This is a genomic window from Actinomyces massiliensis 4401292, from assembly GCF_000269805.1.
GTDB lineage: Bacteria > Actinomycetota > Actinomycetes > Actinomycetales > Actinomycetaceae > Actinomyces > Actinomyces massiliensis.
The window spans coordinates 1,844,113-1,901,783 of record NZ_JH711481.1; the positions used below are offsets into that span (position 1 = coordinate 1,844,113).

Genomic DNA, 57,671 nt, shown 5'->3' on the forward strand with positions numbered 1-57,671 from the left:
ACGGTGGGAGCGCCCGGAATGCTCCACGCCCAGTTCCCGTCCGCCAGCGGACTGCTGGTGTCCACGGCGGTGGCGGCCGACGGCCGCGCCACGATGAAACCGGTCTCGTCGGCGTCGGCGACGGCGTCCAGCTCGGAGATGCTGGACTGGAAGACGCCGTTCGAATCCGAGTCGTGCAGGTCCATGACCAGGGGCAGCGGGGCCTCGGGGTCGGCCGTCTCGGGAACGTGCACCTGCACGGGGTAGGTGGTTCCGTCGAAGTCGATGTCGACGCTCTGAGTGCCGCTGAGCGTGCGGCTGCACTGCGTCGTGGCCGGGGCGGCCTGCGAGGTCGGGGCGTCGTCCGTCTGCGAGGGCGGGGGAGCGGCGCTTGGCGAAGAGTCGGAGCGGGATGCGAGCGCCGGGGGGCGCGCGGTTGTGCGTTGCAGGAACGACGTGGCCGTCAGGAGCGCGATGATGATGGCGAGGGCGAGTCCTCCGATGAGGAGGGGACGACGCGACATGGTCCTCCTTGTCCGCCGGGGCTCCTGGCTACGGCGCGAGAGTGGGCGGGGGACGGCTCGTTCGGGACCGCATGCCGGTCAGCGGACCGCCCCAGGGGCACCCGGAATTATAACGACGCGGTCTCCGGCTGGTGATGGTGATGTCGCACGGCTGGTCGTCGAATGGACCGGCGGGCGGGCCGCACTCGGGTCATGTGCGCGAGCCCACGGGTCGGGCGGCTCGGAGCGGGGGCGAGCGCTGGTAGTGTTGACAAGCCGTCGATCGGCCACGGATGTGTCATGCCCGGGAGGATCAGCCCCGGTGCTCCGTGCAACGAGAATCAGGAGCCGCAGTGTCGATTTCCGCCAAGCGCAAGCAGGAGCTCATCGCCGAGTACGCCACCCATGAGGGCGACACGGGCTCTCCCGAGGTCCAGGTCGCCGTCCTGTCGGAGCGCATCTCCAACCTCACCGAGCACTTCAAGACTCACACGCACGACCACCACTCGCGCCGGGGTCTCTACCTGCTCATCGGTAAGCGCCGCCGTCTGCTCGACTACCTCATGCGCGAGGACATCGAGCGCTACCGCTCGCTGATCTCCCGCCTCGGCATCCGCCGCTGAGCGCGCTTCTTGCTTTTACGCAATCGCGTCGGCCCGCCACCATGAGGTGACGGGCCGACGCTCGTTTTCTTCCGCCGATACGTCGAGATCGGTCGAGTTCCGGCTTGAGATCGGTCGTACTCCGGCTCGAGATCGGTCGATCGATGGGCCGGCGCCTACAGCAGGGAGCGGTAGAGGGCCTCGATGTCCTCACGGCTCGCCGGACGCGGGTTGCCCGGCGTGCACACGTCGTTGAAGGCGTCCTCGGTCAGGGCCGCAATCCCCGATTCGTCCACGCCGATCTCGGAGATTCGTGTGGGGTTGCCGAGGTCGGCGGTCAGCGCTGCAACGGCCTCGACGGCGGCGGCGCGGGCATCCGCCAGCGGCATGGTGCGGGCCTGGGCGACGCCGAAGGCCTCGGCGATGTCCCGGTACTTCTCTCCGGTGAACTCCGCGTTGTAGGCCATGACCGGGGCGAGCAGGATGCCGTTGGCCAGCCCGTGCGGAGCGCCGTAGCGCCCGCCCAGCGGATGGGCCATGCCGTGCACCAGGCCGAGGCCTACGTTGGAGTAGGCCATACCGTTGATGTAGGCGGCCAGGCCCATCGCCTCGACGGCGTCGGGGTCGCCGTCGGCGGCCTTGCGCAGATTCCCCGCGATCATCTGGATGGAGCGCAGGCACAGGGCGTCGCTCAGCTGCCAGGCGCCGGGGGTGATGTAGCCCTCGATGGCGTGCGTCAGGGCGTCCAGTCCGGTGGCCACCTTGAGGGAGCGGGGCATCGCGTCCATGAGATCGGGATCGACGACGGCGACCACCGGGATGTCGTGCGGATCGACGCACACGAACTTCCGCTTATTCGCCGTGTCGGTGATGACGTAATTGATCGTGGTCTCCGACGCGGTCCCGGCGGTGGTGGGCACGCCGATGACGGGCACCCCCGGGTTCTTCGTGGGAGACAGGCCCTCCAGGCTCAGGACGTCCTCGAATTCGGGGTTGGCGGCGATCACCGAGATGGCCTTGCACGTGTCCTGCGGGGAGCCGCCGCCCAGACCGATGAGGATCTCGGCGCCGGATGCGCGGAAGGCGGCCAGGCCCGCCTGGACCTTCTCAACGGGAGGATTGGGGGCGACGTCGGAGAAGATCTCCCAGGTGATGCCGGCGGCATCGAGAAGGTCGGTGATGCGCGCGGCCGTGCCGTTGTCGGCCAGGACCGGGTCGGTGACGACGAATGCCCGGGTCAAGCCGCGGCCTGCGATCTCCTCGGGAATGGAGGAAATCGCGCCACGACCGAAGTAGCCGGTCTGGTTGAAGATCATGCGGTAGGTCATGAAGACGCTCCTGGTGGGGGCCGGGCCGGTGCGACCGGCCCGGATGTCTCTGATAGCCCGGAATAGCCCGGATGGTTCGGATACGTGCCTGATGCAGCTGACGCAGCTGACACCAACTGGCGTAGCCGGCACGGCTGGCACAGCATGTCCACGATCACACACGGGCGGGCCCCGCGGGCAGGCCCGAAGGTCCCTGCAGGTCGCTGCAGGACCCTGAGATCAAGGTTGGCCCCGGTGCGCGTCTCATCTCACGCCGGCACGGCGGTTGCTTCATCCCGAGAACGGCGCCTCCACGGTAGGATCACCGTGCCCGCACGTGTGCGTGTGCCCCTGATTCGTCGGGCCGAACGCATGCCGAGGACCGGTCGGGGCCGGCGTGTCAGACGCGGCGTCGCCCATCCGGTGCGGGCCCGGGACCCGGGAACAAGCTCCGAACCCGGACGGCGGGAGCCGTCGGTTTTCGGTGGTGGCCTCCGGAACGGCGCGCCTGTCGCGCGCAGTTGCTCCGTGGGCCTCAATCGAAGACCGCGCTCCGGCCCCAGAGGAAACCTGAGAAAGAGACGCATCGCAGATGTTCATTGACGACCCCGAGGTCACCGCCGCAGAGGCAGTGATCGACAACGGCGCCTTCGGCAAGCGCGTAGTCCGCTTCGAGACCGGACGCCTTGCCAAGCAGGCCGCCGGAAGCGCCATGGCCTACCTCGACGGTGAGACGGCCATCCTGTCCGCCACCACCGTGGGCAAGCACCCCAAGGACCAGTTCGACTTCTTCCCGCTCACTGTCGACGTCGAGGAGCGCCAGTACGCCGCCGGGCGCATCCCCGGCTCCTTCTTCCGCCGCGAGGGCCGTGCCGGAACCTCCGCCGTCCTCGCCTGTCGGCTCATCGACCGTCCGCTGCGCCCCTCCTTCGTCAAGGGGCTGCGCAACGAGGTCCAGGTCGTCGAGACGATCATGGCCATCGACCCCGACGACGCCTACGACGTCCTGGCCATCAATGCGGCCTCCATGTCCACCCAGATCGCGGGCCTGCCCTTCGCCGGCCCGGTTGCGGGCACCCGCCTGGCCCTCATCGACGGCCAGTGGGTGGCCTTCCCCCGCTACTCCGAGCTCGAGCGCGCCACCTTCAACATGGTGGTGGCGGGCCGCGTCCTGGAGGACGGCGACGTCGCCATCATGATGGTCGAGGCAGGGGCCACCGAGAGCGCCTGGGATCTGATCGCCGCCGGCGCCACGGCCCCCACCGAGGCCGTCGTCGCCGAGGCCCTTGAAGTCGCCAAGCCCCACATCAAGGCCCTGTGCGAGGCCCAGATGGAGGTCGCCAAGCACGCCTCCAAGCCCACCGCCGAGTTCCCGCTCTATCTCGATTACACCGATGAGCAGTACGACGCCGTCGAGAAGGCCGCTCAGGCCCATGATCTGGCCGGCGCCATCGCCACCGAGGGCAAGCAGGACCGCGATCTGGCCATTGGTGCCGTGCGCGACGCGGTCCTCGCCGACCTGGCCGAGCAGTTCAGTTCCGAGGAGGACGTCAAGGCGCTCAAGGCCGCCTTCAAGTCCGTTACCAAGAAGCTCGTGCGCCACCGCACCCTCACCGAGGACGTGCGCATGGACGGCCGCGGCCCGAAGGACATCCGCACGCTGGCTGCCGAGGTCGAGGTCCTGCCCCGCGTTCACGGCTCGGCCATCTTCGAGCGCGGCGAGACCCAGATCCTGGGCGTGACCACCCTCAACATGCTGCGCATGGAGCAGCAGATCGACGATCTCTCGCCGATCACGCACAAGCGCTACATGCACCAGTACGTCTTCCCGCCCTTCTCCACCGGTGAGACCGGCCGCGTGGGCGCGCCCAAGCGCCGTGAGATCGGCCATGGGGCGCTGGCTGAGCGCGCGCTCGTGCCCGTCCTGCCCAGCCGCGACGACTTTCCCTACGCCATCCGCCAGGTCTCCGAGGCGCTCGGCTCCAACGGCTCGACGTCGATGGGTTCGGTCTGCGCCTCCACGCTGTCCCTGCTCAACGCGGGGGTGCCGCTGCGCGCCCCGGTGGCGGGCATCGCCATGGGGCTCATGCACGAGGAGATCGACGGCGAGACCAGGTGGGCCACGCTGACCGACATCCTCGGGTCCGAGGACGCCTTCGGCGACATGGACTTCAAGGTCGCCGGCACCCGTGATTTCATCACGGCCCTCCAGCTGGACACCAAGCTCGACGGCCTGCCCTCGGAGGTGCTCGCCGGTGCGCTGGGTCAGGCCCGCGACGCCCGCGTCTTCATCCTCGACGTGCTGGCCCAGGCCATTGACGGCCCTGACGAGATGGCCCCGACCGCCCCGCGCGTCCTGTCCGTGCGCATTCCGGTCGACAAGATCGGCGAGGTCATCGGCCCCAAGGGCAAGATGATCAACCAGATCCAGGAGGACACCGGCGCGGACCTGACCGTGGAGGACGACGGCACCGTCTACATCGGCGCCTCCGACGGCCCCTCGGCCGAGGCCGCCCGCGACGCCGTCAACGCGATCGCCAACCCGCAGATGCCCGAGATCGGTGAGCGCTTCGTCGGAACCGTGGTCAAGACCACGACCTTCGGCGCCTTCGTCTCCCTGACTCCGGGCAAGGACGGTCTGCTGCACGTCTCGCAGATCCGCCGCCTGGTGGGTGGCAAGCGCGTGGAGAACGTCGAGGACGTCCTGAACGTGGGCGACAAGGTTCAGGTCGAGCTCGCCGAGATCGATCAGCGCGGCAAGCTGAGCCTGCACGCCGTCCTGTCCGACGAGCAGTTGGCCGCCGAGGCGGAGAACAAGGCCGCACATGCCGGTGGCGGTGAGCGCCGCGAGCGCCGCCCGCGCCGGGAGCGCTCCGAGGGCGAGGGCGAGCGTCGTGAGCGCCGCCCGCGTCGGCGCCGCACCCGCACGGTCGAGTCCTCCTCCGAGGAGGAGTGAGCGGCACGCGGTCGCGCACTGACTGGTAACTGACTGACATCGGCCGGGGGCCGGTTCGCCGCGCGGCGGACCGGCCCCCGGCTTCACCCTGCTCACCCTGCTCACCCCGCTCACCCCGCGCCGAGATCGGTCGTAACCCGTGTCGAGATCGGTCCGGTTCCGCGTCGAAATCGGTCCTTTCTCCGCATATGCGACGGCGGGCAACACCCGCTACGCCATCGGCGAGGAGATCCCGTCCGGTGGACGAGGCCATCCCCGTGCCCGTTAGGCTCGCCCAGTGACCAACCCATCCTCCTCAACCGACAGTTCCTCCGGGACGAGCGCCACCAGTTACTCGGAGGTCGATCTCGCACGCGGTACTGCCGGCGCTCCCGGCACTGAGCTGCACCTGACCGACGACGGCGCCACTCTGCGCCGTTCGATCCTGCCCGGCGGGGTGCGCGTCATCACCGAGTCCGTGCCCGGGCTGCGCTCGACGAGCCTGGGCATGTGGTTCGGAGTCGGGTCCCGGGACGAGGTCGCGGGCCAGGAGGGCTCGACCCATTTCCTCGAGCACCTCATGTTCAAGGGCACCGCCACTCGCTCGGCCCGTGAGATCGCCGAGGCATTCGACTTCATCGGCGGGGAGTCCAACGCCGCCACCTCCAAGGAGCACACCTCCTACTACGCGCGCGTGCAGGGGGCGGACGCCATGGAGGCCCTCGACGTCCTGACCGACATGGTGACCTCCTCCTCGCTCGACCCCGCGGAGGTCGAGACCGAGCGCGGCGTCATCGTCTCCGAGCTGGCGGACGCCGCGGACGATCCCGTCGACGTCGCCCAGGAGGCCTTCGCCCGCGCCGCCTTCGGCGATGACACCCCGCTGGGCAGGCCGATCGGCGGTACTTACGAGACCGTTACCGCCGTGCCGCGCGAGGCGGTGTGGGAGCACTATCAGCGGACCTACGCCTCCGACTCCCTGGTCGTGGCCGTGGCCGGAGCCGTCGACCACGACCAGGTCGTCGAGCGGGTCACCGCCGATCTCGCCGCCGCCGGCTGGGACACCACGGCTGCCGTTCCGCCGCGCCCGCGCCGTTTCGAGACCGAGCCGGACGCCGACCTGACCGTCCACGATGTGCGCATTGAGCGGGACTGCGAGCAATCCCACGTCTACCTGACCTGCCAGGGCATCCCTGTGCGCGATGAGCGACGCTGGGCCATGAGCGTGCTCACCACGATCCTCGGCGGCGGCATGTCCTCGCGCCTGTTCCAGGAGGTCCGCGAGAAGCGGGGACTGGCCTACACGACCTACGCCTTCGACGCCTCCTACGCCGGCGCGGGAGCACTGGGGCTGTACGCCGGTTGCGCCCCGGAGGCCGTGGACGAGGTGTGCGCCGTCATGGTCGGCGAGTTCGAGAGGCTGGCCGCCGACGGCGTCACCGACCGTGAGCTCGCCCGCGTCCGCGGGCAGATCCGCGGCGCCATGGTGCTGGGCGGGGAGGACTCGCTGGCCCGCATGGGGCGCCTGGGGCGCGGTGAGGTCGTCACCGGGCGGCTGCGCAGTATGGAGGAGAACCTGCGCCTGCTGGATGCCGTCACCGGTGAGGAGGTGCGTGAACTCGCCGAGTGGCTCGTGTCGCAGGAGCGCGCCCGGGTCCTGGTGGGGCCGCCGGTCTGAGAGGCGCTGGACCGATCTCGAGCCGGAGTGCGACCGATCTCGAGGCGGAAGCGGACCGATCTCGGCGGGAGGGGCGCGAGGGGAGAGGCCTCAACCCGTTCAGCACCCCCGGAACCGATCATCTAGGCTGATGGCATGACGATTCGCGTTGCTGTCGTAGGCGCCGCCGGGCGCATGGGATCCACCGTCTGCCAGGCCGTCGAGGAGGCCGAGGGCCTTGAGCTCGTCGCCCGCCTCGATGTCGGCGTCGAGATCACCCTCGAGCACCTCAACGGCGCCGACGTCGCCGTGGACTTCACCGTTCCCGACGTCACCGAGGCCAATGTTCACGCCCTCATCGCCGCCGGTGTGAACGTCGTCGTCGGCACCACCGGATGGACCGAGGAGTCCTACGCGCGGGTCCGCGAGCATCTCGCCGAGCCCGATGCCGCCGGCCGCAGCGTTCTCATCGCCCCCAACTTCGCTCTCTCGGCGGTCCTGGCCATGGCCTTTGCGGCCAAGGCCGCCCAGTACTTCGAGTCCGCCGAGGTCATCGAGCTCCATCACCCCGGCAAGGTGGACGCCCCTTCGGGCACCGCCATCGCCACCGCCAAGGGCATCGCGGAGGCGCGCGACCGCGCCGGCCTGCCCGCCATGCCGGATGCGACCGCGTCGGATCCCGGCGGCGCCCGGGGCGCGGTCGTCGATGGCGTTCATGTGCATGCCGTTCGCCTGCGCGGGCTGACCGCCCACGAGGAGGTGGTCCTCGGCAATCCCGGCGAGCAGTTGACGATCCGCACCGATTCCTTCGACCGCGCCTCCTTCATGCCCGGCGTCGTCCTCGCCGTCCGCGAGGTCGGCGGGCACCCGGGACTCACCGTGGGGCTGGATCGGCTTCTCGGCATCTGAGGCCGCGCACCCGCAGCGGGGCGCAGCCCACTTCTCAGATGCGGGCGGCCCAGCAATCCTCGGTCACGCCAGAGCCGACGGGCAGCGTGCGGTGAGAACCGGTGGGTTTCAAACCCGCCTGTGTGAGCAGACGCGCCAGTGACTCATCGCCGCGCACGGTCCACGCCGCCAGCATCGTGGCGCCGTCCTGCCTGGCGATATCCACGGCCGCCGCGAGCAGCCGAGAACCGTGACCGCGGCGCTGGCGCTCCGGCGCGACGCCGAGCGCTGTGATCTCAGCGACCTGCTCGGCGGCAGGGGCTCGCTCGGAACCGGCAGTATTGCGCGCGTCGGCACTTCCGGTACCGGCGGCCCTGCCAGGGCTGTCGGAGCTGTCGGTATCGGCGGCAGTTCCGGCGGCGCCGCCGTCGGTCGTCAGCTCGGTGGGCGCGAGCCCCACCAGTCCGACGACGTCGTCGTCCTGGGTAGCCACCAGGACGTGGTGCTGTCGGCTCGGGGGAGCGGTGATTGCGGACTCCCAGCCGGCGGCCACCACCGGGGCGGAGACCATGGCGCGCACGCCGTCGGGCAGGGGGCCGTCATGCCCGGCGGTGAGCGAGGCCAGCATCGTCGCCGCGTGGACCGTGCCGATGGCGGGCAGATCCGCCCGATCGGCCTTGCGCACGAAGCCGCCGGTCTCGGTCGCGGGCGAATAGGTGTCGGAGGCGTGCAGGCCATCGCAGCCGCCACCGGCGCACCGATCGGAAGAGCCGTGCAGGTGGTCCGCATCCGTGCGCGGGCGGAGCCCTCCTCGCGCATCGACGGACAGGCCGGCGGTGGGATCGGCATCGAAGACGGAATCGGAGGACGTCATGATCGTGAGCCTATCGGTGGTGGGGGCTCGAACCGGCCCGATCCGACTCGGACCGGCCGAACCCGCTCGGATCGACTCGATCCGGCTGAACGCGTCCGTGCTCGATTCCGGTCCGGCTCGGCGAAGCCGATGGCTCTGAAAGGAACCGCGTATGGAGATCTTCTTCACGGGGACCACGGCCGCTGATGCTCCGGGCGACCCCGTTACACTGCCGATATGAGTGCTTTTCCGACTCGTCCCTTCGGTTCCGTCGGCGTCGCCATGGTCACGCCCTTCACTCCCGAGGGGGAGATCGATGTCGAGGCCGCTCAGCGCCTCGCCGTCACTCTCGTCGAGGATGGTGCGGACATGATCCTGCTGGCCGGCACCACCGGGGAGGCCCCCACCACTCATCTGCCTGAGAAGCAGACACTGCTGCGAGAGGTGAGGGATGCGCTCGCCGGTCGCGCCATGCTCATGGCCGGTGCGGGCTCGAACGACACCGCCCACGCGGTGCGCATCGGAGTGGGCAGCCAGGAGGCCGGCGCCGAGGGCCTGCTCATCAACGCCCCCTACTACAACCGCCCCAGCGCCGAGGGCGTCTACCGCCACATCATGGCGATCGTCGAGGCCACCGATCTGCCCGTCATGATCTACGACATCCCCGGTCGCACCGGCGTGAGGATCACCGACGAGACCCTCGCCCGGCTGGCCGAGCACGAGCGGATCCTGGCGGTCAAGGACGCCACGGGCGATGTCGAGCAGGGCTTCCGGCGCATGGAGGCCACCGGCCTGGAGTACTACTCGGGCGATGACGGCCTCAACTTCGCCTGGCTGGCCCACGGGGCATCGGGCGTGGTCTCGGTCGTGGCGCATGCCGACGCCCACTCCTGGCGCGAGATGATCACCGAGGTCGATGCCGGGGACCTCGCCGGGGCGCGGGCGGTCGCCCGGCGCATCCGCCCCCTGGTGCAGGCGATCATGGGCGGCGGTCAGGGCGCCGTCATGGCCAAGGAGGCCCTGCTGCTCCAGGGGCGCATCCCCAGCGCTGCTCTGCGCCTGCCTCTCGTGCGCGCCGAGGCCGATGAGGTCGCCGCCCTGCGTGCGGTCCTGGACGCCTCCGGGCTGCTGTGATTGCGCCGGTCGGCGTCAGACACCACAGCGAGAACTGAGCTTCCGGAGGACACTCGTGCGAATGTGGTCACTCCACCCCCGTCACCTGGATCGTGCGGGTCTGGTGGCCTGCTGGCGCGAGTCGCTGCTGGCCCAGGCCGTCCTGGCCGGTCGCACTCGCGGGTACCGGCATCATCCCCAACTCGAGCGCTTCCGCGCTGCTGAGTCCTCAGCATCCTCAATGTCCTCAGAGTCCTCAGCGCCTTCAGCGCCTTCAACGTCCCCGGTGGCGGTTGTGGGCTGCTACCTGTGGGGGCTGCACCATGAGGCCGTCCGACGCGGCTACCGCTTCGACTCCTCGAAGATCGATGCACCCGAGGACGGCTGCGCGGGCCTCAGCCTGCCGGTGACCGAGGGGCAGATGCGGCTGGAGCGGAGCCACCTCGAGGCCAAGTTGGCTCGGCGCGCTCCGGATCTGCTGCCCCTGCCCGAGCGCCTCGAGCCGCATCCCCTCTTCCACGTGGTCCCCGGGGACGTCGAGTCCTGGGAGCACGCGGTCATCTGAACGCCCTCGTCGAGATCGACTTCTTCGGACGAGATCGACGGTGCCACCGCCGCTCCCGTTCCATCATGTCTACCTCGATGTCTGCTTCGACGCCGGGTGCTCGTTCCGTGTGATCTGCTCGCGCACGACGCGGCGCAGCACTTTCCCGATCGCGCTGCGGGGAATCTCGTCGATGATCTCCAGGCGGCGGGGCAGGGCGTAGTGGGGCAGGGTCCGCTCGGCGTGGGAGCGCACGTCCTCCAGCGTGAGAGAGCCCGCAGGTGCTCCGGCATCCAGGACGACGGCCGCGCACACGAGCTCGCCATCCGCTCCGCCGTCCAGCCCGATGACGGCGGCGTCCGCAATTCCGTCCATGTCGCGGATGGCCGCCTCCACCTGCGAGGGGTAGACGTTGAAGCCGCCGGTCAGGATGAGCTCGCGCCTGCGGTCCGCCATCCATAGGAACGAGTCCTCACGGCGGACCATGTCCCCGGTGCGCAACCACCCTCCGGGCAGCATCGCGGCCGCCGTCGCCTCCTCATCGTCCCAGTAGCCGGCGAAGACCTGCGGCCCGCGCACGAGCAGTTCGCCCGGCTCGCCGTCGGGCACCTGGCGGTCCGGGTCCGGATCATCCGGATTGACCACGCGCACATCGGTGGAGGGGAAGGGCAGCCCCAGCGCGCCCAGGCGCCGGCCGGGTCCCATGGGCGTGCCGGCCACGATCGGGCTCGTCTCGGTCATGCCGTAGCCCTCGATGAAGAATCCGCCGGTTGCCGCCTCCCACTCGGCACCCACGGCCGACGGCATGGGGGCGGCGCCGCACACCCCGTAGCGCAGCGTCTTCAGGGACACTCCCTTCTTCTGCGCGCCCCGCAGGATCCGCTCGAACATGATCGGCACCCCCACGAAGAAGGTGAGTGGGCGGCGCCGGTGGGCGTCCAGCACCTTGCTGACGGAGAACTTCGGCAGCATCACCTGCGTGGCCGCCTTCTGCACCGCGCAGAACAGGTTGAAGGTCAGCCCGAAGGCGTGGAAGAAGGGCAGCAGGGCCAGGAAGTTCTCCGCCCCCTCATGCAGCATCGGGACCCAGGCGATGGCCTGGTTGACGTTGGCCCGCAGGTTGGTGTGGCTGAGCATGGCGGCTTTGGGAGTGCCCGTGGTGCCTCCGGTGTGCAGCAGGACCGCGATGTCGCTTCCGCGCGGGTGGGGCCATGAGGCCGGCAGTCGTGAGGCTCGTGAGACCTCGCGGTCCCAGGAGAGCACGCCGGCGGGCAGGACGTCCGCCTTCATCGAGGCGCGCATCCGACGGGCACGCGCGACCGGCAGGTGCAGGGCGGCCCGCAGCCGGACCGGCATGGCCGCGGACAGATCCACCGAGAACACCGTGCGACCCGATAACGGGTCTACTGCCGGGTCCGGGCCGCCGGCCGCCGTCGAGGCCGGATCCAGAACCAGGTCGATGCCCTTCTCCCAGACGATGACGACGCGCGCCCCATGGTGGTCGAGCTGGGCGCGCACCTCGTGGGCCGGGGCGAGCGGGTTGTGCTCGGCCACGATCGCCCCCAGGCGCAGAGCTCCGTAGACGGCGATCATGTGCTGGGGGCAGTTGGGCATGATCATGGATACCCGGTCGCCGGCCTCGACCCCCGACTCCCGCAGCAGCTGGGCGGCGCGCTCGGATGCCTTCAGGAGCTCGGTGTACGTCAGTCCCGCCCCCAGGAAGTCCAAGGCGCAGCGTTCCCCGTAGAAGCGCGCGGCCGTCTCCAGCAGCTCGCTCAGCGGGGCGTCGGGGACGTCGATGACGGCCGGGATTCCCGGCTGGTAATGAGGGCGCCGGTAGTCGGCAGAATCAGTTGAATCAGTCGAATCCGCGGAATCGGTCGAATCAGTCGAATCCGCGCTCCCTGCCGGATGTGAGTCCGATCCCGACTGCGCATTCTCGCCCCGGGGGGTCACCCGGCGTCCTTGCGGCCCTCGCGGGACGCGGACTGCCTCGCAGCAGGCGCGGGAGAAGGCGACCCGGCCGCCCCGTCATCGCTGGGCCTCGTCTCGGTGCGGCCGCCCGCTTCCCCGAGGCGCTCGACGATGGCGCTGGCGGCGCTGGCCGAAGCGGAGGCGGCGGCGCTGGCTGCGCCGGACGCCGCCTCGCGGGCCGCCAGGAGCTCCTCGCGCACGACCCTGCGCAGCACTTTGCCGATCTGCGAGCGCGGCATCTCGCTCAGGATGGCGATCTGGCGGGGCAGGGCGTAGTGCGACAGGGTCTTCTCGGCCCATTCGCGAACCTGCTCCAGGGTGACGGTCTGCCCCTCCTTGGGCAGGATGGCCGCGACCACCGACTCGTTGCCGCTCTCGGCGGGCAGCCCCACGACGGCGACCTCCTCGACCTGCGGCATGGAGCGCACGGCGGCCTCGACCTCCGTCGGATAGATGTTGAATCCGCCGGAGATGATGAGCTCCTTGCGACGGTCGGCGATGACGTAGAAGCCGTCCTCCTCCTGACGCACCAGGTCCCCGGTGCGCAACCAGCCCCCGGGCAGCATGACCGCCTCGGTCTCCTTGGGGTTCTCCCAGTATCCGGCGAAGACCTGCGGGCCGCGGGCGACCAGTTCGCCGACCTGACCGGGCTCGACCTCCCGCTGCGGGTCGTCCGGGTCGATGATGCGCACATCGGTCGAGGGGTAGGGCACGCCCAGTGTGCCGGCGCGCCGCTCGGGGGAGATGGGGTTGCCCAGGATGATGGGGGAGGTCTCGGTCATGCCGTAGCCCTCGATGATGACTCCATCTGTGGCCTGCTCCCAGGCCTCGGCGACCGTCTTGGGGTTGGGGGCGGCGCCGCACACGGCGATCTTGCAGCTCGACAGATCGGCTCCTGTCGCCCGGGCGCGCGTGACGATGCGGTCGAACATGACGGGCACGCCGGGGAAGAAGGTCGCGGGATGCCGCTTCCAGGCGGCCAGGACCATGTCGGCGCTGAACTTGGGCAGCACCACCTGGGTGGCGGCCAGACCCACGGCGCACAGGAGCGACAGGCTCAGTCCGAAGGCGTGGAAGAAGGGCAGGACGGCGTAGAAGGTCTCCTCGCCGGCCTCGCAGGTCTGGGACGCCCATGCCAGTGACATCTCGGCGTTCGACCGGGCGTTGATGTGAGTGAGTTTGACGGCCTTGGGAGTGCCGGTGGTGCCCCCGGTGTACAGCAGGACCGCGACCTCGTCGGCGCTGGGCAGCGGATGCCCGCCGGGAAGCGGTGCAGCGGCCGTCATCAGATCGTCGAAGGAGGCCACCCCCGCCGGGACCCTTCCGCGCAGCTCGCTGCGCTGGGATCGGGCCGCGGCCACGGGCAGCTTCAGGGCCAGGCGGGTGGTCCACGGCAGCCCTCTCGACAGGTCCACCGCCAGCACCTTCCGGCCGGCCATGCCGGCGTCCGCCAACGAGCCTGCGGCCTGGACCAGGCGGGTCAGGGACTTCTCCCAGGCGATGATGACCCGTCCGTGGTGGAGCTCGATCTGCTCGCGGATCTGGGCGGCCGGGGCGAGCGGGTTGTGCTCGGCCACGATGGCTCCTATGCGCCAGGCGGCGTACGCGATCACGACGTGCTGAGGGCAGTTGGGCAGGATGACTCCGACGACGTCCCCGCGGCCCACGCCCAGACGCCGCAGGGCCTCGGCGGCACGGGCCACCTGCTCGCTGAGCTGGCGGTAGGTGGTGGATTTCCCGAGGAAGTCCAGCGCGATCCGGTCGGGGAAGCGGCGGGCGGCGTCGTCGAGCATGCGCGACAGCGGTTCGGTGACCGGGGCGATGACGCCGGGGACGCCGGGAGCGTAATGGGGGCGCAGATAGCGCGCGGAAGCAGTGGAAGAATCGGGGGCATCAGGCGCATCAGGGGCGCCGGCGGAGTGGGGCTCAGGTGCAGAAGCGCCAGTGGACCTGCTCACGGGGTCCCCTTCCTCGAGAGTCCTTCGGCCGTGGCCGGGGTGCGTTGGAGTGCGATGACTGTACGCAACCGTAACCTACGGTTGCGTAGGTCTGCAGGAGTCCGTGATGAAAGCGAGGAGCGGGGCCTGTGGCGTCGCGCTCACCATCAATGAGCCCTGATGAGCCCTGATGAGCGCCCGCGAGCGCTTACGGGCGCCGCAGGCCCTCGGGCAGCGGGGTGCGAGAGATCACTCGCAGCCGGCGGGTGGGGCGCGTCATGGCCACGTACAGGTCGCCGGGGCTCGCCTCGCCTATGACGGCGGGGTCTGCGAGCACGACGACGTCGAACTCCAGCCCCTTGCTCAACCGCGGCGACATCACCGCCAGGCGGCTGCGCAGCACGTCCCCACCGGGAGCCGTCAGCGCCTGCAGCAGTGCCGGGTCCTCCTTCAGCAGCGCGGCGTCCTGCTCGGGGTGCGGGGTGATGACGGCGATCCGCCCTCCGTCCCTGCCGACGAGCCCATCCAGGGCGTCGGACTCTTGACGCACCGCCGTGCGCAGCACCTGACCCCAGGCGTCCTCGCCATGCGCATCGCCGGCGTCCAGGGGGGCGTCGATCACCAGGCAGTCCTCCAGGTCGCGCACTGAGCGGACCGGGAAGACCGGCGGTTGTCCGAGGGCGGTCGCCACGTCCTCGGCCGCTGCCATGATGGTGGCCGGCGTGCGGTAGCACACCGTCAGGGCCTCCTGGCGCACAGGGGTCGAGGCGGCGCCCGTGCGCGCCCGTGTCCCCAGGGAGGCCAGGACGTCCGTCCACGAGCGCGGGGCGTTCGGCCCCGAGTACTGCGCGAGATCCCCGACCACCGTGAAGGAGCGCACCGGGCACCGTCTGGCCAGGGCGCGCCAGGCCATGTCTCCGAGCTCTTGCGCCTCATCGACGACGATGTGCCCGTAGGTCCACGTCCGATCGGCCCTCGCCCGCTCCGCCAGGGTCAGCGAGGGACCGGAGTCCTCGACCCGATCCGCCAGCATCTCGGCGTCGACCATGCCCTCGCCCAGGTTCTGGGCCTCGATCGCCTGAGCCGCGTAGGAGACCAGCTCTTCGCGTCGCTGCGCCTCCAGGCGGGCCCGATGGGACTGCGCGTCCTGGCTGGGGCCCAGCAGTTCGGCGAGCTCGTCGATCAGCGGCACGTCGGCCGGGGTCAGCTCGGCGCCCGCGGGGCGCTCCACGAGGGCCCGGTCGGATGCGTCGAGCTCGGGGGCCAGACGCTCCAGCAGCGCTGGGCGCGCCCACAGCCGCTCCAGCAGCCCGACCGGCGTGGTGGGCATCCAGCACAGGTTGATCTCCCGACGGGCGTCGCGGGCGGTGCGGATGTCCTCGCGAATCCAAGCGCGCGTGTCGGCATCCGAGGCGTCCCGGTGGGTCGCGGAGGCGAGCTGGTCGGTCAAGCGCTCCAGCAGCCACAGCACGAAGGTCTCGCGCGCGAGGTTGTGGGGCTTGCCCGACCGGCGGGCCCGGCTGATCGCCTCGCGCACATCCTCGGGACGCAGCTGAAGGCGCGTGCCCTCCACGACGATGGGACGCGGCGAGTCGGGTACGCGCTGCAGGTCCCGCACTGCTCGGCGCAGGATCGTGGCCCACACCTGCCGCGACTTCACCTCGGCCACGGCCGGTGGCTCTACGCCGCGGGCGTGCACGCCGGGAACCAGGTCCGCCAGTGTGGTGGATACCACGCCACTCTCGCCCAATGACGGCAGGACCTGCTCGACGTAGCGCAGGAATGTGCGCGAGGGCCCCACCAGCAGCACGCCCGAGCGCTCCAGGCGCTCGCGCTCGGAGTAGAAGAGGTAGGCGACCCGGTGAAGCGCCACCGCCGTCTTCCCCGTGCCGGGCCCGCCCTGGACGACGAGCGCCCCGGTGCCGTTGGAGGTGACGATCCGATCCTGCTCGGCCTGGATGGTCGCCACGATGTCGCTCATGCGCCCGTCGCGGGCCGCGCTCATGGCCGCGATGAGGGCGCCCTCGCCCTGCAGGCCCGCGACCATCGCGTTCTCCACCTCGCCTGGCCCGGCATCGCCCGGCACCGCCTCGAGACCGCTGACGTCGATGAGCTCGTCCTCGAGGCCGAGAACCCTGCGTTGCCTGGTCTCGATGTGCCGCCTGCGCACGAGCCCCATCGGATTCGAGGCGGTCGCCTGGTAGAAGGCCCGCGCCAACGGGGCGCGCCAGTCCAGCACGACTTCTCGGTGCTGGGCGTCCTGCAGCCCGGTGCGCCCCACGTAGTGCCGTCTGCCGGAGTCGGTGACCGGTCCGGTGGAGGCCGAGCCCTGCGCGGCGACCGCCTCAGGGCTCAGGTCCATCCGCCCGAACACGAGTCTGTCCTCGACTCCTTCCAGGGAGGAGATCAGGCTCGTGTAGTGCGCGGCGTAGGCGTCCCTCTCCCCGCGGGACTGGTGGGTGCCGCCCACGCCGCCGGCCTCTGTGGCCGCCAGTGAGCGCTTCGCGTCGGCCAGTTGGCGGTCGAGTTCGGAGTAGGCCAGCTCGACGATCCTCTGCTCGGAGGCGATCTCGCGCTCGCGGGAGGCCGCGACGGCGGATTCGTCCGATCGCTCGGCCGCAGCTTTCTCGGCGTTCCCGGCGTTCTCGGCGAACTCGGTGCCCTCGGCGAACCCATTGGTCTCGGCGGCGGGGGACTGGTGCGTGTCGCGGGACTGAGTCACATGACCTCACTGAAGCCGGTGGGTGGACGCGGATGCGCGGAGACTGTACCGGCGAACCGTCGGGCGCGTCGCGGTTCGCAGGGTGTTTCATTATTCTCCTGATCGGGGGCGTCCGACGACGTCGACGACGGGGACGACCAAGATGTGACACGATCGCCGTATCGGATGTGGCGCAGGCCCCCGGGCTGAGGGAACAGGAGGCCGTGGGCGGGTGTTGTATCCGCTGATGGCGCGGTCGCCTGTGCGCACAGCACGACCTCGCCCCGGATGAGCGCCTCGAGCGCGAGAGGAGGAGCAGTGGGACCCCTGTACACCATCGAGCATTCGGCTGAGGAGCCCGTATCCCCGCGCGTGCTCCTGCATCACTTCGACGGCGCCATGGACGCCGGGCACGCGGGCGCCCTGGCGATCGAGCAGCTTCTCATGACCCTGCCGCATGAGCGCATGGCCACCTTCGACGTCGATACGCTCGTGGACTACCGGGCCCGTCGCCCCATCATGACCTATGCGACCCACACCTATAAGAGTGCGGTCATGCCTGAGCTCGCTCTGGATCTTGTCCAGGACGACGAGGGCGAGGACCTGCTCGTGCTCCACGGGGCCGAGCCCGACTTCCGATGGAACGAGTTCGTCGGCGCGGTCACGCACCTGGTGGTCTCCATGGGCGTGTCCCGGGCAGTGGGCATGACCGGACTGCCCCTGGCGACCCCGCACACGCGTCCCACTTACGTCCACCACCACGGCAACAGGCCCGAGCTGCTGCCGGACCAGCCCGATTTCTTCGGCCGGGTGGAGGTACCGGGATCCATGAGCGCGTTCCTCGAGCTCCGGCTTGGGCAGGCGGGCCTCGACTCGCGCGGCTTGTCGGCCGGAATCCCTCACTATGTCGCGCGTGACGACTACCCTGCGGGGGCGGCCGCCCTGCTGGCCGCCGTCTCGGCGTCCACGGGTCTGGCCCTGCCGGTCGGTGATCTTGAGGCGGCTGCCAGCATCAACCGCGCCGAGATCGATGCGGAGGCCGCCGGGCAGCCCGAGGTCGCCGCCGTCGTGAGCGCGCTGGAGGCCCAGTACGACGCCGTCGCACCTGTCAGTAGCACCGAGCTTGCCCATCTGGTGGATGTGCCCTCGGCGGATGAGATCGGTGCGCGCCTCGAGGCTTTCCTCGAGGCGGCTGAAGCGGATGACGCATGGCGCCTCGACAACCGCCAGGAGGAGTGAGACCTACTCCCACTATCTCTCACTACTGTCCCTCACTGCGGCAGGTCGGCCGGGCGCGGTCGGGAACCGGGAAATTCAGGGACCCAGCGACATGCTCAGGACAAGGCCGGATCGTCGGCCCGCCAGGTGCGCACCGGCAGTGGAAGTCGCCGCACGGCTCGCTCGATGGCCTCGGCCTCACGGGCCGTGAACGGGTCGCCGCGAGCCACGATCACGAGGTTGCCCCGCCGTCGGCCACGAGCGACAGCAGCATCGGCGACCACCAGCACTCCGCCGAACACCCGCCTCGTGATAGCGAGTTCGCCGGAGAGCATCCGGTGCGGCGCGTCGGGCGCTCCGGCTGCGCCGGCCGTCTTCACTGTATCGGTCGTATCGGCTGTATTGGTCGTATTGGTGGTGTTCGCCAGGTAGATGCCGCTCGGGGACAGGGCGTGTCGGCAGGCGGCGATGAACTCGTGCGTCCGGCATGCTGCCGGCACGTCGGCGCCGCGGAATGCGTCCCGCACGAGAACGTCCCATTCGCCCGCGCGCAGGCTCGGCACCACCCGGGCGGCGTCTCCTACGCGTATGCGCAGTCTCGGGGCGCGCGGCAGATCGAACCACTCCCGTACCCGCTGGGCCAGGACGGCATCGATCTCCACCGCCAGTTGAGTCGAGCCCGGACGCGCGGCGTCCCAGGCCCGCGCCAGGGCGCAGCCCGCCCCGCCCAGGTGGACGGCCCGCACCGGTTCGCTCTCACCGCGCAGCGCCGTCAGCGCCGCGTCCATCTGCTGGAGGTACTCGAAATCAAGATGCTCCGGGTCGTGCAGATCGATCCACGATGATTCCGCTCCGTCCAGCAGAAGCAGGATCCCCCGGTCGCGCATCTGGAGCTCGGCGGTCGCCATCGAGGTGAGCACCGGCTCTGACGGCAGCGCCCGCACGGACGGCGATTCACGCCCGGCCCTGTCGCCCCTGCGAGTGCGCGTGCCGGAGCGCCTGGAGCCTCGGGGCGACCTCGGTGGTGTCACAGGCTCACGCTATCGTGGATGCATGACCGGCCGGCGGACGGGCGGGCCGGCAGGGCGATCCCGGATGCGCTGCCGGGAAGCCCGGGAAGCCGCTGTACACAGGGCGCAGAACGGGAGGCGGTCATGAGTCGATCCCCTCGTGCCCAGGAGGCGCGCCGCTCCTGGGGCCGTGACGATTCCGCCACGCCGATTCTTCATGTCGACATGGATGCGTTCTTCGCCTCGGTCGAGCTGCTCGAGCGCCCCGAACTCATCGGGCGCCCGGTCATCGTGGGCGGAACCTCGGGGCGCGGCGTCGTCTCAGCGGCCTCCTACGAGGCCCGCGCCTATGGCGTGGCCTCGGCCATGTCGATGGCAGAGGCGCACCGGCGCTGTCCGCAGGCGGTCGTCCTGCCCGTGCGTCACGGTCTTTACTCCCAGGTCTCGCGCCGAGTGATGGCCATTCTCGAACAGGTCACCCCGGCCATGGAGAAGGTCAGCGTTGATGAGGCCTTCCTCGACGTCTCAGGAGCCCGCCGGCGCATGGGGTCACCGGTCGAGATCGCCCAGTGGATCCGCGCCGAGATCCGCCGGCGCGTCGGTGTGCCCGCCTCCGTTGGTATTGCCTCCACCAAGTTCGTCGCCAAGCTCGCCTCCTCCCATGCCAAGCCCGATGGACTGCTCCTCGTGCCCGCCGACGCCACCCGGGACTTCCTCGACGTCCTGCCGGTGGGTGCGCTGTGGGGCGTGGGGGACAAGAGCGCACAGGTTCTGAAGCGCTGGGGGATCCACGACGTGCGCGCCCTGGCTGCCACCGACGTGCGACGCCTGGAGAAGATCCTCGGAACCGCCGCCGGGCGGCACCTGCACGATCTGGCCCGCGGCATCGATCCCCGACCCGTGAGCCCGGGGCGCGAGGAGAAGTCCGTGGGAACCGAGTCGACCTTCTTCGAGACCATCACCGATCGCGCGCACGCCCGTCGCGTCCTGCTGGATCAGACCCACCAGTGCGCCGCGCGCCTGCGCGCGGGGAACCTGCGCGGGCGCGTCGTCGTCCTCAAGGCGCGCGGCGCCGACTTCGTCACCGTCACCCGCTCGCGCACTCTGCCGATTCCAACCGACCTCGCGCGCGACCTGTTCGCGATCGTCGAGCTGCTCTTCGACGCCCTGCCCACGCCCGGAGGCGGCTTCCGGCTGCTGGGAGTCAGGGTGGAGGGCCTGGCCCGCGCCGACGACGGCGTTCAACTCCTGCTCGACGAGGATCCCCGGCGCGGGGCGCCCGAGCGCGCCGCCGATGCCGTTCGCCGGCGTTGGGGGCGCGCAGCCGTGGCTCCCGCCAGCCTGCTGGACTCCCGAGCGGAGCCCGACGGGCGCACCGGTGAGTGAGGCGGATCGTGACCGCCTGCTCGCGGCCCCGGCGTCAGTCGAGGCGGGAGGCATCGACGGCGACGACGCCGACGACCCCATCCACACCCGCGAGCGCGTGGACGAGGGCCTCGGCGTCCTTGCCGCCCTTGAAGGCCATCCGGGCGGTCATCACCTTCCCCTGCTCCGTCCTCCGAGAGGATGTGGAGGAGATGGAGGCCGTATAGCCCAGGGAGGTGGCTGCTGAGATCACGGCGGGCATGACCGCGTTCCCGACCTCATACTCGACCTCCACGGCCTGGAGCCCTCCTCGCTGGGGCAGGCGCCGCATGAGCGGCCCGATGGCGAACACGAGCAGGTAGTGCAGGGCCAGGGTGAGGCATGCCAGCGGAATCATGCTCGCGCCGCACGCCATGCCCACGGCGGCCGAGAGCCACACCGTTGCCGCCGTTGTGAGCCCGCGGACCGTGTCATTGTTGACGAAGATGACTCCGGCTCCCAGGAAGCCGATCCCGGAGACGACCTGGGCCGCAATGCGCGAGGGATCGACGCCCGTGCTCGTTCCCGTACCGGAGCCGGCCCCGAACCCGTAGGCAGACACGAGGGTGAACAGGCAGGCCCCCACGCCCACCAGGACATGCGTCTTGATGCCGGCGTCTTTGAGATGCACATGGCGCTCGAGGCCGAGCAGCAGGCACAGGCCGAAGGCCGCGCATAGGGGAGCGGCCTGCTGGCCGAGCTGATCGAGTGGTTGACCGAATGGCTGATCGAGTGCGGCGGCGCTCGCGGCGCCCGCTGCGGTGATCGATAGGGGTGCAATCATGAGCTGCTCTCAGATCGACGGTGCGGTGAGGATGCGGTGAATCGGCTGTGGCTGAGTGGCTGAGTGGCTGCCATCTGCCGGCGGCGGGCGGGGACCGTGGCTTCCCGCAGGTCACCGCTCACCCGGAAACGGCCCGGACTCGTCGGATGGCCGAGCCGGCGCTTGACCGAGCGTCCGTCCCTCGATGATCCGTCCGGGGATGCGGATGTCGCGCTCGGCGGAGTCCCCTCCATTGAATCGGGCGGTCAGCAGAGAGACGGCTTCACGGGCCATGTCGGTCACGGGCTGTTCTACGGTGGTCAGGCCGAGAAGCGGACTGCGGTACGGGCCGACGCCGTCGAAGCCGGTCACGGAGACCTCCTCGGGGCAGGATATCCCCCACTCCTGAAGCAGCTCGAGGGCGCGCAGTGCGATCATGTCGCTGCCCGCCACGATCGCGGTGGCGCCCTCGTCCAGGGCCTGTCGCAATCCGTTCTCGAACGCCTCGCCCTGTGCGGCGTCCTCCGTGACGATGCTCGTGGTGACGCCGGCGACGACGAACTCGGTGAGGAACGTGGCGGTTCGGGCGTGCAGGGTGGTGGCCAGGGGGTGGCGTGAGGCGGTGATGGCGACGTGCCGATGGTCCGCATCGATGATGCGTCGGGCGAGGTCCAGCTCGGACTGGGGGTCGATGCGGATGCAGTCGATGCCCGGATGGGTGGAGCTCAGGGCCACTGTGATCGTCGGGACGAAGGATGCCGAGTGCTCGATGGCCCGAGACGAGACGCGTCCTGAGGCCACGATGATGCCTCCCACGGAGTGCCCGAGGAGGTTCTCCACCGCCTCGACTTGAGTCTCCTCCTTGTCTCCACCGGCCGTGATGAGTAGATCGAGTCCGGCCCGGTCGGTCTCGCGCTGGATCTCCGTGGATACCTGGCCGTAGAAGTGGAATCCGGCATCCCTGATGAGGAGGCCGACGGCGGTATTGCGCGTGCTGGCAAGACCCGCCGCACCGAGATTGCGCACGTAGCCCAGGCGCGTGGCCGTCGCCAGGACGGTCCTTCGAGTCTCCGGGGAGACTTTCGGATGACCTGACAGTGCCCGGGAGGCGGTTGAATTGGAGACGCCAGCCGCTTGGGCGACCTGGGCCAGACCCACTCGGGTCTTGCGTTCCACTTCCCGCCTCCCGTGCTCACTGCGTGCGTGATGAGATGAACTGTCAGTTTACGCCGAGCTCCCACTCGGCAAGCGTGTCGAAGGCGAAGATCCCCTCATCCCTGCGCTGTTCGACGCTGACCAGGCTGATCCTGTCGATCGTGAAGATGCCGGCCGGGCAGGCCTTGCTCAGAGCGGCGGCCAGTTGCCGGTCGGTCTCCTCGTCGGATGCCGTCGTGCAGTAGGCGAGGGTGAAATGGGGGCCGAAAGGCGGCTCAGTCAGCGCATCGGCGAGACCGGCCTGCGCGCAGGCCGCTCGGCTACCGCTGACCAGCGCGTCGAAGGCATCGCGATCCTCTCCCAGGACTTCGACCGCCTCGCGGCGAACGAGGGGGGAGCCGCAGCGCACGGTGAGGGGGCTCGCTGTCCGTGCGAAGGCCGCGAGCGATGTGCGCAGGGCCGTTGTCCCGTTGTCGTCCAGCTCGTCCTCGTAGAGGTCGAGGCGTTGGAGGGTCATGTGCACGTACCGCAGGGGCTGAGCGACAAGGGCGCCCATGCCGCTCAGGATCGGTTCGGCTGCCTTCGCGACCCCGGCGACTGTGCTTCCCGTTCCCGGCGTCGCGTAAAGATGGAGCGCACCGTCGCCCCGCCTCCAGTGGGTGTCCGGACGGTCGAAGAAGCGTTTCATGCGCCCTCCTGCTCCTGAGGGACGGCCCACATGAGAGCGCTATCGACGGCGCAGTCGGTCTCATGCCCCGTTGCCCGCACGTCGGCGGTGCCGGGGGCGCGTCCCTGAAGTCGTCCGCAGGGAGTGTCCACGACGTAGTTGATGACATCGCCGTCGAAGGCTGAGGAGACGATGGTGCCGGGGATCCGCAGTGAATCGCTGCGCTCCTCTCCCACCACGAGGTCCTCCGCACGGATCACGATGGCTGTGCTCTGCGCCTCCTCCAGGCCGGGGACGCCGTCGCACTCGATGTCTCCGAGCGTCGTGGAGATCCGGTAGCGGCCGTAGTGCGCGTCCTCGTGGAGGACTTCTGAGACCGTGCCCTCGATGAAGTTGCTCGTGCCCAGGAATCCGGCCACGAAGCGGTTCGCGGGGCGGTGGTATATCTCCGCGGGCGTTCCGACCTGTTCGATCCTCCCGGCACTCATGACCACGATCGTGTCGCTCATGGTCAGCGCCTCGGACTGATCGTGGGTGACGAAGATGGCCGTGAGGCTCAACCGCTGCTGGAGGGATCGGATCTCCTCCCGCATCCGCAGGCGGAGGCGGGCGTCCAGGTTGGACAGCGGCTCGTCGAACAGGATGATCTTCGGCTCCATGACGAGCGCGCGGGCTAGGGCCACGCGCTGCTGCTTGCCGCCGGAGAGCTGGTGCGGGTGCCGCTTGGCGTACTCCTCGATGCCCATGGTGCGCAGGCTCGTGGCGACGCGGTCGTCGCGCTCCTGGCGAGCCACCTTCTTGAGCTTGAGCCCGAATCCGACGTTCTCCTCCACCGTGAGGTGCGGGAAAAGGGCGTAGGACTGGAACACCATCGACATCGGCCGCTTGTTCGCGGGTGTGCTGGTCAAAGGCTCGCCATCAAGGGTGATCTCCCCGGAGGTGACCTCCTCGAAGCCCGCGATCATGCGCAGTGTGGTGGTCTTGCCGCAGCCGGAGGGGCCGAGGAGAGTCGTGAAGGTCCCGGCCTTGATATGGAGGCTGATGCCGTCGACGGCTTTCTGAGATGTGCCGCGCCGGCCGGCGTACGTCTTGGTGACGTCCACCAGATCCAGGGCTCCCGCGGTGACTCGGGGATCGTCCTCGACGGTCGGGTCGTTCTGCTTGTTGTCTGTCATGACTGGGCCGTCCTCATGGAGCGGTTGAGCTGGTTGATGGCGAGGGAGGCGATGGCGAGGACGATCAGGACGGTGCAGTAGGCGAAAGCGTTGCCGAAGTGCCCTGCGTCCACCTCGTCGAGGATCTGAGCGGTCATCACCTTGGTCTGGGGCGTGGTGATGAAGATGATCGCGGTGATCATCGTCATCGACTTCGTGATGCCATAGGTCATCGCGGTGACGACCCCTGAGCGCAGCAGGGGGAGCGTGATCAGCCGGAGCGTGGTGATCTGGGAGGCGCCGAGTGACGTTGACGCCTCCTCCACCTGCGGGTTGATCTGCTTCAGTGCGGATATGCACGCCTGTTGCCCCGTGGGAATGGCGCGCGCGATATAGACCATGATGATGGCCACCGCGCCCGCTCCCGTTGCGAGCCCGCCCGCGAGCGGCGGAAGTATCCGATGCCCGAGGAACCATGTGGGACCGGAGTAGGCCAGGGCGAATCCGAGACCGAGCACGGTTCCCGGCACGGCGATCCCCAGCATGCCCACGAAATCCAGGATTCTGCCCGCCCTGGGCAGGTGCCGGACCACGAGCCAGGCGATCAGAAGGGCGAGAAGTGCCGCGATGGGAGTGGCGATGAGGGTCATCATCAGAGTCTTGGTGACCGCGTCCGCCCCGAGGCGGTAGACGAACTGGTAGTGGTCCAAGGTCCAGGAGTTGTCCACCGCCAGGATCTTGACGAATCCGCCCACCAGGATTGCCGTGTAGCAGGCGAGGACCAGGGCGACCCAGACCCCCACGAGAAGGAGCACGGGGTACTTGACCGTCCGAGCGGTCACAGGTTTGACGGTTCCCGTCGGTTTTCCCGTGACGGTGATGACGGTCTTCTTGCCCGCCCAGTACTTCTGGACGGCGAAGACGCTGATGGCGGGGACCAGGAGCACCAGGGCGATGCCCGCCGCCGAGGCGACATCGCCGCTCCCGGCCACTGCGAAGTAGATCTGACTCGCCAGGACGCGGTAGTCGCCGCCCAGGACGAGCGGATTGGCGAGGTCCGCGATGCCCTCCACGAAGAGGACGAGGAAGGAGGCCAGCAGTGCCGGGATGGTCATGGGGATGGTGACCTTGAACAGCGTCTGCAGCGGACTGGCGCCGAGGGAGGCCGCCGCTTCGAAATGCGACGGATCCATGTTCTCGAACATGCCTCTGATATTGAGGTAGGCGACTGGCGCGAAGGTCATCGCCAGAACAATCGTCAGTCCTTGGAGGCCGTAGATGTTGTGATCAGCCCCTAGCAGGTGGAAGGTGATGATGCCGCGCTTGCCGAACAGCGTGATCAACGCGGTGGCGGTGGCGAATGGGGGAGAGACGGTGGGAAGCAGGGTGATCCAGTGGAGGGCGCGTTTGCCCCGGAAGTCGAGGAACACCTGCGCATAGGCGGTCAGGAAGCCGATCGCGGTTCCGACTGTCCCCACGAGAACGCCCAGGACGATGGTGTTCCGCAGCGGAGTCGTCTGGCTGGTCAGTGATGTCACAATCGCTGAGCGGCCATCGGGTGAGAGCGCGGCCCCGAGGAGTTTGCCAACCGGGATACCGACCGTCAGGAAGAGGCAGGCGATCACCACTGCGAGGACTGCGGCCACGGACAGGTCCACCGGCCTGCGACGCCGAGTTCGGGCAGACCCGGGGAGGGAGGTCATAGTCGTGCTCCTGGGAGACATCGGCCGGCTGGTCACTTCGCCTCGGAGGAACCGGCTACCTGCTCCTCGAAAGCATCGATGTATTCGGTTCGTGAGTCGGCGGCATCACGGTTGTCCCAGGTGACGTGCTTGACCCCGTCCTGCTTGGGCACGCTCTCCCCGATCTTCGCATCGGGCAGCGTCGGGGCGGCGTAGGAGGGGACGTCGGCGTACAGGTCCTGTGCCTCGGTGGACAGCAGCCAGTCCATCATCGCTTTGGCGCCCTCGCCGTTGCGGGCATTGGCGAGCACCGAGACGGCGCCGACCTCATAGCCCGTGCCCTCCTGCGGGTAGGAGAGCGTGAGTGAGGAGTAGCCGGCGTCGATGGCCTTCTGGCAGTCCGAGTCGAGGGCGATCGCCACGGCGGTCTCGCCCCGTCCGGCCTGCTCGGTGCCGGTCGCCGCGGACTTCGAGTACTGCATGATGCTGCCGTTGAGCTGCTTGAAGTAGTCGATGGTCGCCGTCTGGTCGCCGTTGTGCAGCTGTGCCACGGTGTACATCGCCATATAGCCCACACCCGCCGTTGCCGGGTGGGGCATGGCGATGTGGCCCTTGAGGCCGGGATCGAGTAGATCCTCGAAGGACTGCGGCGCCTTGACGCCCAGACGGTCGAGTTCGTCCTGATTCGAGCAGAAGGCGATGGAGTCCGTGTAGAAGCCGGACCAGGTGCCCTTCTCGTCGTTGTACTCCGCGGGCAGGGCGCTCGCGTTCGGGGAGATGTAGTCCTCGATCCATCCCTTGTCGGAGGCCACGAGGTGGTTCTCGGCCTGGCCGCCCATCCAGATGTCGAACTCGCCCGGGTTGGTCTCGAGGCGGGCCAGGACCTCGCCGGCCCCGAGGCGGACGTAGGTGACCGTGGAGCCGGTCTTCTTCTCGTATGCGGACGTGATGGCCTGGCAGAAGTCCTCCTGCTGTGAGCAGGCGACGGTCAGGCTGCCGTTCGCCCCGGCTCCGGAGGAGTCCTCTGCGCCGGGAGGCGCTGAGCAGCCGGAGAGTGCGAGGGCCGAGGCGACGATTGCAGTCAGTGCGGTGGGTGCAGTCAGCATAGAGCGGATGCGCATCTTTGAGCCTTCCAGAAGTGATGACGGATGTGGAAACGCTTTCATTCGGGAGTGTAGCCCTGACCCGTGGGTTCGTCAAAGAAATTCAAAGGAACTGGAGGTCTGCGTGCTCGTGTTGCCCGCAGGAGGCCGTGGAATCGTTCCCATATCAGGATTCGCTTGCGCTGCCGCCGTCGGGGAAGACCTGGCGAGACTGTGTGAAGGCCCGGCGGTGTTGTGGGCGTTGCGGGCGCTGCTCAGGTGCGGGCGCTTTCCGCCGCGATCGGCATCCTGACGTGCTCCCACCCACCTTCCTGGTTTTCTTCAGGGGTGCGGAGCGCATATTGTGGAAGCTCCGGGTCTGAACGATCGGCGCCGACCGGCCGGAGTACCGGAGGCGAGCCCGCCCCACTGGCTCAGAAACGAGGAGCATGATGGCACTATCGGAGCGTGAGCAGCAGGTGCTGCGCGATCTGGAGGAGCAGCTTCATGTCGAGGATCCGTCGTTGGCTCATACCATGGACCGGGCGGAGGTGTCCGCGGGGCGGATCTCCCCGCGTCATGTGGGCATCGGCGTCGCCCTGGTGCTCGTGGGCCTGGCCCTGGTGATCGGGGGCGTCGCGGTGGGCCATTCCGTCGTCTCCATCCTTCTGGGCGTGGCGGGCTTCGGGGTTGCGGTGTGGGGCGTGACTCTGATGTTCACCCGGGTCGATCCTGTCGGCGTTCAGAACTCGCCCCCTCAAGAGCCCCTCGACGGCCGTTCCGCCGGGCCGTCCTTCATGGGTCGTCACTCCGAGCGCGGGGATCGGCGCCGCAATAGAGAGGACTGATCGCCTCCCGATCCGGCCGCGAATCGATCGCGATCTCACTCCCCCCACTTCCCTCCACCCGAGCTCTTCGAGCCCCGTCACCACTCGGTGGCGGGGCTGTTTCGTGCTGTTTTCTCTCGCATTCCCCTCGCGTTCCCCCGCTTTCTTACTGCGTTCCTGGCGGTATGGGTGCGCCTGCGACCGGGAGGCGCCACGCCGGAGTGAGGCTCTGCGCTCAATCTCCTCCACTCCGCTCCACCGCGGAAAACGGCGATTTCATGCCCCTTAGGACGGGAACGTGATGCAGGCGGGGTTCCTGGCGTGGGAGAAAAGGGAGGGAAGTGGAGTACTGTGGGGTGCGTTGGTCCGTCGAGGAGGGGAAGGAGGGATGCCCGATGTTCCTGGGCACCCACGCCCCCCGCCTCGATCAGAAGGGGCGCCTGATCCTCCCGGCCAAGTTCCGCGACGAGCTGGCCGGGGGTGTGGTGCTCACCCGAGGGCAGGAGCATTGCCTCTACGCCTTCACGGCCTCGGAGTTCGAGCGCATGTACGCCCAGCTGCGCGAGGCTCCTCTCGCTCAGAAGCAGGCGCGCGATTACGTGCGCGTCATGCTGTCGGGCGCGGACTCCCAGATTCCGGACAAGCAGGGGCGCATCACGCTGCCGGCCCCATTGCGCGCCTATGCGGGGCTGACCAGAGACCTGGCCGTCATCGGCGCCGGAGCTCGCGTCGAGATTTGGGACGCCGAGGCCTGGCAAGCCTACCTGACTGCGCAGGAACAGGTCTTCGCCGATACCGCCGAGGAGATCATCCCCGGTTTCTTCTGAATCCATCCACCCCGCAGTCACACGCTGCGCAGACAGGCAGACAGACAGAACAACCGACACGACAGACACAACAGGCACAACCGAATAACTGCTGCTGAGCACTACGAACCCGCGGCCCCGTCCCGTGAGGTCTCCGCCCGCCGCAGCGTCCGACGTCTCTTCCCCGGCGCCGGAACACGCGGGAGGAGTCCTGGCAGGACGGAGCCGGGTTCGCTCAGTGGCACGCGTCAGTCTGTGCGCCACCTAGAACGATCGACCAGGAAAAGGACCAGGAACAGGAAGGAGGGATAGTGAACGACACTCGGACAACCGTCAGCAGCGGCCCCTTCGGTCGTGTCGATGAGGCCGATGAGGCGGTACCGGCGGGACGGCCTGTCGCCGAGTCCGATGCCGCGCAGGCGGCCGAGCTTCATACGCCCGTCCTCCTTCGGCAGTGCCTGGATCTACTCGCCCCGGCCCTGGTGGGGCCGAGCGCCCCCGCCCGCCCGATCCTCATCGATTGCACGCTCGGCATGGGCGGGCACAGCGAGGCGGCGCTGGAGCGCTTCGAGAACCTCTCGGTGATCGGGATCGACCGCGATCCCGAGGCGATCGCACTCGCGAGCGCGCGGCTGGCCCGCTTCGGCGAGCGCTTCCGTGCGGTATGCGCCACCTACGACCGTGTCGATTCCCTCGCGTCGGATGCTGCGGAGGCGGCCGGGCGGAGGTCGGGAGTCGTGGACGCGATCCTCATGGATCTCGGCGTGTCCTCCCTTCAGCTCGATCGTGCCGAACGCGGATTCTCGTACTCGCGCAGTGCGCCTTTGGACATGCGCATGGACCAGTCCGGCGGACGCACCGCCCAGGACATCCTCGACACCGCTGATGAGCACGAGCTCGCCCGCATTCTGCGCGTCTACGGCGAGGAGCGCTTCGCCGCACGCATCGCCGCCGGCGTTGTGCGACGGCGTGAGGCGGGCGACCCGGTCCGCTCCACCGATGCGCTGGCGGAGCTGGTGCGCGCCTGCGTGCCGGCCGCCGCACGCCGCACCGGGGGAAACCCGGCCAAACGAACCTTCCAGGCCCTGCGCGTGGCCGTCAACGCCGAGCTCGCGGTCCTTGAACGCGCTGTGCCCCGGGCGCTGAACTCCATACGGGTGGGCGGGCGCATCGTGATCGAGTCGTATCAGAGCCTGGAGGATCGCATCGTCAAGCGGGTCCTCGCCGCAGGATTCTCATCCTCGGCCCCGCAGGAGCTGCCCTTCGTGCCCCAGGACGCCATGCCCTACCTGGAGCCGGCGACCCACGGGGCGCTCAAGGCCGACGACAACGAGCTCGCCGCCAACCCCCGCAGCGCGCCCGTACGACTGCGGGCCGCTACCCGCATCCGCCCCGCCGCCGAGGCTCCTGCGCCGGAGCCCGCACCCAGACCCCGCACCCATCCCGCCAGAAAGCCCGCACAAGGAAGGAGAGGCAGATGAGTACAGCTGCGGCTCGAGTCCGCCGTCCACGTACCGACGACATCGCCCCATCCGGTCGGCGCTCCACGGCGCGCGACCAGGTCAGGCAGGTCAAGGAGCAGCCTCAGCTCCACGTCGTCCGGGGTGTCGCCCCGGCCCGAGCCACCATGCCGTTCCTGCTGGTGGTCGTCGCGATCCTGGTGGGAGCCCTGGCCGCGTCGATGCTCCTGAACGCCAAGATGGCGGACACCGCCTACAAGATGAAGGCGGCGCAGACCGAGCTCAACGTTCTCAACGACCATATCGAGACCGTGCGCTCGGACGTTCAAGAGGCGTCCTCGCCGGACTCACTCGCCTCACGGGCCACCGACATGGGCATGGTCCCGGCGGCCGCCCCCGGCGTTGTCGACCTGTCCAATTCGACCCTGTCCGGCGGCAGCGCCGCTACGGCCGACTCCAAGTAGGGCATCAGTGAACCCCAGTCGCCGACAGGCCCTGCAGGTCATGGGGCTCGCCGGATTCACCGCCCTGGCTGGGCGCACCGCGTGGCTCCAGATGATCTCGGGCCCGGAGCTCGCCGCCACCTCCAAGGCCGAGCGCACCGTCACCTGGGTCAACCGCGCTCCGCGCGGCGACATTCTCGGGCGCGATGGCACGATTCTCGCGTCCTCGGCCGTCTCGTACGACATCGGCGTCAACCAGATCAAGATCGCCCAGTACGAGCGGACCGAGGACCGCATCGACCCGGCCACGGGCGAGGAGTCGAAAGCCGTCGTCGGTCATGGTGCCGCCGCTGCGGCCAAGCAGATGGCCGAGATCCTGGGCGTGGACGCCCAGGATCTCGGAGCCCAGATGGTGGGGGAGCAGCCCTACGCCGTCATCGCCGAGGCCGTTCCGCCGGACACCTGGCGGCAGATCAAGGCGCTGGACATCCCCGGCGTCGAACCCGACCAGCGCACCCGCCGCACCTATCCGGCGGGGACGGTGGCGGGCAATGTGCTCGGCTACACCTATGAGGGGGATGGGCGCGTTCTCATCGGCTCCGCGGGCCTCGAGCTGTCCCAGAACGAGCCCCTCACGGGCGCCGATGGCGAGGGCAGCGTCGAGATCGGCAAGACTGGCGCGATCATCCCCACCGGCGAGCAGGAGGAGACGGAGGCGGTTCCGGGTACCGCCGTGCGCACCACGATCAGCCCGGACCTGCAGGCCATTGCTCAAGAGGCCATCGACGAGGCCGTCAAGGCGCAGGGAGCCGGCTGGGGATGCGTGGTGGTCATGGAGCCCTCCACCGGCAAGCTGCTCGTGCTGGCCGACTCGAATGCGGTCAACCCGGCCGATGTCGAGGCCACTGCCGAGGAGGACCGGACCGCCCGCAGCGTCCAGGCCATCTTCGAACCCGGCAGTGTCGGCAAGGTCATGACCTTCGCGGCCGCGCTGGAGGAGGGCGTCATCACTCCCGAGGACTCCTGGACCGTTCCCTACACGTGGACGGCCGCCAACGGGCAGACCTTCCGGGATTCCCACGAGCACGACGTGCAGCGCCTCACCAGCGCCCAGGTGCTGGCGGAGTCCTCCAACGTGGGCACTGTGCAGATCGGGGAGAAGCTGTCGAGCGACGTGCGCCATTCCTACATCGAGCGCTTCGGATTCGGCAGTCTCACCGGCATCGAGATGCCCGCGGAGTCCGCCGGCATGCTCGGCGCCGCCTCCGACTGGGACGACCGGACCAACTACACCACCATGTTCGGCCAGGGGATCGCCGGGACTGCGCTCCAGTCCGCACAGGTGCTCGCCACCGTCGCCAATAAGGGCGTACGCGTCGCTCCGCGCATCATCGACGCGTGGATCGACTCCAAGGGCAACGAGACGCCTCAGACGCAGCCCGAGGGGGAGCGCGTCATCTCCGAGTCCGCAGCCGCCTCGCTGACGGAGATGCTCATCGGCGTGACTCAGGAGGGGGGCACCGCAGAGGCCGCCTCGATCGACGGCTACCTCGTCGCGGGCAAAACGGGCACCACCGAGATCCTCACCGAGGACGGCACGGTCGCCTCCTTCGTCGGTTTCACGCCGGCGCGCGATCCGGCCATCGCCGTGGCCGTCATCGTCTACCGGCCCCGGGACACCTACGGCGGTACGGTCTCGGCGCCGGTGTTCCGCAAGATCGCGCTCGCCACGATGCACTCCCTGGGCATTGCTCCCGACCCCTCGGTCACCGCGACTCAGGCGGCCGTGCAGGCCGACGCCGATGCCGCCCACGCCGCGGAGGAGGCCGGTGAGGGCCATGGCTAGATGCTCGCCACATCATGGCTGCGCGCCTGCGATTCCCTCGGTGTGGGGGAGTGCACCTCGTGACGGTCTCCTGGGGCGTTACCAGGGCGTAGCCTTCGAACTGCGCGGTCCCCTGCACGTTCCGACGGTGTAAGCCGTCACCTTCCGGCCACGATAGATTGAGGAGCCATGAGCAACCACGCGTACGAGTCGGCCGCCGCGCTGCGTCCGCACCGCAGTGCTCCAGTAGCTGTGAGGGACCTCGCTACTCGCTTCGCGCTGCGCCCCGCCGCCGGAGCCCAGATGCCCGAGGCCTTCGCCTCCGATGGCGTCAGCGTCGATTCCTCGGATGTCCGCCGCGGTGAGCTTTTCGTCGCTCTGCCCGGTTTCACTCGTCACGGCGCGGAGTTCGCGCCCGAGGCGGTCGCGGCCGGCGCAATCGCGGTGGTCACCGATGAGGCCGGGGCGGATATGGTTCGCGCCTCCTGCCCGCAGACGCCCGTGCTGATTGCGGACGACCCGCGTGCCGTGGCCGGTCCCCTGGCGGCCGAGGTCTACCACCATCCCGCCGAACGGCTGACGACCACCGCGGTGACGGGTACCAACGGCAAGACCACGACCTCCTACTTCAACGACGCGATTCTGACGGCTCACCTGGGCGGGTGCATGGTCGCGGGCACGGTGGAGCTGCGGGTGGGCGGACTCGCAATCGAGTCCCCTCGCACCACTGTGGAGGCTCCGGTCCTGCAGCGCATGATGGCTCTGGCCGTGGAGGAGGGCGTGGGAGCCGCCAGCCTGGAGGCATCCAGTCATGCGATCGTCCTGCACCGCCTGGACGGCACGGTCGTGGACGTCGCCGGGTTCACCAATCTGCAGCGCGACCACCTCGACTTCCACAAGACCATGGAGGGCTACCTCGACGCCAAGGCCCAGCTCTTCACCCCCGAGCGCGCCCGGCGCGGCGTCATCTGCGTCGATGATCAGTGGGGGCGCCGGCTCGCCGATCGTATTGAGCGGGCCGGCCTCATACCGGTGGACCGCGTGCGCGCCTACCCGGGCGACGCCTCCGCCGACTGGTGGGTCAGTGACGCCGCCGTGTCCATGACCGACTCCGCCACCACCTTCGTTCTTCACGGCCCGGATGCCGAGCATATTGAGGCGTCATGCCCGCTGCCCGGACTGGTCAACGTCCAGAACGCCGCCCTCTCGCTGGTGATGGCCATGCGTGCGGGCGTCCCCGTCGACACCGCGGTGGCCGCTCTGGCCACCGCCCACAACATCCCCGGGCGCATGCAGCGCATCACCCAGAGAGATGGGGGGCGCGGCACCTGCATCGTTGACTTCGCCCACACGCCCGATGCCATGGAGCTGACTCTCGAAGCGGTCCGTCAGATCACGCCGGGTCGCCTCATCGTCGTCTTCGGCTCCGACGGCGATCGGGACCGGGGCAAACGGCCCATGCTCGGCCGGGTGGCCGCCCGTCTGGCCGACGTCCTGGTGATCACGGACGAGAATCCGCGCAGTGAGGATTCGCAGAAGATCCGCGACGCCATCCTGGAGGGGGTGCGCTCTGTGCGCCCCGATCTGGCCGACGTCGAGGAGATCACCACGTGGCGCGGTGACGCTGTGCGCCGCGGCGTTGAGATATGCGGGCCTCAGGACACCGTCATCGTCACCGGCAAGGGCCATGAGCCCTTCCAGGAGGTCGCCGGAGAATTCATCCGCTACAACGACGCGCCCGTCATGCGGGAAGCCGCCGAGGCGAAGTGGGGACCGGTGACGCCCGCATGATTCCCCGCCCCCTTCCCCAGGTCGCCGCTGCCTGCGGTGCTTCCAGCAGCGCCGATGCTCGTGTCGTCACTCGTGTCGTCACGGATTCCCGTCAGGCGGGTCCGGGCGCCCTGTTCGTGGCCATCGCCGGTGACCGCACCGACGGCCACGCCCATGTCGGCCAGGTCGCCTCCGCCGGGGGCTCGGCCGCCCTGGTGAGCGATCCCGCCACTGCCCGCTCCTCCCTGGCCGCAGCGGGGCATGATCCGGATGGGTTCCCCCTCCTGACCGTGCCCGACACGGTCGAGGCGCTCGGCGAGCTCGCCCGCGCCCATCTGGCCGATATGCGCGAGCGCGCTGCCGCGCGAGGCGACGGGTTCGCGGTCGTGGCCATGACCGGCTCGGTGGGCAAGACCACCACCAAGGATCTCACCCGGCAGCTGCTGGCGGCGCAGGGTCCCACTGTCGCGCCCATCGCCTCTTTCAACAACGAGGTCGGGCTTCCCCTGACCGTGCTGGAGACCGATGAGTCCACCCGGTATCTCGTGCTGGAGATGGGCGCCTCCGGACCCGGGCATATCGACTACCTCACTCGAATCGCCCCGCTGGATGCGGCTGCAGTCCTCATGATCGGTCATGCGCACATGGAGGGATTCGGCTCGATCGACGGCGTGGCGGCCGCCAAGAGTGAGATCGTCTCCGGGCTCGTACCCACCGGAACCGCGGTGCTCAATGCCGACGACGCGCGGGCCGCCGCCATGGCGGGACTCGCCCCCGCCGGCGTCCTGACCTTCTCGGCCGAAGGCGGCCCCGCCGATCTGCGCGCCACCGGTGTGCGGCTGGATGCCGAGGCCCGGGCGGGCTTCGAGCTGCACGCCCCCGGCCTGCACGAGCCCCGGCGTGTGCGATTGGCGCCGGCCGGCGCCCACAACGTCGCCAACGCGCTGGCCGCTGTCGGGCTCGCGATCGCCGCCGGAGTACCGGCCGAGGCCGTTGCTCGGGAGCTGGGGAGCGCCCGCATTGAGAGCCCGCATCGAATGGACGTGCGTGAGGTCCCGTTCGGCGGGGGGAGTCTCCTGCTGATCGACGACTCCTACAACGCCAATATCGACTCCATGACCGCCTCAATGGCCTCCCTGCCCGCTCTGGCGGCCGATCGGCGCCGGGTGGTCGTGGTCTCCGAGATGCTTGAACTGGGGGACTCCTCTGCAGCCGACCACGTTCGCACCGGCGAGCTCGCGGCTCAGGCGGGGGCGGACCTGGTGATCGCCATCGGCTCCGGCACTGCTCCGGCCGCTCGCGCTGCCGCCGAGGCCGGTGTCACGACCATTGAGCTCGCCGATGCCGATGCGGCGCTCTCCCTGCTCGATTCACCCGATTGCCCGCTGCGCCGCGCGGATGCCGTCCTGGTCAAGGGATCTCACGGCTCCGGCGCCTGGCGCATCGCCGACCGCCTTCAGGAGGGCGTCAAGGAAATGGACGCACGATGACCGCGATCTTCGTCGCCGCCGCTGTCGGCATGCTCGTGACTCTGCTCGGCACCCCCTTGCTGATTCGATTCCTCCATCGGCGCCAGTACGGCCAGTTCATCCGCGAGGACGGACCGCAGGGCCACTTCACCAAGCGCGGTACTCCCACCATGGGCGGGCTGGTCATCATCCTGGCCACCGTGCTCGGCTATGCGACCGCCAACCTCATCGAGCTGCGCCCGCCCCGCGCGAGCGGGGTCCTGCTGCTGTTCCTCATCGTGGGCCTGGGCCTGATCGGGTTCCTGGATGATTTCGAGAAGATCTCCAAGGAGCGCTCACTGGGCCTGCGCGCCTGGCAGAAAATGCTGGGGCAGGCGTTCATCGGCATTACCTTCGCCGTGGTGGCGCTGTTCTTCGCGGACCGCAGTGGGCTCACGCCGGCCTCCACCCGCATCTCCTTCGCGCGCGACACGAATCTCGACCTGGCCTTCGCCGGGACGGCGGTGGGTCTGATCCTTTTCATCCTGTGGGCGAACTTCCTGATCACCGCCTGGTCGAATGCCGTCAACCTCACTGATGGACTCGATGGGCTGGCGGCCGGCTCCTCGGCCATGGTCTTCGCCGCCTACACCCTCATCGGCGTGTGGCAGACGAATCAATCCTGCCAGTACAGGCATCACGACGTCGTGGCCACGTTGTGCTACCAGGTTCGCGATCCGCGCGATCTGGCCATGATCGCCGCGGCCCTCATGGGCGCCTGCTTCGGCTTCCTGTGGTGGAACGCCTCTCCGGCCAAGATCTTCATGGGCGACACCGGTTCGCTGGCCCTGGGCGGGGCGCTGGCCGGCCTGTCGATCCTGAGCCGTACGGAGTTCCTCGCCGTCATCCTCGGCGGGCTCTTCCTCGCCGAGGTGCTCAGCGACGTCATCCAGGTGGCGTCCTTCAAATCGACGGGCAGGCGCGTCTTCCGCATGGCGCCGCTGCACCACCACTTCGAGCTCGGCGGCTGGACCGAGGTCAACGTCGTCATCCGCTTCTGGATCGTGGCCGGGGTCTGCGTCGTCGCGGGTCTGGGCCTGTTCTACGCCGAGTACCTCGTCGTGTTCTGAGCGCCTTGTGAGCGCTCTGATCTGCTAGCCGCCACGAGCACCTGCGAATATGGCAGCAGATCGCAACACATCGCAGTACATTGCATCAGTGCACCATCAGGATCGAGACCACCAGTGACCACCGACGACGCCATCACGCTTGAGGAACTCGCCGGGGCGCGCGTCGGCGTCGTCGGCGCGGGCCGTACCGGACTCGCCGTCATCGAGGCGCTGGCCGACCTCGGCGCGCGCATTCATCTGTTCGACTCCCGTCAGGATGCGGCCGACTCCGTGTCGGCGCCGCTGGAGCGGGTCACCCTCGGCGATGACGGTGCTCAGGCCGATGCCCTGGGTGAGGATCGGCCCGATGTGCTCGTCGTCTCCCCAGGGGTGCCCGCGACTGGGCCGTTCCTGACCCGCGCTCGTCAGGAGGGCATCCGGGTGTGGAGCGAGATCGAACTCGCCTGGCGCCTGCAGCGGGCCACCCGGCCGGCGGTGCCCTGGATCGTCGTCACGGGAACTGATGGCAAGACCACCACGGTCGGCATGCTCTCGGCCATCCTGAGTGCGGCCGGACTCGACGCGCCGGCCGTGGGGAACATCGGATCGCCCACCATCACCACCGTCCTGGAGGGGCGGGCCGATGTCATGGCCGTCGAACTGTCCAGCTTCCAGCTTCACACCACCCGGACGCTCAGTCCGCTGGCTGCGGCCTGTCTCAACCTCGCTCCCGATCACCTCGACTGGCACGGGGGGCTTGCGGCCTACGGTGCGGACAAGGCGCGCATTTATGCGCGGACTCGGCGTGCGGCCGTGTACAACACCGCCGATGCCGCGACCCGGGCCATGGTCGAGCAGGCCGACGTGGCCGAGGGCTGCCTGGCCGTCGGCTTCACCCTGGCGGCTCCTGTCCTGGGGCAGGTGGGGATGGTCGAAGACCTCATGGTCGATCGCGCTCTGAATCCCGAGCGCCGCAGTGCCGGCCTGGAGCTGGCCTGCCTGGCCGATCTCGCCCACCTGGCCCCCGGCGCCGAGGCCGAGCGGCTTCCCGCCCATGTGGTGGCCGACGCCCTGGCCGCTGCCGCCCTGGCTCTGGCCCATGACTCCGTCGCCTCCGACCCCGGAGCGATCGCCCGCGGTCTGCGTGCTTTCGCCCCCGGCGCCCACCGCCTTGTCACTGTGGCCCAGGGCGGGGGCGTGACCTGGATCGACGACTCCAAGGCCACCAACCCGCACTCCGCCGAAGCTGCTCTGGCGTCTCTGCCGGCGGGCACCGGCGTATGGATCCTCGGGGGCGACACCAAGGGCGCCTCCTTCGACGACCTGGTGCGGGCGGTGCGCCCGGCTCTGCGCGGTGTCGTCGTCATCGGCAGGGATCAGAGGGACGTGCTGGCCGCGCTGCGTGCTCAGGCTCCGGATCTGGCGGTCACCCGGATCCCCGACGGCGATGGGCACTCGGTCATGAGCGGCGCCGTCGCGGCCGCCGCCGCCATGGCGCGGCCCGGCGATACCGTCATGCTCGCGCCCGCGTGCGCCTCGTGGGATCAGTTCAGTTCCTATGCCCAGCGGGGGGATCTTTTCGCGGCCTCGGCGCGTGCCCTGATCCAGAGCCGGGAGACGCCGTGATGGCGCGCTCGCGCAACCGGTCCCGCAGCAGCGGTGCGTCCCGTGCGTCCCGCACCGGTGGCCGGCGCCCCGAGCGCGACCGCAAGAAGCCGTCTGCACTGCCTTCGGCGGGTGCGCCGCCGGAGCCGCGCGCTGGCTCTCGGAAGCCGGCCGCCGAGAGCCCGGACCCTCCTGCCGCACCTTCTAGAGCCTCTGCATCCTCCACATCTCCAGCTGTTTCTACAGCTTCTACAGCTTCTGCGGCTTCTACGTCTCCAGCATCTTCAGCATCTCCAGCATCGACGACGGCAGCGGTTCCGGCGTCCCGTGGGGTGCGTGCCTGGTGGCGGCGGCTGATGGGCGCCGATGGGCCCAGACCGGGCGAGCCCGCCACACTCACGTACTACGCCCTGCTCCTGGCGACCCTGTTCCTGCTCCTGTTCGGCCTGGTCATGGTCTTCTCTGTCCAATCGGTGACCGTTGCCGCTCAGGGCCAGGACGCCTTCACCGAGTTCGCGAAATACCTCATCTTCGCGGTCGTCGGTCTGGCGGGCATGGCAGCCATCGCCCACGCCTCGGTCCGCTTCCTGAAGCGGATGGCGATACCGACCCTGATCATCGCCAGCCTCGGGCAGATGCTCGTCTATGTTCCTGGCGTGGGCAGCTGCGTGGGCGGCAACTGCAACTGGGTCCTCATCCCAGGCATCGGCACGATTCAGCCCTCGGAGTTCATCAAGCTCGCCCTGTGCCTCTATCTGGGGGTCATGATCACCACCCGGCAGGAGGTCTTTCTGCCGGCAGTCGATACGTGGCGCAAGTTCAGGAGCCTGGCCGGATGGATCTTCGGGCCGGTGGTGCTGTCGGTGATCCTGGTCCTGGGAGGCGGTGATCTCGGCACCGTCGTCGTCCTGGCGCTGCTGGTGGCCGGGGCACTGTGGATGGGGGGACTGGGCTGGCGCTGGTTCGCAGCACTCGGCGGGCTCGGGCTGGGCGGTTTCGCTCTGCTGTCGGCGCTGTCGGCCAATCGGCGCGCCCGCATCATCGCCTGGTGGCATCCCGACGGTGCGGATCCGCTCGATGTCGGTTACCAGCCCAAGCACGGACGCTGGGCATTGGGCACCGGCAGCTGGTGGGGCGTGGGCCCGGGGTCATCGCGTCAGAAGTGGGGCTACCTGACTCAGGCCGACTCCGATTACATCTTCGCCGTTCTGGGCGAGGAGTTCGGCTTGATCGGCACGATCATCGTCATGGCCCTGTTCGCCATCATCGGATGGTGCTGCATGCGCATCATGCGTCGTTCCCGTTCCCTGTACGTCTCGGTGGTCACCGGCGGTCTCCTGGCCTGGATCGTCGGGCAGGCCCTGATCAACATGAGTGTCGTGGTCGGCCTGCTGCCCGTGCTCGGCGTGCCCCTGCCGCTGATCTCCAAGGGCGGCTCCGCCCTGGTGTCGGTGCTCCTGGCCGTCGGCGTGCTGCTCGCCCTGGCCCGTAATGAACCTGGCGCGCCGGAGGCCCTGCGCGCCAGCGGCGCGGCCGTGCGCCGTACTCTGGCCGTCATCGCCCCCCGCAGGAGGAACCGTGCCTGACACACATCCCACCGGTGCGCCCGAAGGCGCCCCCTCGCAGTCGGCGCGCTCTCCGTTGCGCGTGCTGCTCGCGGGAGGCGGCACCGCCGGACACGTCAACCCGCTGTTGGCCACGGCGGCCGCTCTGCGCGATCCCGCAACCGGCGGGGACGAGCGCGCCGAGCTCCTGGTGCTGGGCACCAAGGAGGGTCTGGAGGACCGCCTCGTGCCCGAGGCCGGCTATGACCTCGCCTATGTGCCCAGGGTCCCCATGCCGCGACGCCCCACAGGCGATCTCTTCCTGCTCCCGCGCCGATTGCAGAAGGCCGTCATCGCCTCCAGAGAGGCCATTGAGCGCGTTGGCGCGCAGGTGGTCGTCGGCTTCGGGGGCTTCGTGTCCACACCGGCGTACCTGGCCGCCCGACAGGCGGGGGTGCCCGTCGTCATTCACGAGCAGAACGCCCGGCCCGGTTTGGCCAACCGGCTGGGCGCCGGATGGGCGGCGGCCGTCGCCCTGACCTTCGCCTCGACGCGTCTGAAGGCGTCCAAGGGCCGTACTGAGGTCACCGGCCTGCCCCTGCGGCCCGCCATTGGCGCTCTGGTGGCCGAGCGGGCCGATGCCGATGGGGCCGCTCGGGCGCGCGGCCGGGGCGCGGCGGCTCTCGGCCTGGATCCTCAGGCGCCGACCCTTCTCATCACCGGTGGTTCCTTGGGCGCCCAGCATCTCAATGAGGTCATCGCCTCCTCTCTCGGACGCCTGCCTTCCGATCTCCAGATCCTTCACCTGACCGGGCGGGACAAGGATGCGCCCGTGCGCGCCGCCCTGGAGCGGGCCGTCGCCGAGGGAGCCGCCGCCCCCGACATGGCGGATCGGTATCATGTGATGGACTACCTCTCCGCCATGGAGCAGGCGTACGCGTGTGCTGACGGTGTGATCTGCCGCTCCGGTGCGGGCACTGTGGCCGAGCTGACCGCTCTGGGGCTGCCCGCTCTCTATGTGCCGCTGCCCATCGGCAATGGCGAGCAGCGGCTCAACGCCGCCGACTGCGTCGCCGCTGGTGGGGGCCGTCTGGTTCCCGACGGCGATCTCGCCGCTGACGACATCGTGTCGTTCACCGATCTGCTGGCGGACCCCGAGGCCCGGGTCGCGGCCGCCGAGGCTGCGGCCTCCACCGGAGTGCGCGACGCTGCGGCGCGTCTGGCGGCGCTGATCCGCTCGGTCGCCGCCGAGCCGACCGCCGGTGCGGGGTCCGTGGCGGCTCCTGATGCTGAAGGGCTTGAGAGCCCTGAATCCGCTGGCGATCCCGCAGACCAGGAGGTCAAGTGATGAGCATGTCCGGGGCGACTGACCTGAACGGGCGCGCCTTCCACCTCATCGGTGTCGGCGGTGCCGGCATGAGCGTGCTCGCCCAGCTCCTGGCCGAGCGCGGTGCCACCGTGACCGGCTCGGACGCTGCCGGTGGCGATGCCTTCGACCACCTGCGCGGCCTGGGCCTGACAGTGGCGCTGGGGCACGACGCCGCCCACGTGCCTGCCGGAGCCACGGTCGTGGTCTCGACCGCCATCAAGGAGGACAACCCCGAGCTCGCCGCTGCCCGTGAGCGGGGCCAGGAGGTCATCCACCGGTCCCAGGCGCTCGCCCTGGCGGCTCGAGGACGCGACTTCGTGGCCGTGGCCGGGGCCCACGGCAAGACGACCACCTCCGGCATGCTCGCTCAGGCCCTGTCGGTCGCGGGGGAGGACCCCTCCTTCGCCGTCGGCGGAGTCGTGCGCGATCTGGGGGCGGGCGCCCGCCTCGGCGGCGGCCGCGCTTTCGTGGCCGAGGCCGATGAGTCCGACCGCTCCTTCCTCAACTACGAGCCCTATCTGGCGGTCGTGACCAACGTCGAGCCCGATCATCTCGACAACTACGGCACGACCGAGGCCTTCGAGCGGGCCTTCCTCGACTTCGCATGCAATCTCCGGACCGGCGGCAGGCTCATCGTCTGTGCTGACGACCCCGGCGGCCTGCGTCTGGCTCGTGCCGCAGTCGCCAAGGGCATACCTGTGACGACCTACGGCACCGTCGATGCCGGCCTGGGAGCCGAGGGGCGGCTCATCGATGATGCTCACGTGCGTGTGGAGATCATCGAGCGCCGCGCCGGGGGTACCAGTGCGCTGCTGACCATGTGGCGTGATGAGACGACGGGCCCCGGCCCGGTGCGCCCCGGGGACTGCACGGTCACCGGACCGATCGCTCTGGAGCTCGCCCTGCCGGGCGATCACATCGTCCTGGATGCCGCTGCCGCCTGGGCGGCCGGGATCGAACTGGGTGTGGAGCCCGAGGCCATGGCCCGCGCTCTGGGCGCCTTCGGCGGGACCGGACGTCGTTTCGAGGAGCGCGGCGAGGTCGCCGGGGTGCGCGTCATCGACGATTACGCCCATCACCCCACCGAGATCGAGGCACTGCTGACCGCCGCCCGCGAGGTGGCCGATGCTCGCTCGGGTCGTGTCCTGGCGCTGTTCCAGCCGCACTTGTTCTCTCGAACCCGCGCCTTCGCCGACCGTTTCGGCGCCGCCCTGGACAACGCCGATCTCGTCGTCGTGACCTCCATCTACCCTGCGCGCGAGACCCAGGAGGACTTCCCCGACGTCACCGGCGCGACCGTCGCCGACCGGATCGAGGGGGCGCGCGCCCAGTACATAGCCGACCATGTTGAGGCCGCACATGCCCTGGCCGACGCGGCCCGGCCCGGTGATGTCCTGCTGACCATCGGCGCCGGCGACGTGACCAGGCTCGGGCCTGTCATCCTCGAGCGGCTCGAGCAGGTCGGACGGCCCGGCGTCTCCCAGGGCGATTCCGCGCAATGATGAGGAAGCCGAGGGCGCCGCGTCCCGAGGTGCCCGATGATTCGCAGGACGCGCCCGACGCCTCTGGGACGGAGAAGGGCTCACCGGGCTCGCTGGGCTCCTCAAGCTCCTCGGGCTCCTCGGGCTCAGCGAGCAGGGGGCGCGAGCTTGTCGCTCGGCCCGCCTCCCAAGGGCGGGGCGGGGGCTCGTTGGATGTCTTCGGTCGCCGCACCTCGACGCCTGCGCGTGCGGATCGGCGCGATCGTGTGGTCTCGACCGGTCTGACCGATCGACTCGCGGAGCGGCGTCGCGCCGATCGCGCTCTGCTCGTGCGCCGCCTGGCGGGTCTGCTGGCCATCGGAGCGGGTGTGTCTGCGCTGGTGTGGATCCTCGTCTTCTCGCCTCTGCTCGCCCTGCGAACTGCTGACATCACGGTCTCCGGCTCCGATGGGAGCGTGGATGCCGCGGCTGTGCAGGAGGCGCTCGCCGGCCATGCGGGGACCTCCTTGGTCCGCCTGGATGTCACTGCGCTCGGCGACGAGGTCACCGATGACCTCGTCCGCGTGAAGTCCGCAGCCGTGACCCGTTCGTGGCCCCATGGGCTCGCCGTGGCGCTGACCATGCGGGTGCCGGTCGCGCAGCATCGCACCGATGCGGGCTACGAGGTTCTCGATGGCGAGGCCGTCGTTCTGGAGACCACCGAGCAGCCGCAATCGGGTCTGGCCGAGGTCACGGCCGACGAGGGCGCTGCTCTGACGCAGGAGCAGGTCGGTGCCGTGGCTGAGGCCGTGGGGAGCCTGGACTCCTCGGTCCGGCCGCAGGTGGCCTCGGGCAGCGCGACGACCACTGGACAGGTGACCCTCGTCCTATCCTCGGGCGCCCATGTCGTGTGGGGGGACAGCACCGATTCGGATCTCAAGGCCGAGGTCCTCAAGGTGCTGCTGCAGCAATCGGCCTCGACCTATGACGTCTCGAGCCCGCACAGCCCGACGACATCGTGAGGCGGATCTGACGGTTGGAGTGGACGCGGGCGTGTCTCAGCGGCGCCGATGTTTTCGCGGCGGTTACAGAGGGTGCAGCGGTTTCAGGGGATGCGATGCTCGCGTGGGAAAACACGCCGAGCTCAAATGCGACGACGGCGCCCGGGCGCCCCATAGCGTTGCCCTTGTCATCGCCAGAATGACATAAGTATAAACCTTAACTTGAGGTTGAGGGTTGAGGGGAGTCCCACGGGGCTCGGCACGAACTCGCGGAGGCAGACAGTGGCGGAATCGCAGCACTACCAGGCAGTCATCAAGGTGGTGGGCGTCGGCGGCGGCGGCGTCAACGCCGTCAACCGCATGATCGAGGCCGGACTGCGCGGCGTCGAGTTCATCGCCGTCAACACCGATGCTCAGGCACTGCTCATGTCGGATGCCGACACCAAGCTCGACATCGGTCGGGACCTGACCCGGGGGCTCGGCGCCGGAGCCGATCCCTCCATCGGCCGCAAGGCGGCGGAGGACCACGAGGAGGACATTCGTGAGGCTCTCGAGGGAGCCGACATGGTCTTCGTCACTGCTGGTGAGGGCGGCGGTACCGGCACGGGGGCGGCGCCCGTCGTCGCCAGGGTCGCCCGTGACCTGGGTGCGCTGACCATCGGTGTGGTCACCCGGCCCTTCATCTTCGAGGGGCGCCGTCGCGCGGCCCAGGCGGAGGACGGTGTCGCCAATCTACGTGCCGAGGTCGACACCCTCATCGTCATCCCCAATGACCGCCTCCTCCAGATCGCCGACCGGAATATCAGCGTCGTTGACGCTTTCAAGCAGGCGGACCAGGTTCTCCTCCAAGGTGTTCAGGGCATCACCGAGCTCATCACCACCCCGGGCCTGATCAACGTCGACTTCAACGACGTCAAGTCGGTCATGCAGGATGCGGGAAGCGCGCTCATGGGCATCGGCTCGGCCGCCGGCGAGGGACGCGCCCTGGCCGCCACCGAGCAGGCCATCGCCTCCCCGCTGCTCGAGTCCTCCATTGAGGGTGCCCACGGCGTCCTGCTGTTCTTCCAGGGCGGATCCGATCTCGGTCTGTTCGAGATCTCCGAGGCGGCCAACCTGGTGCGCGAGGCTGTTCACCCCGAGGCCAACATCATCTTCGGCAATGTCGTCGATGGCGCCCTGGGCGATGAGGTGCGCGTGACCGTCATCGCCGCCGGTTTCGATGAGGAGCCCATACCCGGTGGAAAGGCTCAGCCGGTCTCCAATCTGGCCAAGGCGGCGGCATCGGTCACTCCGACCACCCCGGCTTCGGCGCCCTCGGCGGGCTCCGCATCCGTTTTCGCCTCGCGCGGAGGCGCCCATGCTGCGGAGAACCCCGTCGTCCGGCCCGTGGTGCGCCCTGCGCTGCCGGTCAACAACAGGCAGACGCCGCCTCCGGTTCCGCCGGCGGAGAGCACCAACGAGGTTCCCGCCTACGTCGATGACTCGCTCCCCGAGGCCCGGCCCGAGCTCGAGGTCCCCCGTGTCATCGGTGTGGACGCCGAGAAGGACGAGATCGATCTGCCCGACTTCCTGCGCTGAGTCCATGAGTTCCATCGACCTCCTGGAGGTCGCTCTCGGACCTTGCGCGCGCGGGTGCTTCACCACTCGTGGCGCGCAGGAGGCGCGGTCGGGGGCCGATTCCTACGCCGGTCTCAATCTCGCCGTTCATGTCGGGGACGAGCCCGAGCGCGTGGCGCGCAATCGGCGTCGCCTTGCCGAGGCGCTGGAGCTCGCCGATGACGACATCGCCTGGATGAACCAGGTTCACTCCACCGTGGTGGCCACGGCGCAGCGCGGCGGGCATCCCACCGCGGATGCCCTCGTGCTGGAGGGCGAGGACCCGGGCGCCCCGCGCGCTGTGGGAGTCCTCGTCGCGGATTGCGTACCACTGCTGCTCGCCACGAGTGATGGCGCCCTTGTGGCAGCTGTTCATGCGGGCCGGCGCGGCATGCTCGACGGTGTCGTCGCCGAGTCGCTGGCGGTGTTCGCTTCCCGCGGAGCCCGTTCCGACGATATCTGGGCCGCGATCGGCCCCTCGGTGTGCGGCGGCTGCTACGAGGTCCCCGAGGAGATGCGCACTGCGGCGGCCGCCATTGAACCCGAGTGCGCCGCCACGACGCGCTGGGGTGCGCCCGGGATCGATGTCGCTGCGGGGGTGCGCGCTCAGTTGAGGCGGGCGGGGGTCGGCCATGTCGCCGGCGGTTCATGGTGCACGGCGGAGGACCGGCGCTTCTACTCCTACCGGCGCGATGGCGTTACCGGCCGCATCGCGGGGATCGCCGTCGCTCGGCCTCGCCGAGCCGTCACCGAAGCGTGACTCGCCCGGCGTCGCCGTACTGGGACACGCCGCGATGAATGATCAGCCGCTCTCCTAAACGCCGATACCGTCAGCATGTCCGGCCTGCTCAGGGACCGGACGGAGAAGGAGCACACGATGAGCGCGCTGCGCAAGATGACGAACTTCCTCGGTTACTCCGAGCCCGTCGAGGACGCTTTTGAGGGCGGCTATGAGGCCGAGGTCGCCTATGACGATGAGTACGCGCCGGCCGAAGAGGCGTATGAGGAGCCCTACGACCACGCTTATGAGGAGGCCGAGGCTCCTGAACCGGTGGCCGCTCCGGATCTTCGCCGCATCGTCACCGTCCACCCCTCCACCTACAACGAGGCGCGGGTCATCGGCGAGTCCTTCCGCGACGGTGTGCCGGTGATCGTCAACCTCACCAACATGAGCGAATCCGACGCCCGTCGCATGGTCGACTTCTCCGCCGGCCTGGTCTTCGGCCTGCATGGTGCTATCGAGCGGGTCACGCCGCGGGTCTTCCTGCTGACGCCCGCGTCGGTCGATATCGACGGGGGCGCCATCGCCGCTGAGGCGAACGGCCGTTTCTTCAACCAGAGTTGACGGGGAGTACGACGGTGATCGCTGCCATCGCCTCGATCGTCTCGAACCTGCTCAACCTCTACATGCTGGTTCTGCTCGTGCGCGTCGTGATCGACTGGGTGCAGCTGTTCGCCCGGGACTGGCGTCCCGCCGGCCTCGTGCTCGTGCTGGCCAACTTGGTCTACGGGCTCACCGATCCGCCGTTGAAGTGGTTGCGCCGCGTGATCCCGGGAATGCGCCTGGGTGGATCTGGCGGATTCGGCGGATTCGGCATCGATCTCAGTTTCCTGGTCCTGGTCGTCGGCATCATGGTCCTTCAGCGTCTGCTGGCACTCTTGCGCTGACAGCGTTCGGACACCCGCCGAATACCCGCCGACCGGCCGTGACACGCTCCTCGTCCGGCTACTCCAAGAGCGGAGTTATGGGCGGTAGACCGCATGAATCAGGCGCATCGATATCGCACCGTGACGTGAGTCGGCGCATCCAAAGTGGCCTGAACCTCGAGTTCAGGTACTCTATCCATATGAGTGACCGGTTGAACCGGTGACCGTGACATCTTCCGTAACGACACCGAGGTGACGACCATGACGCTGCTGACGGCAGACGACGTCCTCAACAAGAAGTTCCAGGCGACCAAGTTCCGCGAGGGCTACGAGCAGGACGAGGTCGACGAGTTCCTCGACGAGGTCGTTGAGGCGATGCGCCAGCTGGAGGCTGAGAATGCGGACCTCAAGGCCAAGCTCGAGGCTGCCAACCGGCGTGTGGCCGAGCTCGGCGACACGGCCGCGCGCGGGATCTCGGAGACCACCGTTGTGGAGCCGGTTGTGCAGCAACAGCAGGAGGCCCCGGTCGCTCCGGTCGCCCCGGTGATGGCGCCGCCCGTGTTCCACCAGGGCGCTGCCGGCGGAGGGGGCGAGGAGCCCACCGCCGCCTCCGGCATGCTCGAGCTGGCTCAGCGCTTGCACGACGAGCACGTCGCGAATGGTCGTGCTGAGGGCGAACGCATTATCGGCGAGGCTCGCGCCACCGGCGAGCAGATCGTCCGCGAGGCCGAGGACCAGCGCAACCGCACCCTGGCTCAGCTCGAGAAGGAGCGCTCAGGCCTGGAGCACAAGATCGACGAGCTGCGCCGCTTCGAGTCCGATTACCGCACTCGTCTCAAGAGCTATCTGCAGGGGCTTCTGTCCAACGTCGAGGACGGCGAGGAGGCCACCGCCGCAGGTTTGTGAGCCCGGCCGCTCGAGACACGCCCGACAGCGTGCTCGTGGGCGGGCGCTCACCGTCGATCGAGGGCGGTGACCTTTCGGGTCGCCGCCCTCGATTTAGGCTGCCCATCGACTTGAGGAACCATGAGTCAGACGCCTGAATCCCCGTCCGCCGGCGGCCCTGCGCAGCGTGGACCCGATGCCCATAGCGATGTCATGCGCGGGCGCCCCGCCCAGGGGGCGGCGAAGATGCGCCTGCGCGCGCCGAGCCGCCCGTTCCTCGTCCTGTGGTGTCTCGCAGTGGGGGTCGTCGTCGTCGATCAGCTGACGAAGGCATGGGCGGTCACTGCGCTGGCCGATTCGCAACGGATCGATCTGCTGGGGAGCTGGCTGGGATTCGTGCTCGTTCGCAATCCCGGTGCTGCGTTCTCCTTCGCCACGGGCCAAACCTGGATCTTCACCGCGGTGGCCCTGGTCGTCATCGTGATCGTGCTCCGGGTGTCGCGGCGACTGGGCTCCATGTGGTGGGCCACGACACTCGGACTCGTGCTGGGCGGTGCCGTCGGCAACCTCATTGATCGACTCGCCCGGGAGCCCGGGCTCTTTCGCGGCCATGTCGTCGACTTCATCGACTACGGGGGCATGTTCGTCGGGAATGTCGCCGACATCGCCATCGTGGGCGCGGCTGCGGCCATCATGGCCCTGTCTGCGGCTGGGCTTGAGCTCGATGGCACGCGGGCGGGTCACCACAGTGCGAGTGATGAGCAGCCAGTGATGGCAGAGGAAGCCGAGAAGGCCGATGCCATGGGCGAGGGCGAGCATCGTGACCGCCCGGTCCCTGACGTTCCCGAGCCCTCCGAGCTCCCCGCATTCGCCGAGAACGGGACGTCGGGCGATCCGGAGCGAGAGGACGACGGCGGAACGAGAGGCGGGGCGGCCGAGAGCGAACAGCCGTGAAGACAGCGAAGACAGTAACGACAGCAGCGACGACAGCGATGACGGCGACCACGGTGAGTCCGCGACTGCTGCCGGTGCCTGACGGGCTGGCGGGGGAGCGGGTGGACGTCGCTCTGTCCCGGATGACGGGGCTGTCGCGCTCGAAGGTGGGCGACATGTGCTCACTGGGCGCCGTCCGGCTTGATGGAGTGCCGGTCGGCAAGTCCGATCGGGTGACTGCGGGCGCCATGATCGAGGTGGACCTGCCTGCGCCCCAACCCGCCGAGCCCGTGCCCACGCCGGTGGAGGGCATGGAGCTGCTTTACGAGGATGAGGACATCGTTGTTGTCGACAAGCCCGCTGGTGTGGCCGCTCATCCCACGATGGGCTGGGAGGGACCCGATGTGCTCGGCGCCCTCAAGGCGATGCGGGTGCCGGTGGCGACCTCGGGCGCGGCCGAGCGTCAGGGCATCGTCTCGCGCCTGGACGTGGGCACATCCGGAGTCATGATCGTGGCCAAGGGGGAGCGGGCCTACTCGGCGCTCAAGCATGCTTTCCGCGATCACGCGGTCGACAAGGTCTACCATGCGCTGGTCCAGGGGCATCTCGATCCCTTATCGGGCACGATCGACGCCCCCATTGGTCGGCACCCGGGGCGCGAGTGGAAGATGGCGATCATCGACGGCGGGCGCGAGTCGATCACCCACTACGACGTCATGGAGGCCATGCCCGGCGCCTGCCTGGCGCAGGTCCATCTGGAGACGGGGCGCACTCACCAGATCCGGGTGCACATGGCGGCGGTCGGGCACCCCTGTGTGGGCGATGAGACCTACGGGGCGGATCCCGCCCTGACCAGGCGAACAGGTCTGGCGCGTCAGTGGCTCCATGCTCGTGAGCTCGGCATCACCCACCCGATCACAGGGGAGTGGATGACCTTCCGCTCCGATTATCCGGATGACCTCGCCGACGCGCTCGATGTCTTGCGGATATCTTGACGCGCCGGCGGACTTGTTCGGGAAGCCGCGTGAGAGTCGTGAGGGCACTGCCTCTGCTGACCCGGTTGACCCGGTTGACTCAGCAACTCATCGAGGACCGCTTCACACACGATTGACTTGGGGGACCGATGCCCTTGTCCGCCGCGCAACCGGGGTTCCCCGAGCTGCTGATCGCGCCCCTGCACGCCGCCGTCGAGCCCTGCCGGTTCGAGACCTGTGCGGGCGATGCTGTGGATTCTGCTGCGCAGTCCACCCGTGCCGGTATCGCCGATGTCCGGCTGGAGGTCTTCGTCATCGAGCAGGGCGTGCCCTTCAGCCTGGAGATAGACGCTCGCGATGACCTGGCCACCACGATCCACGTGTTGGCCCGCGGGGCGGATGACGCGCCGCTGGCGGCCGGACGCCTTCTCATCGACCCCGTGCGTCCGGGTGTGGTCCACCTGGGACGGCTGGCCGTGCGACGCGCCTGCCGCGGCACCGGCCTGGGGGCCAGGATGGTCTCCGCGCTTGAGGACGCGGCTTGGCGGGCTGCGGCGGCCCGGGATGACGGTGCTGCTGTCACGGTCATCCTCTCCGCCCAGGAGCAGGCCATGGGCTTCTACGAGCGCTGCGGTTACACCGCCGTCACCGGAGAGTCCTACCTGGATGCCGGAATCCCCCATCAGGACATGGCTCGTGTCGTCAGCCGTTGAGGGAGGGTATACGAACCGGTGCACCGGTCCTGCGTCACCGACGATTGTGATCATCGGTGCGGGAGGCATCGGCGGATGGTTGGGTACGCGCCTGGTCGATGCCGGGGCGCGCGTCGCCTTCCTCGTGCACGGACGCACCCTTGAGGCTCTGAATACCAGCGGCATCCGACTCGTTCGCGATGACGGGGTGGATGGTGCGATGAGCGGCGCACCCGGCCGCGGGCCCCGGCGCACGGTCCTGGCCGAGATCACCGAGCCCATCGCCCATGAGGATCCTGGTGAGCTGCTGAGGACGTTGGGAGGGCCGCCCGACCTCGTCATCGTGACCACCAAGGTCGATGCCGTGGCGGGCCTCCTGCCCGCCATCAGGACCCTGACCGGTCCGGCCACGGGCGTGGTCACTGTTCAGAACGGCATTGGGGCGCCCGGAATCATCGCCGACGCCGTGGGGGCCGAGCACGTCATGCCCGGTGTCGCCCGCGTCTACACCCGCATCGAGCAGCGCGGCACGATTCTGCTGATGGCGCCGACCGAGTCCTTCATGACGGGGGAGTGGGACGATTCCGCCTCTCCCCGAACGACCGCGCTGGTGGAGGCGCTCAACGCCTCCGGGGTTCATGCGGAGGTCCCCGACTCCATCCAGACCGAGCTGTGGCGCAAGGCCGCCTTCGTGGTGCCTCAAGGCGGGCTCGGCGCAGCCGTCGATGCCGCCATGGGCGAGCTGCGCACCAACCTGCGCGATGCCTATGCCGCGGCGGTGGGGGAGGTCGTCGCGGTGGCCGAGGCTTTGGGCCACCGAATGGCGACTCCTCGCACCCCGGATCTGGTTGCCGCCGTGCTGGCCATGGCGGATCGGCAGCCGCCCGGCGCCACCACGTCCATGCAGCGCGACCTGGCCGCGGGCGTGCCCAGTGAGCTGGATGCGCAGGTTGGCGCCATTGCACGTGCAGGTGATCAGGCGGGTGTGCCGACCCCCATCTTCGACGTCATCGCTGCCGTTCTGGCCCCGCGGGAGGCCGTGGCGCGCGGCCGGTGCGGGTTGGACGGGGCGTGGACGCCGAACCCCTAGGATGGAGCCATGGCGGAGACGAGCGGTGAGGCAGGCAGCGGTGAGGGCGGTTCGAGGGACGATTTCGTCCACCTCCACGTCCACACCGATTACTCCATGCTCGACGGCGCGGGCAAGGTCAAGGACTATGTCGCCGAGGCCAAACGGCTGGGACAGCCGGCTCTGGCGATCACCGACCACGGCTACATGTTCGGCGCCTACGAGTTCTACGAGGCGGCCACCAAGGCCGGCATCAAGCCGATCATCGGGGTCGAGGCCTATATGACCCCGGGGACATCCCGCTTCGACAAGACCCGTGTCTTCTGGGGGGACGAGTCTCAGCGGAGCGATGACGTCTCGGCGCGCGGCTCCTACACGCACATGACGCTGCTCTCGCGCACTAACGAGGGCCTGCACAACCTCATGCGCATGGACTCCTACGCCTCCCTGGAGGGTCAGTGGGGCAAGGCCCCGCGCATCGACCGCGAGCTGCTCTCCCGCTATTCCGCAGGCCTGATCGGCTCCACCGGCTGCCCCTCCTCCGAGGTTCAGACGCGTCTGCGGCTCGGTCAATGGGACGAGGCGCTGCGGGCCGCCGGTGAGCTGCAGGACATCTTCGGTCGGGAGTTCTTCTACGTCGAGCTCATGGACCACGGCCTGGAGATCGAGCGCCGCGTCACCAAGGACCTGCTGCGCCTGGCCGAGGAGATCGGGGCGCCGCTGCTGGCCACCAACGACTCCCATTATGTGCGCCCCGAGGACCGGACTATTCAGGACGCGATGCTGTGCATCAACTCCGGCTCAGTGCTGACCGACCCCGACCGCTTCAAGTTCGACGGGGACACCTACTACCTGAGGCCCGGACGGGAGATGCGCGAGCTCTTCTCCGAGATGCCTGGGGCATGCGACAACACTCTCCTGGTCGCCGAGCAATGCGATGTTCACTTCGCCACCGTCGATGAGGGCGCCTCCTTCATGCCGGCCTTCCCCGTCCCCGAGGGGGAGACGATGGAGTCCTGGTTCATCGCCGAGTGCTGGAAGGGGATGGACCGTCGCTTCCACGGAGACATTCCCGAGGATTGCCGCAAGCAGGCGGAGTACGAGATCGGCGTCATCGTCCAGATGGGCTTCCCCGGATACTTCCTGGTCGTGGCCGACTACATCAACTGGGCCAAGTCCCAGGGCATCCGCGTGGGTCCGGGGCGCGGGTCGGGGGCCGGCTCCATGGTCGCCTACGCCATGGGCATCACCGAGCTCAACCCGCTGAACCACGGGCTCATCTTCGAGCGCTTCCTCAATCCCGAGCGCATCTCCATGCCCGATATCGATGTCGACTTCGACGAGCGCCGGCGCGACGAGGTCATCGAGTACGTCAAGCACAAGTACGGCTCGGACAAGATCAGCCAGGTCGTCACCTACGGCGTCATCAAGGCCAAGCAGTCCTTGAAGGACTCCAGCCGCGTCATGGGCTACCCCTATGCGGTGGGGGACCGGCTCACCAAGGCCATGCCCCCGACCATCATGGGCAAGGACATCTCCATCAAGGGCATGTTCAACCCCGAGGATGAGCGCTACAGCGAGGCTCAGCAGTTCCGCGAGCTGCACGCCGAGGACACCGATGCCCAGAAGATCGTCGAGCTCGCCGGCGGACTGGAGGGCATGACGCGGCAGTGGGGCGTGCACGCCTGCGCGGTCATCATGTCCTCGGCCACGCTGACCGACATCATCCCCATGATGCAGCGCCTGCAGGACGGCGCCTACATCACCCAGTTCGACTACCCGACTTGCGAGCACCTGGGCCTGCTCAAGATGGACTTCCTGGGGCTGCGCAACCTCACGGTCATCTCGGACGCCCTGGAGGGCATCGTTGCCAACGGCAAGGAGAAGCTCGATATCGATCATATCGAGCTGGACGACCGGGCCACCTATGAGCTGCTCTCCCGCGGCGAGACCCTCGGCGTCTTCCAGCTCGACGGCGGTGGCATGCGCACGCTGCTGCGCCTGATGAAGCCCGACAACTTCGAGGACATCTCCGCCGTCGGCGCCCTGTACCGTCCCGGCCCCATGGGTGCGGAGTCCCACACGAACTACGCCCTGCGCAAGAACGGCCTGCAGGAGATCACTCCCATCCACCCCGAGCTCAAGGAGGCGCTTGAGCCCATCCTGGGGACGACCCACGGCCTGATCGTCTACCAGGAGCAGGTCATGAAGATCGCCACCGACTTGGCGGGCTTCTCCATGGGCAAGGCCGATGCGCTGCGCAAGGCCATGGGCAAGAAGAAGATGGACATCCTGAACAAGATGTTCGTCGAGTTCGAGGCCGGCATGGTGGCCAATGGCTTCTCCAAGGAGAGCGTCAAGACCCTGTGGGACGTGGTGGTCCCCTTCGCCAAGTACGCCTTCAACAAGGCCCACTCCGCCGCCTACGGCGTGGTGTCCTACTGGACGGCCTACCTCAAGGCGCACTATCCCACCGAGTACATGGCGGCCCTGCTGACCTCCCAGAAGGACAACAAGGACAAACTGGCCGTCTACCTCGGAGAATGCCGCCATATGGGCATCACGGTCCTGCCTCCGGACGTCAATGCGTCGCGCGCCCAGTTCTCCGCTGATGGCGAGGACATCCGGTTCGGCCTGGCCGCCATCCGCAATGTCGGCCTCAATGTCGTCGATGCGATCGTGACAGCTCGAGAGGACAAGGGCGACTTCACCAGTTTCGAGGACTTCCTCGACAAGGTTCCGGCTGTGGTCTGCAACAAGCGCACCATCGACTCCTTGATCAAGGCCGGCGCCTTCGACACCCTGGGCAGGACCCGGCGCGCACTGCAGGCCTGCCATGAGGACTTCGTCGATGAGATCATCGGCGTCAAGCGCAACGAGGCCGCCGGCCAGTTCGACTTGTTCGCCTCCATGATGGGCGGCGACGGCGGGGGCCTGGGGGGCGCCGATGATGCCGCGTCGCCGTTCGGCTCGGGCCCGGTCTTCTCCTCCGAGGTGCCGGATCTGCCCGAGTGGGACAAGAAGGACAAGCTCGCATATGAGCGGGACATGCTGGGCCTGTACGTCTCCGATCACCCTCTGCTGGGGCTCGAGGGCGTGCTGGGCAAGCTCGCGGATACCGAGATCGCCGACCTGGTCGAGGACGAGGAGCGCCCCGACGGCGCCATGGTGACGATCGCCGGGCTCATCACGGGCCTGACCCGCAAGACCACGAAGCAGGGGAACCTGTGGGCCATCGCTCAGATCGAGGATCTGGGCGGAAGCATTGAGGCCCTCTTCTTCCCGAGTACCTATCAGACGGTGTCGACAATGCTGGCGCCGGATACGGTGGTCACCGTGCGGGGGCGCCTCAACCGGCGGGACGGTCAGGTGGCCCTCTACGCCCAGGAGCTGACGCTTCCGGACGTCTCCAGCGCCGCCCATGAGGCCGTCACCATTACCCTGCCGACGAACCGCTGCACCGCTCCACTGGTCGAGAGGTTCAAATCCGTGCTCGAGAATCACCCGGGCATGTCCACGGTGCGTCTCAATCTGACCAGCCCCGGCCGGGAGGTGCGCACGCAGCTGGACTCCTCGTTGCGGGTCGAGGCGAGCGCCGCCTTCTACTCCGACATCAAGGCGCTGCTCGGACCGGGCTGTCTGCGGCCCTGAAGACGTCCGGTCCTTGGGACTCCCGAGTGCCTTGGGAGCCCTATGGGAGCCCTTGAGAGCACTGACCGTTCTGCCGTTCATCCGCTCATCCGGCTGTCGCGACTGCGGTCGTGCGCGCTCCTTCCCTCCTCCTCCCGATCCGATTGTGATCGGATTGTGACCCGACGTGGTCGGCCGGTTACCGGGGGGAGCTTCAGTCCTGCTTGACGACGGCGCCCACGGCGCCGGACGGCAGGTTCACCACGACGAGATCGCCGTCGTCGAGCGCATGACCGCGGCGGGCGTCCACCTGGCCGTTGACGGTGACATCACCGGATTGGATCGCTACGCGCGCCTCGGCGCCGTCCTCGACGAGGCCCGCGAGTTTGAGGAACTGGCCGAGCTTGATCCGACCGCGCACGGGCACAGTCGAGTAAGGAACTCGTAAGGTCATGGGCCTATTCTTCCAGTCCCGGCGCCGTGCCCCTGATCTTGAGAGATGCGTCGCATGCCGCGCGATACTGCGTGCCGCTACGTGTACGAACGCACTGTGTGAGATATGCGGTCGCGTTCGCGGGGCTATAACGGTACGGTAAACAAGGTTTTGAGCAACCTGCAGGAGGAGAACCAGCGTGCGTCGCAGTACAGCCATTGTCATCGCCGTGCTCGCCCTCATCATGCTTCCACTGACGCTTCCGCTGACGACTTCGACAGCCGAGGCCCAGCCCGCTGACGGAGTCATCCATGTGTCCGCCTCGGCCGCTCAAGGCGGCGACGGATCCGCGGACAAGCCGTACGCCACCATCGCGGAGGCGCTCAAAGACGCTCAGGCGGGAGCGACGATCGAGGTCGGGGACGGTACCTACCGCGAGGGCGAACTCTCGGTGGACAAGAGCGTCACCATCCGTGCGGCCCAGGGGGCGGCCCCGGTGCTCTCCGGCGCCGAGGTCCCCACCTCCTGGTCGGCCTCCGGGGGCTCAGGGGGCAGCGGGGGCGCCGGGACATGGTCGACCTCCGCGGACATGGTCCGCTTCTGCACCGTGTGCACCACCAATGCCGATCCGTCCGCCGAGGGCATGGCGGCCCACCCCGAGCAGGTCTTCGTCGACGGCAAGCCGCTGACCCAGGTCGCCTCGCGAGCGGAAGTCACGGATTCGACCTTCTACGTCGATGACAGTGACCCGATCACCATGAAGGAGCCCGGGAACAATCGGGCCGGGTTCAACGCCAAGCCGCACAGGGGCGCCAGCTATGTGATCGGCGTCGACCCCAGCCAGCACACGGTCGAGGTCGCTCAGCACTCGCGTGCGTTGTCCCTGCTGTCCGACAACATCACTCTCAGCGGTCTGACAGTCGAGAAGTACTCTCCGGTTCAGGAATGGAACTACACGGATCCTGAGATCGGCGGCAATACGGGCGGCGTCATGGTGTTCGCCTCCGGTACCGGACTGAATGTGACTGGCAACACTTTCAGGTACTCGGGTGCTGGTTCGGCGTTGGGCATCACCAACGCTCATGACGTGACCGTGTCCGACAACCGCCTAGTGGACAACAGCGGCGTCGGCATGGGGATCAACCGCTCTTCTAATGTCACTGTCGAGAACAACCTCTGGTCGGGTAACAACAGCAAGGGCTTCATCACAACGGGCTGCGGGGCGTACTGCGCCATGTCCGATACGAAGGTGACGCACTCGGAGAACGTGCGCTATGCGTACAACACCGTCGACTATTCCCAGTCGGGCACGGACCATTCGGAACTGTCCTCGTGGACGAACAATCGGCAGGCGGCCATCTGGTTTGACGAGGGCGTCCTGAACTCCAGTGTTCTGGCCTCGCACTTCGTCAATGTGCCGACGGCGGTCTTCGTCGAGGTCTCGAAGGGCAATACGGTTGCCTCCAACCTCGTTGAGGGTGCCGGCGTCGGTATTCAGGTCGCGGGCTCGGAGGGCACCCGAGTGTGGAACAACACGGTGACGCATGCGCTGACGAGCATTTCGGTTTATGAGGACGAGCGCTCCAATGGCTGCAATGCACGCAGCAGTGATGGGTCCTGCACCTCGACTGAGCGCTGGTCGGCGGAGCACGGCCTGACATGGGACACCTCGGACACGAGCATCTACAACAACATCCTGTCTTCCGAACAGGTACCCACCGATGGCGATGCGTGGCGGTACTCGGCCATGGTGCAGGTCACGGGGGCCAAGAATGCTGACGGCTCGAAGGCCTTGTACGCCAACGACATGATCTCCGGCATCGACTACAACGTCTACTACCGTCAGCCCACCAGCCAGCCCTCGACCACGGTCCTGTGGCAGTACGGAGCCGATCGCAAGTCTCAGAGCATCAACGCCGTCTCTTTGACCGACTTCTCCAGCAGTCCGAACGTGAGCGTCTCGAGCAAGGAGTCCAACGGGGTGGACCTGCAGGGCGCTCGAGACGCCAATCCGGTC

At 68.8% G+C, this 57,671-nt stretch carries 46 protein-coding genes (2 of these 46 only partly in view); 32 read left to right on the top strand and 14 right to left on the bottom strand.

What is annotated here, in order from left to right; genetic code table 11:
• Positions 1-503: the start of a CE1 family esterase gene (locus tag W5W_RS0107875; RefSeq protein WP_008732149.1), read on the bottom strand. 607 nt of this gene lie to the left of the window's left edge; the window shows 503 of its 1,110 coding nt (coding positions 1-503); it begins with the start codon at positions 501-503; its stop codon lies off the left edge, out of view.
• Between the two features lie 332 nt (positions 504-835).
• On the opposite strand from W5W_RS0107875, the gene rpsO reads away from it, so the two are divergent.
• Positions 836-1,105, top strand: a complete 270-nt coding sequence (gene rpsO / locus W5W_RS0107880; RefSeq protein ID WP_008732150.1) for a 30S ribosomal protein S15 — start codon at positions 836-838, stop codon at positions 1,103-1,105.
• A 155-nt stretch (positions 1,106-1,260) separates the two neighbouring features.
• On the opposite strand, the gene fucO is transcribed toward rpsO, so the two are convergent.
• Positions 1,261-2,412, bottom strand: a complete 1,152-nt coding sequence (gene fucO, locus W5W_RS0107885) for a lactaldehyde reductase (protein ID WP_017195017.1) — start codon at positions 2,410-2,412, stop codon at positions 1,261-1,263.
• Between the two features lie 571 nt (positions 2,413-2,983).
• Between fucO and W5W_RS0107890 the strand changes: the two genes are divergently transcribed.
• The 3 genes from W5W_RS0107890 to dapB all read left to right on the top strand — a co-directional run bounded on the left by W5W_RS0107890 (position 2,984) and on the right by dapB (position 7,892).
• Positions 2,984-5,347: a polyribonucleotide nucleotidyltransferase gene (locus tag W5W_RS0107890; RefSeq protein ID WP_017195018.1), complete on the top strand. Its 2,364-nt coding sequence runs from the start codon at positions 2,984-2,986 to the stop codon at positions 5,345-5,347.
• A gap of 277 nt (positions 5,348-5,624) precedes the next feature.
• Positions 5,625-7,004 carry a M16 family metallopeptidase gene (locus W5W_RS0107895; protein WP_008731586.1) on the top strand — a complete coding sequence of 460 codons (1,380 nt, stop codon included), beginning with the start codon at positions 5,625-5,627 and terminating at the stop codon, positions 7,002-7,004.
• A 135-nt stretch (positions 7,005-7,139) separates the two neighbouring features.
• Entirely contained in the window at positions 7,140-7,892 is a 753-nt protein-coding gene (gene dapB / locus W5W_RS0107900; protein WP_017195019.1) for a 4-hydroxy-tetrahydrodipicolinate reductase, read from the top strand.
• A 34-nt stretch (positions 7,893-7,926) separates the two neighbouring features.
• Here dapB and W5W_RS0107905 read toward each other — a convergent pair whose 3' ends face one another.
• Entirely contained in the window at positions 7,927-8,745 is an 819-nt protein-coding gene (locus W5W_RS0107905; protein WP_029574170.1) for a GNAT family N-acetyltransferase, read from the bottom strand.
• 216 nt (positions 8,746-8,961) lie between these two features.
• Here W5W_RS0107905 and dapA point away from each other — a divergent pair, with 216 nt between their 5' ends.
• Entirely contained in the window at positions 8,962-9,858 is an 897-nt protein-coding gene (gene dapA, locus W5W_RS0107910) for a 4-hydroxy-tetrahydrodipicolinate synthase (RefSeq protein WP_008731557.1), read from the top strand.
• A 55-nt stretch (positions 9,859-9,913) separates the two neighbouring features.
• Complete coding sequence (locus W5W_RS0107915; protein ID WP_029574171.1) at positions 9,914-10,402, top strand: pyrimidine dimer DNA glycosylase/endonuclease V; 489 nt, start codon at positions 9,914-9,916, stop codon at positions 10,400-10,402.
• Between the two features lie 69 nt (positions 10,403-10,471).
• On the opposite strand, the gene W5W_RS0107920 is transcribed toward W5W_RS0107915, so the two are convergent.
• The 3 genes from W5W_RS0107920 to W5W_RS0107930 all read right to left on the bottom strand — a co-directional run bounded on the left by W5W_RS0107920 (position 10,472) and on the right by W5W_RS0107930 (position 17,014).
• Positions 10,472-12,337 (bottom strand): AMP-binding protein, encoded by a 1,866-nt coding sequence (locus tag W5W_RS0107920; protein ID WP_017195022.1) that lies wholly within the window; start codon positions 12,335-12,337, stop codon positions 10,472-10,474.
• Positions 12,334-14,313 carry an AMP-binding protein gene (locus W5W_RS0107925; protein ID WP_017195023.1) on the bottom strand — a complete coding sequence of 660 codons (1,980 nt, stop codon included), beginning with the start codon at positions 14,311-14,313 and terminating at the stop codon, positions 12,334-12,336. The genes W5W_RS0107920 and W5W_RS0107925 overlap by 4 nt, the downstream gene beginning before the upstream one ends.
• Before the next feature lie 187 nt (positions 14,314-14,500).
• Positions 14,501-17,014, bottom strand: a complete 2,514-nt coding sequence (locus W5W_RS0107930) for a HelD family protein (RefSeq protein WP_017195024.1) — start codon at positions 17,012-17,014, stop codon at positions 14,501-14,503.
• Between the two features lie 297 nt (positions 17,015-17,311).
• Between W5W_RS0107930 and W5W_RS0107935 the strand changes: the two genes are divergently transcribed.
• Positions 17,312-18,232, top strand: coding sequence for a PAC2 family protein (locus tag W5W_RS0107935; RefSeq protein WP_017195025.1), 921 nt, complete (start codon positions 17,312-17,314; stop codon positions 18,230-18,232).
• A 95-nt stretch (positions 18,233-18,327) separates the two neighbouring features.
• On the opposite strand, the gene W5W_RS0107940 is transcribed toward W5W_RS0107935, so the two are convergent.
• On the bottom strand, positions 18,328-19,131 hold the full coding sequence (locus W5W_RS0107940; RefSeq protein WP_017195026.1) for a spermidine synthase: 804 nt from the start codon (positions 19,129-19,131) through the stop codon (positions 18,328-18,330).
• Between the two features lie 234 nt (positions 19,132-19,365).
• Here W5W_RS0107940 and W5W_RS0107945 point away from each other — a divergent pair, with 234 nt between their 5' ends.
• Positions 19,366-20,607: a DNA polymerase IV gene (locus tag W5W_RS0107945; RefSeq protein WP_008731613.1), complete on the top strand. Its 1,242-nt coding sequence runs from the start codon at positions 19,366-19,368 to the stop codon at positions 20,605-20,607.
• A gap of 34 nt (positions 20,608-20,641) precedes the next feature.
• On the opposite strand, the gene W5W_RS0107950 is transcribed toward W5W_RS0107945, so the two are convergent.
• The 6 genes from W5W_RS0107950 to W5W_RS0107975 all read right to left on the bottom strand — a co-directional run bounded on the left by W5W_RS0107950 (position 20,642) and on the right by W5W_RS0107975 (position 27,167).
• On the bottom strand, positions 20,642-21,409 hold the full coding sequence (locus tag W5W_RS0107950) for an MgtC/SapB family protein (protein ID WP_008731541.1): 768 nt from the start codon (positions 21,407-21,409) through the stop codon (positions 20,642-20,644).
• Between the two features lie 111 nt (positions 21,410-21,520).
• Entirely contained in the window at positions 21,521-22,564 is a 1,044-nt protein-coding gene (locus tag W5W_RS0107955) for a LacI family DNA-binding transcriptional regulator (RefSeq protein ID WP_017195027.1), read from the bottom strand.
• A 43-nt stretch (positions 22,565-22,607) separates the two neighbouring features.
• Complete coding sequence (locus W5W_RS0107960) at positions 22,608-23,231, bottom strand: 2'-5' RNA ligase family protein (RefSeq protein WP_017195028.1); 624 nt, start codon at positions 23,229-23,231, stop codon at positions 22,608-22,610.
• A complete protein-coding gene (locus tag W5W_RS0107965) occupies positions 23,228-24,385 on the bottom strand; it encodes an ABC transporter ATP-binding protein (protein WP_017195029.1) in 1,158 nt (385 codons plus the stop codon). The genes W5W_RS0107960 and W5W_RS0107965 overlap by 4 nt, the downstream gene beginning before the upstream one ends.
• A complete protein-coding gene (locus tag W5W_RS0107970; protein ID WP_017195030.1) occupies positions 24,382-26,067 on the bottom strand; it encodes an ABC transporter permease in 1,686 nt (561 codons plus the stop codon). Before W5W_RS0107970 ends, W5W_RS0107965 begins: the two co-directional genes overlap by 4 nt.
• A 32-nt stretch (positions 26,068-26,099) precedes the next feature.
• On the bottom strand, positions 26,100-27,167 hold the full coding sequence (locus W5W_RS0107975; RefSeq protein ID WP_017195031.1) for an ABC transporter substrate-binding protein: 1,068 nt from the start codon (positions 27,165-27,167) through the stop codon (positions 26,100-26,102).
• 413 nt (positions 27,168-27,580) lie between these two features.
• Here W5W_RS0107975 and W5W_RS0107980 point away from each other — a divergent pair, with 413 nt between their 5' ends.
• The 23 genes from W5W_RS0107980 to dnaE all read left to right on the top strand — a co-directional run bounded on the left by W5W_RS0107980 (position 27,581) and on the right by dnaE (position 55,242).
• Positions 27,581-27,976, top strand: a complete 396-nt coding sequence (locus W5W_RS0107980) for a DUF3040 domain-containing protein (RefSeq protein WP_017195032.1) — start codon at positions 27,581-27,583, stop codon at positions 27,974-27,976.
• A gap of 374 nt (positions 27,977-28,350) precedes the next feature.
• The gene (gene mraZ / locus W5W_RS0107985) at positions 28,351-28,782 is read left to right on the top strand and encodes a division/cell wall cluster transcriptional repressor MraZ (protein WP_008731574.1); all 432 of its coding nucleotides are present in this window, start codon (positions 28,351-28,353) and stop codon (positions 28,780-28,782) included.
• A gap of 290 nt (positions 28,783-29,072) precedes the next feature.
• On the top strand, positions 29,073-30,242 hold the full coding sequence (gene rsmH, locus W5W_RS0107990) for a 16S rRNA (cytosine(1402)-N(4))-methyltransferase RsmH (RefSeq protein WP_017195033.1): 1,170 nt from the start codon (positions 29,073-29,075) through the stop codon (positions 30,240-30,242).
• On the top strand, positions 30,239-30,685 hold the full coding sequence (gene ftsL, locus W5W_RS0107995) for a cell division protein FtsL (protein ID WP_008731599.1): 447 nt from the start codon (positions 30,239-30,241) through the stop codon (positions 30,683-30,685). Before rsmH ends, ftsL begins: the two co-directional genes overlap by 4 nt.
• 7 nt (positions 30,686-30,692) lie before the next feature.
• Positions 30,693-32,510 carry a peptidoglycan D,D-transpeptidase FtsI family protein gene (locus tag W5W_RS0108000; protein WP_029574172.1) on the top strand — a complete coding sequence of 606 codons (1,818 nt, stop codon included), beginning with the start codon at positions 30,693-30,695 and terminating at the stop codon, positions 32,508-32,510.
• A 168-nt stretch (positions 32,511-32,678) separates the two neighbouring features.
• Positions 32,679-34,280 (top strand): UDP-N-acetylmuramoyl-L-alanyl-D-glutamate--2,6-diaminopimelate ligase, encoded by a 1,602-nt coding sequence (locus W5W_RS0108005; RefSeq protein WP_017195035.1) that lies wholly within the window; start codon positions 32,679-32,681, stop codon positions 34,278-34,280.
• The gene (locus W5W_RS0108010; protein WP_029574190.1) at positions 34,256-35,749 is read left to right on the top strand and encodes a UDP-N-acetylmuramoyl-tripeptide--D-alanyl-D-alanine ligase; all 1,494 of its coding nucleotides are present in this window, start codon (positions 34,256-34,258) and stop codon (positions 35,747-35,749) included. The genes W5W_RS0108005 and W5W_RS0108010 overlap by 25 nt, the downstream gene beginning before the upstream one ends.
• Positions 35,746-36,837: a phospho-N-acetylmuramoyl-pentapeptide-transferase gene (gene mraY / locus W5W_RS0108015; protein WP_008731551.1), complete on the top strand. Its 1,092-nt coding sequence runs from the start codon at positions 35,746-35,748 to the stop codon at positions 36,835-36,837. The genes W5W_RS0108010 and mraY overlap by 4 nt, the downstream gene beginning before the upstream one ends.
• A gap of 114 nt (positions 36,838-36,951) precedes the next feature.
• The gene (murD, locus tag W5W_RS0108020) at positions 36,952-38,442 is read left to right on the top strand and encodes a UDP-N-acetylmuramoyl-L-alanine--D-glutamate ligase (RefSeq protein WP_017195037.1); all 1,491 of its coding nucleotides are present in this window, start codon (positions 36,952-36,954) and stop codon (positions 38,440-38,442) included.
• Between the two features lie 335 nt (positions 38,443-38,777).
• Entirely contained in the window at positions 38,778-40,007 is a 1,230-nt protein-coding gene (locus W5W_RS0108025) for a peptidoglycan glycosyltransferase FtsW (RefSeq protein WP_017195038.1), read from the top strand.
• A complete protein-coding gene (locus W5W_RS0108030; RefSeq protein ID WP_008731499.1) occupies positions 40,000-41,313 on the top strand; it encodes a UDP-N-acetylglucosamine--N-acetylmuramyl-(pentapeptide) pyrophosphoryl-undecaprenol N-acetylglucosamine transferase in 1,314 nt (437 codons plus the stop codon). Before W5W_RS0108025 ends, W5W_RS0108030 begins: the two co-directional genes overlap by 8 nt.
• Positions 41,313-42,836 carry a UDP-N-acetylmuramate--L-alanine ligase gene (murC, locus tag W5W_RS0108035; protein WP_017195039.1) on the top strand — a complete coding sequence of 508 codons (1,524 nt, stop codon included), beginning with the start codon at positions 41,313-41,315 and terminating at the stop codon, positions 42,834-42,836. Before W5W_RS0108030 ends, murC begins: the two co-directional genes overlap by 1 nt.
• Positions 42,836-43,816 (top strand): cell division protein FtsQ/DivIB, encoded by a 981-nt coding sequence (locus tag W5W_RS0108040; protein WP_238533289.1) that lies wholly within the window; start codon positions 42,836-42,838, stop codon positions 43,814-43,816. The genes murC and W5W_RS0108040 overlap by 1 nt, the downstream gene beginning before the upstream one ends.
• A gap of 261 nt (positions 43,817-44,077) precedes the next feature.
• A complete protein-coding gene (ftsZ, locus tag W5W_RS0108045; RefSeq protein WP_017195041.1) occupies positions 44,078-45,373 on the top strand; it encodes a cell division protein FtsZ in 1,296 nt (431 codons plus the stop codon).
• A 4-nt stretch (positions 45,374-45,377) separates the two neighbouring features.
• On the top strand, positions 45,378-46,151 hold the full coding sequence (pgeF, locus tag W5W_RS0108050; protein WP_017195042.1) for a peptidoglycan editing factor PgeF: 774 nt from the start codon (positions 45,378-45,380) through the stop codon (positions 46,149-46,151).
• Between the two features lie 117 nt (positions 46,152-46,268).
• Positions 46,269-46,736 (top strand): cell division protein SepF, encoded by a 468-nt coding sequence (locus tag W5W_RS0108055; protein ID WP_008731592.1) that lies wholly within the window; start codon positions 46,269-46,271, stop codon positions 46,734-46,736.
• Positions 46,737-46,750: 14 nt separating this feature from the next.
• Positions 46,751-47,059, top strand: coding sequence for a YggT family protein (locus W5W_RS0108060; protein WP_017195044.1), 309 nt, complete (start codon positions 46,751-46,753; stop codon positions 47,057-47,059).
• A gap of 240 nt (positions 47,060-47,299) precedes the next feature.
• Positions 47,300-47,944, top strand: coding sequence for a DivIVA domain-containing protein (locus W5W_RS0108065; RefSeq protein ID WP_029574175.1), 645 nt, complete (start codon positions 47,300-47,302; stop codon positions 47,942-47,944).
• A 120-nt stretch (positions 47,945-48,064) separates the two neighbouring features.
• The gene (gene lspA / locus W5W_RS0108070) at positions 48,065-48,877 is read left to right on the top strand and encodes a signal peptidase II (RefSeq protein ID WP_017195045.1); all 813 of its coding nucleotides are present in this window, start codon (positions 48,065-48,067) and stop codon (positions 48,875-48,877) included.
• Positions 48,878-48,930: 53 nt separating this feature from the next.
• Complete coding sequence (locus W5W_RS0108075; RefSeq protein WP_029574176.1) at positions 48,931-49,851, top strand: RluA family pseudouridine synthase; 921 nt, start codon at positions 48,931-48,933, stop codon at positions 49,849-49,851.
• A gap of 128 nt (positions 49,852-49,979) precedes the next feature.
• The gene (locus W5W_RS0108080; protein ID WP_017195047.1) at positions 49,980-50,543 is read left to right on the top strand and encodes a GNAT family N-acetyltransferase; all 564 of its coding nucleotides are present in this window, start codon (positions 49,980-49,982) and stop codon (positions 50,541-50,543) included.
• Positions 50,527-51,612 (top strand): ketopantoate reductase family protein, encoded by a 1,086-nt coding sequence (locus W5W_RS0108085; RefSeq protein ID WP_029574177.1) that lies wholly within the window; start codon positions 50,527-50,529, stop codon positions 51,610-51,612. Before W5W_RS0108080 ends, W5W_RS0108085 begins: the two co-directional genes overlap by 17 nt.
• 9 nt (positions 51,613-51,621) lie before the next feature.
• Complete coding sequence (dnaE, locus tag W5W_RS0108090; protein ID WP_017195049.1) at positions 51,622-55,242, top strand: DNA polymerase III subunit alpha; 3,621 nt, start codon at positions 51,622-51,624, stop codon at positions 55,240-55,242.
• Positions 55,243-55,435: 193 nt separating this feature from the next.
• Here dnaE and W5W_RS0108095 read toward each other — a convergent pair whose 3' ends face one another.
• The gene (locus W5W_RS0108095) at positions 55,436-55,675 is read right to left on the bottom strand and encodes an RNA-binding S4 domain-containing protein (RefSeq protein ID WP_008731553.1); all 240 of its coding nucleotides are present in this window, start codon (positions 55,673-55,675) and stop codon (positions 55,436-55,438) included.
• A 178-nt stretch (positions 55,676-55,853) separates the two neighbouring features.
• On the opposite strand from W5W_RS0108095, the gene W5W_RS0108100 reads away from it, so the two are divergent.
• Positions 55,854-57,671, top strand: partial view of a NosD domain-containing protein gene (locus W5W_RS0108100; RefSeq protein WP_008731539.1) — the 5' portion only. The gene runs 513 nt beyond the window's last position; 1,818 of the gene's 2,331 nt are visible here — the first part of the coding sequence; it begins with the start codon at positions 55,854-55,856; its stop codon lies off the right edge, out of view.

What these genes read in the sequence shown, in the direction of transcription:
- W5W_RS0107950 (WP_008731541.1), bottom strand. Translation starts at nt 21,409, where the DNA reads ATGATTGCACCCCTATCGATCACCGCAGCGGGCGCCGCGAGCGCCGCC.
- W5W_RS0108095 (WP_008731553.1), bottom strand. Translation starts at nt 55,675, where the DNA reads ATGACCTTACGAGTTCCTTACTCGACTGTGCCCGTGCGCGGTCGGATC.
- W5W_RS0107965 (WP_017195029.1), bottom strand. Translation starts at nt 24,385, where the DNA reads ATGACAGACAACAAGCAGAACGACCCGACCGTCGAGGACGATCCCCGA.
- dapA (WP_008731557.1), top strand. Translation starts at nt 8,962, where the DNA reads ATGAGTGCTTTTCCGACTCGTCCCTTCGGTTCCGTCGGCGTCGCCATG.
- W5W_RS0108040 (WP_238533289.1), top strand. Translation starts at nt 42,836, where the DNA reads ATGAGGAAGCCGAGGGCGCCGCGTCCCGAGGTGCCCGATGATTCGCAG.
- W5W_RS0108065 (WP_029574175.1), top strand. Translation starts at nt 47,300, where the DNA reads ATGACGCTGCTGACGGCAGACGACGTCCTCAACAAGAAGTTCCAGGCG.
- mraY (WP_008731551.1), top strand. Translation starts at nt 35,746, where the DNA reads ATGACCGCGATCTTCGTCGCCGCCGCTGTCGGCATGCTCGTGACTCTG.
- W5W_RS0107945 (WP_008731613.1), top strand. Translation starts at nt 19,366, where the DNA reads ATGAGTCGATCCCCTCGTGCCCAGGAGGCGCGCCGCTCCTGGGGCCGT.
- dapB (WP_017195019.1), top strand. Translation starts at nt 7,140, where the DNA reads ATGACGATTCGCGTTGCTGTCGTAGGCGCCGCCGGGCGCATGGGATCC.
- W5W_RS0107890 (WP_017195018.1), top strand. Translation starts at nt 2,984, where the DNA reads ATGTTCATTGACGACCCCGAGGTCACCGCCGCAGAGGCAGTGATCGAC.
- W5W_RS0107960 (WP_017195028.1), bottom strand. Translation starts at nt 23,231, where the DNA reads ATGAAACGCTTCTTCGACCGTCCGGACACCCACTGGAGGCGGGGCGAC.
- mraZ (WP_008731574.1), top strand. Translation starts at nt 28,351, where the DNA reads ATGTTCCTGGGCACCCACGCCCCCCGCCTCGATCAGAAGGGGCGCCTG.
- W5W_RS0108055 (WP_008731592.1), top strand. Translation starts at nt 46,269, where the DNA reads ATGAGCGCGCTGCGCAAGATGACGAACTTCCTCGGTTACTCCGAGCCC.
- murC (WP_017195039.1), top strand. Translation starts at nt 41,313, where the DNA reads ATGAGCATGTCCGGGGCGACTGACCTGAACGGGCGCGCCTTCCACCTC.
- lspA (WP_017195045.1), top strand. Translation starts at nt 48,065, where the DNA reads ATGAGTCAGACGCCTGAATCCCCGTCCGCCGGCGGCCCTGCGCAGCGT.
- W5W_RS0107980 (WP_017195032.1), top strand. Translation starts at nt 27,581, where the DNA reads ATGGCACTATCGGAGCGTGAGCAGCAGGTGCTGCGCGATCTGGAGGAG.
- fucO (WP_017195017.1), bottom strand. Translation starts at nt 2,412, where the DNA reads ATGACCTACCGCATGATCTTCAACCAGACCGGCTACTTCGGTCGTGGC.
- dnaE (WP_017195049.1), top strand. Translation starts at nt 51,622, where the DNA reads ATGGCGGAGACGAGCGGTGAGGCAGGCAGCGGTGAGGGCGGTTCGAGG.
- ftsL (WP_008731599.1), top strand. Translation starts at nt 30,239, where the DNA reads ATGAGTACAGCTGCGGCTCGAGTCCGCCGTCCACGTACCGACGACATC.
- W5W_RS0108005 (WP_017195035.1), top strand. Translation starts at nt 32,679, where the DNA reads ATGAGCAACCACGCGTACGAGTCGGCCGCCGCGCTGCGTCCGCACCGC.
- W5W_RS0108080 (WP_017195047.1), top strand. Translation starts at nt 49,980, where the DNA reads ATGCCCTTGTCCGCCGCGCAACCGGGGTTCCCCGAGCTGCTGATCGCG.
- pgeF (WP_017195042.1), top strand. Translation starts at nt 45,378, where the DNA reads ATGAGTTCCATCGACCTCCTGGAGGTCGCTCTCGGACCTTGCGCGCGC.
- W5W_RS0108025 (WP_017195038.1), top strand. Translation starts at nt 38,778, where the DNA reads ATGGGCGCCGATGGGCCCAGACCGGGCGAGCCCGCCACACTCACGTAC.
- W5W_RS0107975 (WP_017195031.1), bottom strand. Translation starts at nt 27,167, where the DNA reads ATGCGCATCCGCTCTATGCTGACTGCACCCACCGCACTGACTGCAATC.
- W5W_RS0107905 (WP_029574170.1), bottom strand. Translation starts at nt 8,745, where the DNA reads ATGACGTCCTCCGATTCCGTCTTCGATGCCGATCCCACCGCCGGCCTG.
- W5W_RS0107970 (WP_017195030.1), bottom strand. Translation starts at nt 26,067, where the DNA reads ATGACCTCCCTCCCCGGGTCTGCCCGAACTCGGCGTCGCAGGCCGGTG.